Here is a 57671-nt window from a genome sequence, read left to right as displayed (position 1 = left end):
CAATTCGCCCGTGCCGGCGTCTACGATCACCTGGGTGCCGGTGGTTTACATGGTACTTATGCAAGTTATCTGCTTGCATGGACTGCTGATGAAGGTTATATGAACAGAGCTACGTTGACAACAGGTCCATGGAATTATTTCTACTCTTCTGCAGATCAATACAATGCAGGTTTATGGAATAATCTTTGGTCAGGGATTAATAAGGCTAATGTTTTGATTAAAAATGTGGACAAGAATACGGCAATAGCACAAGAAAAGCGTGATGCGATCAGAGGGGAGTGCTTATTCTTGAGAGGGTATTATTACTTTACTTTGGTGCAATACTTTGGTGGTGTTCCATTGAAGCTTGAACCTACAACTTCTGTAGTTGATGTTGATGATACAAGAGCAAGTGCTAAAGATGTTTATTTGCAGATCATTAAAGATATGGAAGCTGCTGAAAAACTTGTTCCGAGTATCAAAACTCTTGGTTTTGGCGGAGCAATCAGTAAATCAGCTGTTCGTGGTCTTTTAGCAAGAGTTAACTTGCATATGGCCGGTGAACCGGTTAAAGACAAAACCAGATATGCAGAAGCAAGTAAATGGGCCAAAATGGTTATAGATGATGCAGAAGCAGGCCACTCTTTAAACCCAAGTTATCCAGACATTTTTATGAAGCTGGCCGGTGATAAATATGATATCAAGGAAAGCATCTGGGAAGTTGAATTTTTTGGAAACCTCACTGATCAGTATGTTGAAACCGGAAATATTGGCTGGATCAATGGACCAGCGTCCAATGTTAATTCTGCTACAGGAAGAGCGGATGCTTATATGAATATCACTTCTGAACTTTATGATAAATTTGAACCTGGTGATAATCGTAAATGGTTTAGCATTGCTCATTTTACTTATACAATCTCCAGCACTAATGGAAGTAAAAGCCTGGCATTATTGCCAGTTAATGATAATGCCAAAAATCTAATGAAGCCTGCTAAATGGAGAAGGGAATACGAAACTTTACTTCCTAAAGCTCCTACAAGAACACCTCAAAATATGGTTCTGTTAAGATATTCTGATGTTCTATTAATGTATGCAGAAGCTGAAAATGAATTAAAAGGTCCGACTGCTGATGCTGTGGAAGCGTTCAACAAGGTTAGAAGAAGAGCCTGGTCTACCGGTATCAAAACGATTGCAGTAACAAATGGAGGTTCAGGCTATACATCTGCTCCAACAGTGACATTTAGTGGTAATGGCGGTGCAACAGCAAAGGCTACTGTTTCGGGAGGCAAAGTAACTGAAATTATACTTGATCGCGATCAATTGGGTATTACTTTCTTTAATGAGGGGGAATATTCTTCTGTTCCTACTATTACTATCACCGGTGGAGGTGGTTCAGGTGCAACTGCAATAGCAACAATAAATAAAGCAACTGACGGTAATATTAACCCGGCCTCTAAAGAAGCATTCTTAGAAGCAATTCAGGATGAAAGAATGAGAGAATTTAACTTTGAAAATCTAAGGAAAGCTGATTTGCTTCGCTGGGGAATATTCCTGAAAGTTCATCAGGATATGGGTAATAAATTACAGCAGCAAAGTCCGGGACAATTCTTTGTTAAATACTATTCGAATGTGAGTTCACGTGATCTTTTGATGCCAATTCCAATCAATGAAATGTCTTCAAACTTAAAAATGACTCAAAATCCGGGTTGGGAATAATTTAATTTAAAATAAAAATTATGAAACTAAAAATATATAGTATCCTCGCTGCGGCACTCATAATGGCGTCCTGTGAAAAACCAACAATTGAGGCAGATGCACCATCTTTTGATGTAACTGCCGAAAAAACTACCTATAAAGCTGGTGAATCTGTTAAGTTTTTAATTACAGGAGGTGAGGCACAAACAATATCCTTTTATTCAGGAGAACTCTTGAAAGATTATGCTTCGAGAACAGGCAGAGTAGCTGACGTAGCAGGAGCAGGTGCAACACTTGCCTTTACAAGCAGTGTTCAATTGGGAACTCAGGCTAATCAACTTTCGCTTCTGGCTTCCACAAATTTCAATGGTGATTACAGCAGTGTGGCAAAATTGAAGGCCGCGACCTGGGTGGACATAACCAACAGATTCAAACTTGGTACTTCTACAGCTTTTCTTGCTTCAGGTACAGTTGATGTATCTGATCTTATTGTAGCTGGAAAGCCAATATATTTCGCTTTTCGCTATAATACCAAGAAACAGGCTACCAATGGTATTGCCCGTCAGTGGTTCATTCAGACTTTTACTTTGAACAGTAAGAAATTGCTTGATAATACTCTGGCATTAACTATTGCAGATCAGGCGGGTGCGGGCTTCAGAATTGTTGATGATTTAAAAGATAAAGCTCCAGCTTTATCCTCCATTACTGCGACAAGATTGACACTTCAGGCGAACACCTATTTGAATGCAAGTCTGCCCCAATTTGATGCTGCAAATCCGATCTTTGATCCTAAAAATCCAATCTATGATCCCCTGGATCCGGCATATCAGCCGACTGCAGTCTTTAAGCCTTTTGTGCCATTTGATCCGGCAAGTCCGTATAATGATCCGGAAAGTGAGCATTGGGCTGTTAGTAAAGCTATAAGTATTGATAAGGTTGATCTTGGCCCCGATTGGTCAACAGCTATCAAAGGTTTAACCAATCCTGTTTTAACAGAATACCGTTATGCCTATGCAAAGGCCGGTACCTACAAAGCCACCTTCGTTGCGGCTAATGGTAATATAGATCAGCAAAAAGTTGTTACCAAGGAGATTACAATTACAATAACTCCTTAATTTGATTTAAATCAGATAAAAGGATTAATCCGTAAATGCGGGTTAGTCCTTTTATTTTTATAGTATATTCCGAAAATTTAAAATCAGAGGATATGACTTTGATCTCAAAATTTCTTTTGATCCTGTTTTTAACTTATAATTTTTTGCCTACTCATATTTGGCAGGAATTGAATTATGTAAATGAAATAAGGGATCTGCCAGTTAAAAGTTCTGCTTCTCATGAAAAGAAAAGGCAGCAGATCTTACTGCGTATGGAAAAAGTGATGGGTAAACTTCCTGATCGTTCAAATTTACCTGACTTTGATATTAAGATCATTGACAGTGTAAAGGAGGATAGATTTACCCGGTATACACTAAGTTTCGCAGTCGCAGTAAATGAACGATTACCTGTTTACCTCTATGTGCCAAAACAAAGAGGTAGTATTCAAAGAATCCCCGCTATGCTTGTTTTGCATGGAACAAGTGTACTCGGAAAAGGTGTTGTAGATGGTCAGGGTCCACTACCAAACCGGGCACATGCCCGTGAACTTGCAGAACGCGGCTATGTTGTTATTGCCCCTGATTACCCAAGTTTTGGTGATCTGAAGGATCATAATTTTGATACCGACAGATATGAATCAGCCACGATGCAGGCAATATTTAATCATATGCGTTGTATTGATCTGCTGCAGAGCAGAGCAGATGTTGATTCTGAAAATATCGGTGTCATAGGTCATTCTCTTGGTGGACATAACGCAATGTTTGTTGCCGCTTTTGATACCCGATTAAAGGTTGCAGTATCGAGCAGTGGCTGGACCCAGTTTGAATATTATAATATAGGTGATGAAGGATCAAAAAAATATGGTGGCAGACTTGGTCCCTGGGCACAAACAAGGTACATGCCGCTTATACGCACAAAATATAAACTGGATGCGAAACTGATACCCTTCAATTTTGATGATATTATAACAGCTATTGCTCCACGAGCATTTTTCTCTGTATCACCTCTCAAGGATGCAAACTTTGATGTAAATGGTGTGAGAGCAGGTATTTCACTGGCTGAAAAAGTTTACTATAGTTTGGTAGCAGCGGATTTGTTACAGGTACGTTATCCGGATGCTGGTCATGATTTTCCGGTTGAAAATCGCAAAGAGGTTTATGGCTTTTTAGATAGAACTCTTGGACATACACCACTTTATGCACCTGTAAAGTAATTCGTTTTTGATTTTTTGATTATATATTTATTAAAAATATTCCCATCCCATGATAAAGCCGAAAAGCCGTCAAATTGCAGGTACAAGACCAATTTTTATCATTCTCTTTTTACTTTTTCCTGCCTTAGCAATTGCTCAGGAAAATACTGTTCAGGGGGATCATCAAAAATACAGAAAGGAAGTATTAGAGAATATGCAAAAGGTAATGGGTAATTTACCTAAGAGAACTGCTATAAAACGTTCTGATATTCAGGTTATTGACAGTGTTAAGGAATCTGGTTTCATTCGGTATAATATACTTTTCACAGTGGAAAACAATGAGGTTCTTCCTTTATATCTGTATGTTCCGGAACAGACCGGTACTCCCCAAAAATTACCGGCAATGCTGGTTTTACATGAGACTGACCCTTTAGGTAGAAAGGCTGTTGATGGACAGGGAAATAAAGCTAACCGCTCCCATGCTAGGGAACTTGCTCAGCGGGGATATATTGTAATTGCTCCTGATTTCCCAAGCTTTGGTGATACTGAAGATTATAATTTTGATACGGATCGTTATAAATCAGGTACAATGAAAGGTATTTTTAATCACATGCGTTGTATTGATTTGCTTCAAAGCCGGGCTGATGTGGATGCAGAAAATATTGGTGTGTTAGGACATTCTCTTGGTGGACATAATTCTATATTCCTGGCTGCAATGGATGAGCGCATAAAAGTTGCTGTTAGCAGTTGCGGATGGACACAACTTGATTTTTACAATATTGGAGCCGAGGCTGAAAAGAAGTATGGTGGAAGACTTGGTCCCTGGGCTCAAACCCGCTATATGCCATTGTTAAGAACAAAGTATAATCTGGAAAATAAAAAGGTTCCTTTTGACTTTAATCTTATGATTGCAGCAATAGCTCCAAGGGCATTCTTTTCAGTTTCTCCAAGCAGGGATGCCAATTTTGATTATAAAGGTGTTCAGGCAGGAATTGCATTGGTAGAGCCGATATACCGGAACCTCAATTCATTAGATAAACTGCAGGTACGCTACCCTGACGATGAACACGATTTTCCTCTCGAAAGCCGTAAAGAAGCCTATGCTTTTATTGATAAAATACTGGGCCATACACCCAGATATACTGAATTTAAATAATTTAATCAGCTTCCGGAATGCTTAAAAAAGAATATTCAAGACGAGAATTTATTATCAAAAATTCAATGGTAGGACTTGGTGCTGCCCTAACTATGGGATTTGTTCCTTCCTTGATTGCAAATACTCTGGATCAGAATGCAGTTTTGGATCTTAGAAATGCTGCAGAGCCAATTATTGATATACACCAGCATACAGATTACAGTGGAAGATCAAATGATTTGCTGATACCTCATCAGCGTGCAATGGGAGTGACTAAAACAATTCTATTGCCTGCAGGTCGTCCGCTTAGTTATGGCTCAACCTATTATGGTTATAGCAACGGACTGCAGGCTAAAGCCACTGGTAATGAAATATGCTATCAATTTGCAAAAGCTCATTCTGATGAGTTTATTTTCGGTGCAAATGAAGTTCCGGATATGCCGGGTGCAGTACAGGAAATTGAAAAATATCTGAAGCTTGGTGCTCCTGTTATCGGGGAACTCAAATTCGGACTCGATTGCGATTCTCCGGCGATGCAAAATATTTATGAACTGGCTCAGTCTTATAATGTTCCCGTTCTGATGCATTGGCAGTATAATATGTATAACAGAGGCATTGAACGTTTTCACACTATGCTGAAGAAATACCCAAAAGTGAATTTTATTGGTCATGCACAAACCTGGTGGGCTGATATAGATAAGAATCACATCGATCAGAATATTCTTTATCCAAAAGGTAATGTCACCAGGGGCGGACTTACAGATCGCCTGCTTACAGAATATCCAAATATGTTCGGTGATTTTTCAGCAGGTTCCGGATTAGGATCGCTGACCAGAGATGAAGATCATGCCCGCGGATTTTTAGAACGTCATCAGGATAAATTACTTTTTGGAAGTGACTGCTCTGACTCATCGGGTACCGGAAAATCCTGTCTTGGGGCTAATATCATACCTGCTATCCGTAAATTAGCTCCAAATAAAGCGATCGAAAGGAAAATCCTGTTTGAGAATGCCCAAAAATTATTCAAACTTTCATAAGCATCTATAAATTATTCAAACTTAAATATCTTAAAACCTTCAGAATGAAAATTTCAATCTTTAATCTGCTTTTAATCATCGTGGCCTTCATAAATCCGGTTCAGGCGCAGCATACTCCTGGCCTTGAATGGAAAGCTGGTGTTGGCAAAGCCGATATTACCCCTAAGATGGCAATGCCTATGGCCGGTTTTGCTTCCCGTACCCATTCATCAGAAGGCACTTTGCATCCGATATGGGCAAAGGCTCTGGCTCTCGAAGATTCAAAAGGAAATAAGGCTGTAATGATCAGTTCTGATCTTTTGGGTTTCCCTAAAGATGTATCTGACCGGATCAGAGACCGGATAAAATCAAAATATGGATTAGATCGTGCTCAGATTTTGTTGAACAGTTCCCATACGCACTCAGGGCCTGTAATTGGGGATGCGCTCATGGATATTTACGTCCTTGATAATCAGCAAATAGAAAGTATTAAACAATACACCAAAATACTGGAGGATCAGGTAGTAACTATGGTAGGAGAGGCTCTAAAGAATCTTGAACCAGCAGGGCTTTATTCTCAGAATGGGGTTGTTCGATTTCAGGTGAACCGCCGGAACAATGTAGCAAATTTACTTACCCAGCTTACTGAACTGCAGGGCCCCAATGATTATGCAGTACCGGTAATCAAGGTTTTGAATGCAAAAGGAGATATTAAAGCAATTGCTTTTGGATATGCCTGTCATCCAACAGTCTTAAGTGGTTATGATTGGTCGGGTGATTATCCCGGATTTACACAGATTGAGCTAGAAAAAGCTTATCCCGGCGCCACTGCAATGTTTTTTCAAAGTGCAGGTGCTGATCAGAATCCTTTACCAAGACATACTGTCCCTTTGGCTAAGCAATATGGAAAGGAACTGGCTGCAGCAGTTGAGCGGGTACTGGAAGAAGATATGAGGAAATTGCCTTCAGGATTGATTACAAGTTACTCAGAATTGGACCTTCCGCTGGCAACTCCTCCAACTGAGGCAGAATATACAAAATTCATAAGCTCTACTACAGTTCCCTACCAAAAGAGATGGGCCGAACGTATGAGGGGTAAGATCAGATCAGGAGAAAAATTAATAACATCTTACCCATATCCTGTTCAGGTATGGTCGATAGGAGATCAGCCCATTGTAAGTCTTGGAGGTGAACTTCTGATTGAATATTCTATAAAAATTAAACAAATGCTGGGCGCTGATGCATTTGTATATGGATATTCAAACGATGTTATGGCCTATGTTCCTTCATCACTGGTGCTAAAAGAAGGTTCTTATGAAGGTGAATCTCACACCGTTTATGGTCTGCCTTCCAAGTGGCAGGTAGGTATCGAAACAAGGATCTTAAATGAAGTAATTAAACTTTCAGAGAAGAACGGTCTGATTAGAAATGGTAAGTAGGGAAATAGGGAATAGGGAATGTGAAAAGATATTTGATAGCAATTCCGCATCGCTCTGGTTTCATATTTTATTTCTTACCGACACTATCTATCGCTCTATTTAGAATTCAAAATGAAATCTACTATATTTACGTGTACGTAAACGGAAAATTTTATGAAGAGAATCCAGTTGCTTTTGGCCCTTATTTTTATCACTTACACTTCTATTGCTGATCCCGGGAAGGGATGGATCAGTCTTTTTGATGGGAAAAGTCTGAATGGCTGGCACCACTTTAACAGCACCAAAGAAATTAAAAACTGGAAGATAGAAAATGGCTCACTGGTATGTTTAGGAGCCAAAGGTCCCAGTGGATCAGGAGATATTATCACCGATCGCTCATTCCGGAATTTTGAACTAAGATGGGAATGGAAAGTTGACAAAGGGAGCAATAGTGGTGTTTTCTACCATATTGTGGAAGATCCAAAGTACAAAAGGGCAATCGAGACCTCACCTGAATATCAGATTATTGATGACGTAAATTTTCCTGCTAAACTGGAAGATTCACAAAAGGCTGGTGCCGATTATGCAATGTATTCTCCAAGTGAAAATAAGATACTTAAACCGGTAGGGGAATGGAATACTTCCCGGATTATCTTTAATAATGGGCGTGTAGAACATTGGCTAAACGGCATCCGGATTGTTAAATTCAAAGCATGGACCAAGGCATGGCATAAGCTTAGATCTGAAGGTAAGTGGAAGGAATACCCGGATTATGGATTATCCCCGGATGGCAAGATAGGACTTCAGGATCATGGTAATAAGGCTTACTTTAAGAATATTCAAATAAGGGAATTATAAGAACATTGAACATTAAAATTGGATTTATGAAGAATAAACAGACATTCTCATTTGTCAGGAATACATTCCTGATGTTTGGAACAGCTATTTTGCTCACAGGTAGCAGTTGTGGCAATAAACAGCCTAATGGTGATATGAAAGATGAGAAAATTCGCATTATCACTCTTGACCCCGGTCATTTCCATGCTGCCTTACTGCAAAAATCAATGTATGATGAGATTGATTCAGTAGTTCACATCTATGCTCCAGAAGGATCAGAATTAGATAATCACATGAAACTGGTTGATAGTTATAATTCAAGGGAGGAGAATCCGACATCATGGAAACATGAAATTTACCGTGGTCCTGATTATCTTGAAAAAATGTTCAGTGAGAAGGCGGGAAATGTGGTCATTATTTCTGGTAACAATAAATTAAAGACGAATTATATCAGTCGGGCAATTGATTCAGGAATGAATGTACTTGCTGATAAGCCATTGGCAATTGATCAGGATGGGTTCAGGTCACTTGAAAGTGCCTTTGCAAAAGCAAAGGAGAAAAACGTTGTTTTGTACGATATCATGACAGAACGCTACAATATTTACTATGTTCTTCAGCGTGCATTAAGTCAGGATACAGCATTTTTTGGCTCATTGGAAAAGGGCACTCCTGATAATCCGGCAGTAATGCAGGAAAGTGTTCACCATTTTTATAAGAATGTATCAGGTAAGCCCCTGGTAAGACCCGCATGGTTCTTTGATGTGGAACAGGAGGGTCGCGGACTGGTTGATATTACCACACACATGGTGGACCTTATTCAATGGGAATGTTTTCCTGATGTAGTCCTTGATTATAAGAAGGATATCAATATGCTTTCAGCAAAGGAGTGGCCTACACAGCTCAACCTGGAACAGTTTCAGAAATCAACTAAAAAGGACCAGTTCCCTGATTACCTTCAGAAATACATCAAAAATGGCATTTTGAATGTAATGTCAAACGGTGAAATGAATTATACAATTAAAGGTGTTCATGCACGTGTTGGGATAAAATGGAATTATGAAGCACCTGAGGGATCTGGAGATACACATTTTGCCAAAATGAGGGGAACTAAAGCCAATATCTTAATTAGACAGGGTAAAGAGCAAAACTATAAGCCGGTAGTTTATCTTGAATTACTGAATTCAGGACCAAATTCTGAAAAACAATTAATGGATGCAATAGGAAGGTTGCAAGCTTTATATCCTGGTCTTGCTGTGAAGAAAGCTGGCAAAGAATGGGAGTTGATTATACCTGAAATGCTTAAAGTGCCTCATGAAGAACATTTTGCTGAAGTTGTAAAAAATTACCTGACTTATTTAAAAGGAGCAGAACTTCCAGCCTGGGAGGTGCCAAATATGCTTGCTAAGTATTACACAACTACAAAAGCAGCAGAAATGGCTTTAAAAAAGTAAATTTAGAATAATAACAGGGTTTAATCGAGCTGCAGGGCTTTGTTGAGATAGAATATAGGTTACAAAAATAGTTTTGTATTTTTCAGCACTGGCTGGAACATAGATTTTTTTGCCTGATCATCATCCTGTAAGATGATCGTGTTAATGAATTGTTATATAATTAAGATTAAAAATGACTGATTTAGAAGTATTAGAACAAGAATTATTAAAGCCAACAGATGCTTTGATCAACGATATCGCAAAGATCGATGGGGACATAATTTTGTTGGGTGTTGGTGGGAAAATGGGGCCGAGTATGGCAAAACTGGCTCGCAGAGCTATAACTCAGGCGGGAATCGACAAAAAAATTATTGGAATTTCACGATTTTCTGAAGCAGGTACTCGTGAAGAACTTGAAGCAGATGGTATTGAAACGATATCTGCCGATCTGTTGAATGAAAAGGACCTTGCTGCTTTACCTGATGCACCAAATATAATTTACCTTGCAGGTACCAAATTCGGAACTACTGGAAAAGAACCTTTTACATGGGCTATGAATTCTTATCTGCCCGGCCGTGTTGCTGAACGATATAAAGATTCACGTATAGTTGCCTTTTCTACAGGAAATGTTTATCCCTTCACGCCAATCGGCTCAGGCGGTCTTTCTGAAGATCATGTTCCGGCGCCAGTAGGTGAATATGGTCAGTCATGTTTAGGCAGAGAACGTATCTTTCAGTATTTCTCTGAAAGATACCAGATTCCAACCTTGATTTATCGTTTAAATTATGCTATTGATCTTCGTTACGGCGTTTTGCTGGAGATTGCAAAGTCTGTAAATGAAGGAAGGGCCATTGACCTTACAACCGGTAGTGTGAATGTGATCTGGCAGGGTGATGCGAATGAGATTGCCATTCGTTCTTTACTGCATTGTGAAGTTCCGGCAAATATTCTTAATGTTACCGGTCCGGAGACTTTATCAGTTAAATGGGTTGCAGAGCAGTTTGGACTTTTAATGAATAAGGAGCCATTATTTGTGAATGATCCTCAACCCAATGCATTATTAAGTAACGCATCCAAAGCGCACAAGTTATTTGGCTATCCAAGAGTAACAGTCCGAGATATGATTGAAATGACTGTAGCGTGGCTTCAGGGTGGGGGAAAAATGATTAATAAGCCTACTCATTTCCAGGAAAGAAAAGGTCAGTTTTAAATAGATTTTTTTAAGATAAATTGATTAAAATATGTCAACCAAAACATTAGATCCGGCGCTTAAAAGTTTACTGCAAAGTGGAACAGTTCTACCAGCAATTCCATTGGCTTTAAACTCTTCCCGGCAGTTTGATGAAGCTCGTCAGAGAGGACTTGCCAGATATTATGTTGCTACAGGGGCCGGAGGCCTTGCTGTTGCAGTGCATTCAACACAATTTGAGATCAGGGATCCGGAAATTAACCTATTTGAAACCGTTTTGAGGGTTGTCTCAGATGAGATCGATGCTTCAAAACCGGGTAGACCATTTATTAAGATTGCAGGAATTTGCGGACCAACTGCACAGGCAGTTAAGGAAGCAGAAACAGCATTGAAATATGGTTTTGATCTAGGGTTACTCAGTATGGGCGGACTCCAATCATGGACCGAGAAAGCCATTCTTCAGCGTGTTCGCGATGTGGCGGCTGTTATGCCTGTTATTGGATTTTACCTTCAGCCTTCGGTTGGTGGACGTATCTTTACATATGAATTCTGGCAGGAGTTTGCTGAAATAAAAAATATAGAGGCAATTAAAGTAGCTGCATTTAACCGTTATCAGACTCTCGACGTAGTCAGAGCCGTGTGCGCATCCTCAAGATGCAATGAAATCGATCTGTACACAGGTAATGATGATAATATCATACCTGATCTGTTGACGAAATACAGTTTCGCAATAAACGGTAAAAGGGTTGAAAAGGAGTTTGTTGGTGGCTTGCTTGGCCATTGGGCCGTATGGACAAGGGCAGCTGTTAAATTGCTTGAAGAAATAAAGGCCTGTAAAGCCAATGGCAATAAGGGTATTGCGGAATTACTAACCAAAGGAATTGAGGTGACAGATATGAATGCTGCAATCTTCGATCCTGCAAATAATTTTCACGGATGCATTCCTGGTATTCATGAGGTTTTACGAAGACAGGGTTTACTGGAAGGCCGCTGGTGTCTGAATCCTAAGGAAGAATTATCACCAGGACAGATGGAAGAAATTGATCGGGTGTGTAAATCTTATCCTCATCTTATTGATGACCAGTTTGTTAAAGAACTTCTGCTTGCAGAATTTCTATCTAAATAGCTATTCCCTTATTAACTAATTTTATAACTTTCAAGATGGACAGAAGAAGATTTGTTAAAAGTGCCGGCGCTTTAGCTGCCTTAAGTTCTATGAATCTCACTGACCTTTATGCTGCTGATTCCGCTGCTTTAAAAATGATTAATATTGTCAGGACGCAGTCGGGCTTTGAAAGAGAAAAGCTTATTCGTCCTTTCGGATTTAAGGGAGGATATTTAACTGAATTATGGCAGGTAGCCTCCAGAATGCAATCTGATTCAGGTATCTCCAGGATAGGTTTAGCGACACAGAGTGTTCTGTATGGAGATTCGGATTTATTTCCGCGCCAGTCAGAAACTGAAGGGAATGCAATGATGTACAACCTGGTTAACAAAGCTCTTGAACACGTCAAAAAAACTCCATTCAGAACACCTCCTGAATTGCTTGATAAAATTTTGCCGGCTGTTATTCAAGATGGGAAAATAATTACAGCAAAACACGATCTGAACATCAATTTTGTCTATAACGCTCTGGTTGGTGTGGATAATGCTGCCTGGCTTACCTATGCTGCTGAAAATAAATTTAGCAGTTTTGAGGATATGATTCCTGAGCAGTATAAAAAGGCTTTATCCCATAGGAATAAAAAAATTGCCATCATGTATCAAATACCCTATGGCATGCCTATGGAGGATTTGAAAAATGCTGCAAAACAAGGATATTTTGTTTTTAAAATCAAATCAGGTGCACCCGGTACTCAGTCGGAGATGATTGAAGCTGATATTAACAGATTAAGCCTGATCCATGAAACCCTTAAAGATCTTCGGACCAACCAGACCGAAAATGGTAAATTGATTTATACGATAGATGCAAATGCCCGGTATGAGAAAAAGGAAACTCTTTTAAAATATCTTGATCATGCTCGTAAGATCGGTGCCTTCGATCAGATTCTGCTGATTGAAGAGCCTTTGAATGAAAATAATGAAGAAAGTGTCGCAGATATCGACCTCAGAATCGGCGCAGATGAAAGTGTACATGATGAACAATCTGCAATAAAACGCCTTGATCAGGGATATAAGGTCATGGTACTGAAAGGTATTGCAAAAACACTCAGTCTGTCGATAAAGATTGCCAAACTTGCCGCAGAAAGAAATGTTCCATGTATGTGTGCTGATTTAACTGTGAATCCTATCTTAATTGACTGGAACAAAAATCTGGCAGCCCATCTTGCACCATTTCCTGTAATAAATATGGGTATGATGGAAACTAACGGGGATATGAATTATGTTAACTGGAAAAATATGGTTAATTACCATCCTGCTGCACACGCTTCCTGGATGGTCCCAAACAAAGGGGTTTTTGAATTGAGTCCTGATTTTTATGAGAGAAGCGGGGGGATTTTTGATCCCTCAGATCATTATCAGTCCATGTTTTAATTTATAACATTGTAATTTTTGCATTGATGAGGTCTGATAAAAAGATATTTTCCTTGATGCTGGCCCTTCTGTCAATTGTACAACTGTATGCGCAGAATAATGCAGATACAATAAGAACCATAAAAATTGATGTACTAGTTGGCCTTCAATTCGATCTGGTAAGGTTTAATGTTAAGCCAGGCGAAAAATTAAACCTGATTTTCAGTAACAGTGATGACATGAGTCATAATCTTCTCATCACAAAGCCAGGAGCAAGGCTTGATGTTGTAAATGAGGCACTTAAATTAGGTCAAAAAGGTCCGGAATTGGACTATATTCCAATTTCCTCATCTGTTTTGTGGTCAATCCCTGTCGTCAATCCCAATCAGTTCAGAACACTGAGTTTTACAGCACCTAAACAGGAAGGAGTGTACCCTTATGTATGTACCCTTCCGGGTCATGGCTTTATCATGTTTGGTGCAATGTATGTTAGCTCAGATGGACGAATGCCTGAACTAAAGGATGATCCTAATATTCCTCCAAACCGAAGAGCCGGAGATAATTCTTTGTCGGGTACTCAGCATACTAACCATCAGGTCAAGGATCAGGCTGTAAAAATCAAAACATTACATCCCTACACCCCCGTATCACCATATATTTACCGTGTTTTTATTGATGGGGCGAGTCCTGCGGCAATTGCAGTTAGTCTCCCTGGTGATTTATCCTACTGCTGGGATGCTGGTACCTGTAAGTTGCGTTTTGCATGGAGTGGTGGCTTCCTCGATAATTCTGAGCTTTGGAAAGGTAAAGGCGATGTATCAGCAAAAGTTGTTGGAAATGTATTTTTTAGGGATAAAACAGATTTTCCATTATCATTTAGTGCGGATAACAAAACTCCAAAATTAGATTACAAAGGATATAAACTCATTAACCGCTATCCTGAATTTCACTATACAATAAACGGAATTGATGTTTATGAGCTGATTCTACCAAATGTTGATGGCCAGGGACTAATCAGGACTTTTAGCATTCCGGATGTTAAAAATACTGTATGGTTCAACACCGATCAATCTGATGGGGTTAAATATAAGGCCTCAGCCGGGTCATGGGAAGGGAATAGCTTAAGATTAACACCCAAAGAGGCCAGAAAGTTCAGCATTACAATGACTATGAAGGAAGGGGGAATGTTATGAAGTATAAAGTGATTTCCATTTTCATGACAGGACTGTTGGTTTTTACCTGCCTGGACTCTCTTCTTGCCCAGATAACAAATAAATCTTACAGGGTTGAAACCATCAAAATGCCAGATGGACTAACAAGTGAGACCGGTGCTGTTGAATTTTTGCCCGATGGCCGCCTGGTTGCGTGTTTTACCAGAGGAGAGGTAATGACCTACAATACCATAACAAAAGAATGGAAATTGTTCGCTGAAGGCCTGCATGATCCATTAGGGATTCTTGTAGTCAGTAATTCTGAATTATTAATAATGCAACGTCCCGAATTAACAAGGGTTAAAGATACGGATGGGGATGGGGTGGCGGATCTGTATGAAAAGGTTACGGATGATTTCGGACTTTCGGGTAATTACCATGAATTCAACTACGGTCCGGTTAAGGATAAGGACGGTAATCTGTTTATCGCCCTGAATTCTTCTTCTGGCGGGGGAAACATCAGAGCTGAAGTTCGTGGTCAAATCAATCCCCTTGGTCGTGAGAGTGGCAGTAAAGGGCAGATGTTTTCGAATTTACCTTATCGTGGATGGATGATGAAGTTAGGCAAGGATGGTATTTTGCGACCTTTTGCATCTGGTTTCCGTTCTCCAAACGGAATTGGTTTTGATCTTGAAGGTAATCTGTTTGCAACTGATAACCAGGGTGACTGGATTGGTACCAGTCCCTTGCATCACGTACAGGAAGGAAAGTTTTATGGTCACCCCGGAAGTCTGGTTTGGCAAAAGGGGTGGAATAGAGGTAATCCATTTTTATTACCAATACCGGTTTTGGATAGCATGCGAACCAGAGGAGCTGTCTTATTTCCGCATGGTATTATTGCAAACTCACCAACTCAGCCTGTCTGCGATAATACCTCAGGTAAATTTGGCCCTTTCACTGGACAGTTGATCATCGGTGAGATGAATAAGGAAAGGATTGTTAGAGTAATGCTTGAGCGGGTTGGGGGTGAATTACAAGGTGCATGTATTCCTTTTCTTGATGGAAACGGCCTTCGTAAAGGGAATAACAGATTGGTATTTGCCCCGGATGGCAGTTTATGGATTGGTCAAAACTCTCATGGATGGCTCGGTGACCAGGGTATTCAACGGATAGTTTTTACAGGTAAAACACCTGCTGATATCTATAGTATGAATCTGACTGAAAAAGGCTTTGATCTGACCTTTACGGAGCCGCTGGATGTATCGGTTGCTACAAATCCTGAAAATTTCAAGTTTCGGCACTACTATTATAAGTACCAAAGTAAATATGGTTCTGATCAGTTTGATATTCAAAATGTTCCTGTTACCGATATCAAAATTTCTAATGATCGAAAGAAGGTATCACTGACTCTGGCAAGCCTAAAGCCTGGTTACGTTTATGAATTGAATTTGGGAGATATTAAAACTTCAACGGGTGATTCGCTGAACAATAAACTGATATGTTACACCCTGAATAAATTGAAATCTTCCTCTGTTTATTAAGAAATCAAGCAGTATATATGTCTGATAATCTGAATTCTAAATAAATTTTAAGATGAGAAACAAAATTATTGCTTTTTTATTGTTCGGATTATCCCTGCTTATATCTGTACCAAATAGTTCAGCTGCTGAATTTCCTCTGATTAATATATCGGGTAATTCCCATTCTCAGCCTTTTGATACACTGAAAAGCAGTTTAAAATATATCAGTACAAATTTTGAAAACGCTTCACAACTTGATTGGGAAACTGATTCCATGGGTATTGTTAATGTGAGTCTTATTTATGACCATGAGCGCGTATCCCCGAATCGCGCGAATGGGCACTGGCATTTTAAACTTGAGGCAGATTCAGGTTCTGAAATAACAATAATCCTGAAAAATTTCGAGAATGTTTGGAATGGGATAAAGGGTGTTCCTGTATCTGAAAAAACGAACTGTCTGATTTCAAAGGACGGTAAAAACTGGTCAGTTATTCCGGCCGACTTTATATCAGGAAATCGCTTAAAGTTCACAGTTCCGATGAAAAGTGATCAAATGTATGTGGCCAGTGTTGAGCCATATAGAATCAGTGATCTGGATAAACTATTAACTGAAATCAGGGGAAAGCCACAGGTCGAAATTATGAAGGTGGGAAATACAGCTGAAGGGCGTCCTCTTGAAATAATCAGAATTGGAAATCCGGATGCCATCTTTAGTGTATTTCTCAGGGCAAGGGCTCATTCCTGGGAACCCGGTGGGAACTGGGTAGTTCAGGGTTTGATCCGCACTCTGCTCGGGAAGGAATCTGCACATTTTTTGAGGCGTTATTGTGTGTATATCATGCCAATGACCAATAAAGATGGGGTAGCACGCGGTAGAACCCGTTTCAATACCAATGGTAAGGACCTTAACAGGGAGTGGGATCGTCCGGCAGACCGGATTCTAACTCCTGAGAAATACGCTTTCGAGAGCTGGCTGGAAATGATGATCAGTAAAGGTAAGAAGCCTCAAATAGCGATCGATCTGCATAATGATCAGGGCGGTAATATTCATGTTAATCTTCCTTCTGAAATTAATAGCCAGTATGTATCAAATATGAAAAGAATTGAGACTTTATTATACAAACATACCTGGTTTACTGAAGGACCATCTCATGTAAAGAATCCGGGCTCATTTGGTGAGGGACTTGCCAAACGATATGGAATCGATGCTTTTGTATATGAACTGAACTATGAATGGATAGCCGGTCTGAATAAAGCACCCATGGGTAAGGATTGGGAACTCCTTGGAAAACAGCTGGCTGAGGTGTTCTATCTTTACTTTGATAAGAAAGATTAAGTTGTTACAATTAATATTTAGAGTGTAATAAATTGAATATCATTTATTTATAATCAAATTCAGGATGTTGAAATATTTTGTCCGGGGAGTGCTGATGCTCATTTTGTGTTATTTTAATACAGAAATGTATGGTTCTGAATCTTCTGATATTCATTCAATTGATTCCTCACATTTAAAAACTATTGCTCCAAGGAACCTACAAAGATCCACAAGTCTGAATGATATAAAAATCATTGTGCCCGAAGAGCAGGCATGGAAGGATCTCGCTGATGAACTACAGGGTTTTATTAAGCAGAAGACAGGAAAGACCCCAGAAATCGGGCATCCAGATCCCATTAAGTTTGTTAAGGGATGGTCCGGGAATACAATCATATTGGGAAATCTTGGTAACAATAAGCAAATGGCACGTCTTTATGGTCTGCGTTTATCTTATGCAGATGCGATTTATCCGGGGAAGGGCGGTTATCAGTTACTTACATTAATCGATCCATTCGGCTTAGGGGGAAACACAATTCTGGTATCCTCATCGGATATTGAAGGCGCTAAACTTGGGCTGGATCGTTTAAAGACACTTTTACAATCCAATAATAATGCCCAGATACCCTGGCTTTTTGAATCGGAATTGCCTAAAGAAACAATTTCTTATTTCAGACCTAATATTAAATCTGTGAATGAAATTCTTTCAAAAATGGAGCCTGTGGTAAATAATGAGCTTACCGTAGAAGCCTTGTTAAATGTTTTAGCCGGAATTAAGTTATATGGAGAATACTTTCAGCTTACTGCGAATCCCAAGTACGGTGAAGTTTACTCTGATTTATTGAAGGGTTTTGCCCAATTTGTAAACCAACATCCTTCTGAAGCGATTTATCAGTTGAACGAGCGAAAGAATATGTGGATTCAGGGTGAAAAAATATTCCAGAACTGGACCGTTCTTGAAGCTTCACCATTTTTCTCAGATTCAGACCGTACACAGATCCTTTCAGCGCTTTACCTGGTGTGTAAGGCTAATTACATGGATAATTACCTGGTAAAGGCTCCGGAATCTGGCCCTCGCTGGAACCACGAGATATTTCCTGCGCTGTCATTGGTTGGTTCCTGTCAGTACTTTGAAAAATATTATAGCTTGCCTGAAATTGTTCAATGGAAAAATAGAGGAGAACGGATTTTTTCCGGAAATACGTCCTATATCAGTCTTGATGAAGGTTCCGATTATCTGGCGCATCTTCCGGTTGCTAATATTGATTATGCAATGCTTTCAGGTGATTTGAAATTTATTAACCTAAGTCTTAGGCCAAGTGCCGATCTGCATTCGATGATGATCGATAATATGGGAACATTGTCGGGTGGGGGTGATACCTATCCGTTTGGGATGAGCAGTGCATATTCATGGGGGCACTCACAGTTATTGAATGCAGCATCCTGGTATTATAATGAACCTGTTTATAATTTTCTGTTGGCAAGGACCCGTACCGGTCCGTTTACCGGACAGAAAATGCCCGATCTCATCTATCCAATCCACCGGTATATCGTAAAGCTTAATAATCCTGAGCAACCAGATGGCACTTTATATCCTAAAGTTCTGGCTCAGGAGATTGAGAAGGGAGTTTATGATGATTTGATAAATCAGATGGATAATAATGTTCCTGAATTTCAAAAAGATCCTGATAATGAGGATAAAAAGAATAAAAAGCAGGATAGGATTAATGTCGACCAAAAGGACTCCTTTCATAAATTAGCCTTCAGATCAGGATTTGGATTAAATGATAATTACCTTATCCTGGATGGTTTTTCTGCCGGCAAACACGGACATCAGGATGGAAATGCAATCTTAAACTATAGTTCAAGAGGGAGATTGTTTCTGAATGACCGTGATTATATCCAGAATACTCCTGAATATCACTCAGGTTTGGTCATAGTGAAGGATGGGAAACAAGGGAAAAAGCCACCATTGGTAAAACTGGATTGGGTTGCTGACCTTGATGGAACCGGAATTAGCAGCAGTATTGTGCCTGCCTACAACGGCGCGGACTGGAAACGCACGATTATAAGTCCTGAAGGGAAGTTCTTCATCATTTTTGATGATCTGAAGTTTAATGAAGCCGGAAGTTTTTTGCTTAAAAATCACTGGCAATCATTGGGTAGTCCTAAAATAGAGAGGAACAGATTTCTGGTCAATCAAAAGGGAATTAGCATGCAGCTTCAGAGTTTAAGTCCGGCAGATCTAAGGCTTAAAGATATATACGGGCATTTCATTAAATACTGGAAAACTGTATATCCTTATCCTTTTGCCGATCATGAGACTGTTTTAACCGAGGTGATCAATGAAAAAGAGTACGTGAAAGGCGATCAGGCCGGTTTTATTAACGTTTTGTCAAGCCATTCTTCAGATGCTGAGTTTGTTCATTCTGCTAATATTGGGAAAAATGCATTTGAAATAAAATCCGGGAATCAGAAATGGCTTGCAGTTAAGGATGAATTAAATAGTACAGTATTCTCCAGTAATGGAAAATTTCATCTCATTGGGGATAATGAACTTATTGCAGCCTCGGTGACAAAAATCAGGATTGGAAATCAGGATTTTAATTTTAAAGAAGCAGTTTTTTTTAAATGGGATAAGAGAAGTGGTGAATGGAAAGCATTTGATTTATTGAAGGACAAGATTAAGTATAAACAATCAGGGGAGACCCTAAGACAGTCTGCAATTGATTCAGGAAAAATTGAGTGGAAGGCTGATCTCCAAAGCCATATCTTGAAACAAATTATTTCCATACCAGATATTAAGCCATTAATCAGCCAAAATCAAATCAAATCTTTACGGGTCAATAGTTCCGACAGAATATATTCGATGAAAGAGCGGGTTAGCAGCTCATTTTCTGCTGATCTGAATGGGGATAATATTGAGGATATCTTACTGGGTGGAATAAACGGAAATGTGAATGCGATTGATTCAAAAGGAAATAAACTTTGGGAATTTTCAGCCAAAGGGAGGGTGAATGAAGTGAGTTTTCAATATGCTGGTAACAAGGCTCTTATTTTTATTGCAACAGAGAACTGGTATGTCCATACACTGGACATCAATGGAAAAGAATTGTGGAACTATAAATTCCCCGATGATCAGTCACATCGTGAGTATAAAGGCAATTTGATCGGAATAACAAATGTCAGGATTGCATACAAGAATGGTAAAGACCAACCGCCTGTAATCATGGTTGGCACTCAGTACAGGTATATTTATGAACTTGATCTGGATGGAAAATTAAAAAACGGAACGGTCTTATATTACTATGGTATTGAGGATATGGAATATGCTGATCTGGACGCTGATGGCAAGGAAGAGGGTATTTTTGCACTTGAGTATTACTATTATACACTGATAAAGAATAATGAGCTGATCACAGGAAAAACGGGCGGACCGGGTTGGAAAATTGCCGATGTATTGAATAAAGAATCTCAAACTTTTAAGCCCGCAGTTCTGTTAGGAACAAAGCAAAGCGAGATCAGAATGATCGGTTTTGATAAAAAAATTAAGGAATACTGGAACAGCAATGTAGGCGGGGAGGTTAATGATATTCGCCACGGCGATTTTAATAATGATGGAAAGCTTGAAATTCTTGTCGGGACCGAAGGTTTCCAGTTTTATGTGCTGGATGATAAGGGGAATACAATTTTCAGAAAAACATTGAATGACAGGGTCTTGAAAGTTGAGGGATACCAAATCCAGAACAAGTCACATTATCTTGCTGCAACGGCTCAGGGGCATTTGTTTAAATTTTCGAATTTGGGAAATACGCAAGAATCTATTCTGTTCCCTGATGAAATTTCAAATATTTTCAATCAAAAAAGCTCGACAAACTCTCTAATAATCTTAGTGAACGGGGATGTATATCGCTTAAAGTAATTTGATTAAATCTAAAATTATCTGATTAATGTTATTTCCCAGTCTGGTTGAAATGATCTAATGCTTGTCTTACACTGCCCTGTTCTATAAGCAACTGTTTAGCTTCGTTGTAAACTGTAATTCCAGTATTTTTCATAAGCATTTTTACTGCTCTGTCAACAATTTTATCGTTGATTAGCTTCACATTAACCATTTGATTGTCCAGCACACGGCCAAGTTTAATCATGGTACTCGTACTGATTATATCAAAGATCATTTTCTGTGCTGTCCCACATTTCATTCTGGTACTTCCGGTAACAAATTCGGGCCCTGTTATAACTTCTACGGGAATATCTGACTCTGCTGCGATAGGTGATCCCGGGTTACTTACAATACAGGCAGTGGTGATTCCCTTTTTTTTACATTCTTTTAAGCCTGACAATACGAATGGAGTAGTACCGCTGGCCGAAATGCCAATGACAATATCTTTTACTGATACTTTTTCATTTTGCAGCATTTGCCATGCAGCATTAATATCATCTTCCTTTTCTTCCAAAGCTTCTATCAGATGCTCCTTTCCTCCTGCAAGAATTACATTAAAAAGATCTGGAGAAACTCCAAAGGTTGTTGGCAGTTCAATTACGTCAAGAACTGACAAGCGCCCTCCACTACCTGCCCCAACATAAAACAATCTTCCACCATGTTCAATCTTAGATACAATTGTACTGATCAGGGTATTCAGTTCGGGCAAAGCCTTTTCAATGGCCAATGCAACAGTTTTGTCTTCGTTATTCAGGTTTGATGTAAGTTCTTCCACAGACATCTTCTCCAAATGCCTGTACTTAGATGATTCTTCAGTAATTCTTGTCATATTTATTTTAAGGATATTTCAATATCCCTTTTGTGATTATGTTTCTGGTTTATAATGTCAATAATACGAATATTTCAGTCAACATCATTTGTCCTTAAAATGGCATCCTCCACAATGTGTTACTGCCCCAAAAACATTAATTATTCGTTTTCTATGGAGCTTAATCTTTACTATGTAATTTAATTTATGCAAAAAGGACAGTTACACGTGTACGTAAACGTATAAAAATCTTAACTTGGATTATTGAATGTAATTTCTGTAAAATCTAATATGACAAACTATATAAACCGCAGAAAATTTGTTAGCAGAACAGCATTATCTGCTGCCGGACTCTTTGTGTCAGGGCAGATCATGGGCATACCCCGGTCTGCTAACTTAGAAGATACCCTGAGTTTAGAATATCCGGCCTCACCTTACAATCTGATGAAAGATGTCATGAAATACCGGAAGCTTGATTCTCATGTGCATGCACATCTCTTTGATGGTGGTCCTGAAGGGAATGTTTTCTTCGCCGACCGTTTGGGAATAGACAAGATGTATATTTCACTTCCTGCTTATAGTGGGGAAGGAACACCCAAAGAATTCAGATCCTATAATGATTTAATGCTTAAATGCATGAAACAATACCCCGACCGTCTGATCGGACAGTTTACACTGAATGCTATCTTTCAGAAAGAGTCAATGGAAGAGATAAAGCGCTGTGTTGATTTGGGTATGGTAGGATTAAAAGTATATACCCAGTTAAAGATCAACGATCCATTGTTCTATCCAATCATAGAAAAGATGATTGATCTAAAGATGGTAATTCATATGCATGCATATGCTCAGCTTGGCCTGGGTGGTTACAGAATGAAGTATAATATCGGTATCAGGCCAAATACCTCGATTCCGGAAGATTTTGTAGAAGTAGCAAAGAGGTATCCTGAGGCTATGTTGCAGTATGCTCATATTGGAGGAGGGGGCGACTGGGAATATGCCTGTAAATTGTTTTCAAAACACCCCAATATTTATGTGGATACCTCAGGGAGCAATAATGCAGAGAACATGATTGATTTTGCGGTGAAATGCCTTGGAGAAGATCGCCTTTTCTTTGGATCAGATAATTGCTATTACCAGAGCGTTGGAAAAATCCTGGCTTCAAATCTCACCGAAAATCAGAAGAAAAAGGTCTTTTTTGATAATTACAATACCATTTTAAAAAAATCAGGAAGAAATGTTGATTGATATTAATGCATACGTTGGTCACTGGCCATTTATGCAGCTCAAGTATAATACCTGTGATGCCCTGCACGAACGAATGAATAAATTTGGTGTGGATATTTCTGTAATCAGTAATCTGAATGGGATTTTTTATAAAAATACCCAGTCGGCGAACGAAGAATTATTCGAAGAGATCAGATCAAAAGTAAAATTCCGGGATCGTTTTATTCCCTTTGCAGTTATCAACCCCATTTATGCGGGCTGGCGTGATGATCTGGATGTTTGTATCAGCAAATATGGGTTTAAAGGAGTCCGAATTTATCCTAAATACCATGATTTTGAAATCCTTGATCCTGCATGTATTGAGCTGGTAAAACGGGTTCGTGATTTTGGTTTACCTGTTGCTTTTAATTTCAGGATGGTCGATAGCCGTCAGCGTTCCTGGATTGACATCTCAAATCTTAAGAATAATGTGATCAGGGAATGGAATCTCAAAAATATTCTACCAATAATAAAAGCCGTTCCGGATGCGAAATATATGATTCTGAACTTTGCCAATGCAGCAACACTTAATGCTGAGGAGTTGGCACTCATTAAGAATACGGATTTAATATTTGATACTTCGGGAAGGACCATAACTAATATGTCTGATTTTTTGAAAAACTATGGATCCAATAAATTTGCATTTGGTACCCATTCCCCGATTCTGGATTATCTTACCGGATTGCTGCGAATAGAATCATTAAGTCCGGGTGAAGCTGACGATACAATTATGGAAATGCTGAGATCTGGAAATGCTAAAAAAATATTATCTATATAATTGTTTATTAAATAATTATAACTAATTACTTAAATAATTTATTTATATAAAATGCTCTTTAAAAATCACAATGTTATGAGAGTTATTTATCTGTTACTATTCTTAACCTCTATTCATATATGTCCCTTTGTGCATGCGCAGGAAAGGATTGGGGACTGGGTTCTTGAAACTCCAAATGCCGCATGGCAGGCCAGAGATTCACAGGGAGAACTGGTATACAAAAACAAACTATGGATATTTGGAGGCTGGTTCAATTCGCAAGAAGCACCACCACGTGATGTCTGGAGTTCCTCTGATGGTAAAAGCTGGAAAAATCATACGAATTCAGCACCATGGATACACAGCGACCTCTCGATGTCTATTACATTCAAAAATAAAATGTTTATGATGGGAGGCTGGTACAATGGACGTCTGAAGGGCCATTCAGCAAGTAATAAGGTATGGACTTCAAAAAATGGGATTGACTGGAAGCTTGAAACAAATAAGGCAGCATGGTCACCGAGAATAGCCTCTGCTTTAGTAGAATTTAAGGGGAAACTATGGTTGCTTGGAGGTACTGAGAACTATTATTTTGGGGATCAAACCAGTCTCAAAAATGATGTATGGTATTCTTCAAATGGAAGAGACTGGAAACTGGCTACAGCAGATGCAGGCTGGTCACCCAGGGCATATCATCAGGCTGCCGTTTTGAATGGTAAAATTTACGTTTTTGGAGGCGGAAACTATGTTCCTGAATATCATGCCAAAAATGATGTCTGGAGCTCTGAAGATGGTATTCACTGGACAAAACTGACCAGTGCTGCTCCCTGGCATGAACGCTTATGGTTTTCATCAGTCGTCTATCGTGACCGGATATGGGTGATGGCCGGATGGTCAAATAATCCATATAAAAATCATTCAGATGTTTGGAGCAGCAAGGATGGAATTACCTGGGAAGAGTTTAAATCAGAAAAAGTATGGAAAGGCCGTCATGAACAATCAGCCTTTATCTTTCAGGATAAAATATGGATAGCAGGAGGGATGACACCTCCATTAGTTAATGATGTTTGGTCATTGAAACTTCCGGTGGACTGGAAGTAGGAGCTCCTTAAGCTAAAAGCAGAAAGCTTAAAACAAGTAACTGACTTAGAGTAATTGATTATCTGATTTTCAATGAACCAATATATTGCTGACAACAGATAGCTGGCAACTAAATAATTAAGCTTTTCTCGAAAATCCAGTGATTATTTCGTTTGAAGTAACTGTGTATTGACCGTACATTTCAAAAAAAAGCAGGGCTCCATTGGTTTGTAACAAACCAGCCTGAGTTTCTCTGGATTCCATTCCGGTGGTACAATCACGGATTACACTTACCTGATATCCCCTATAATTCATTTGCAGTACACCATAATCTCTGGTGATAAGACAAGCATTTGTATTAAAACCGGCAAAGAACAGGAACAGTATACCTTTTTGTTTACAATAGCGGTGCAATTCCTCTCCGTATGCAATAACTGCCTCATTATTCAGCGGAACAACCCTGGGGTGAAAGGTCAGTGGTGTGAGTGCATTACGTTCTGCTTCTTTTGGTGTAAATGGACGCCTGTAAGCATTATATGGGCCACTTAAATTGCGAAATTCTTTAGGTGGCCAGCTATCCGGAACTGGTTTTAGTTCGGCTTCCGTCATCAGTTTGACCCAGTTTGGATGTGTTTTTGCGACTTGTGGCGATGGACAATGGATTACTTCCATTCCGTATTCTCTGCAACTTTTTAATAAAGGAATATATTTTTCATTGATAATCTTTTCTGCCCTTTCTTCGGGTTCCTTCAGATAGTGTCGCTGCCATACATCAAGTAAAACGAGTGCACATTGAGAAACCGGAATATTCCAGTCGAGGTTTGCCTGTTTGGTATTAAGCTCAAGCCATTCTTCACCTTCATCCACAATCCAGTTATGAAATCTGGGTTTAACATGAAGCTTTTCATCACTGATTGAATGTTCAGATGTATTCAGACCCTCTTCTGCAATTGCAGGGATCACTGTTCCAATTCCCAATGCAGTTCCCAGTCCTCCCAGTGAGCTTTTTTTAATAAAATCGCGTCTTGATGTATCTTTTGCAGCCATAATTATCAATGATAAAATATAAATTAATAATTTTCTGAATTAAAAGCTATTCATGAGTTATTTAGAAGCTGATGAAATTGCTTTCATTTTGCGTTCCCATCTTAATAATTCGGCTGTAAAGGCAAGATTTTCTTCAGACCTGTTCAAATACGTCCTGCGAATTTCCTGGTATACTTCCGGATTATACGCCGCCAATTCCAGCCATCCATGTAGAATAGGGAAGTATGCTGCATGATCGCCACCCTTGCCATCAACTGCCCTTCGAATCCCGCTTCTGTCGGGAAGGATCACATTTTTTAACAGGGTATTTGAAAATCTCATGACATCCTCTTTTGTAAAGACTATTCCGGAACGGTTGGCAGCAGTTACCATAGCAATATCAAGTACTCCATGTGAGCTGTCCTCAACATTTGGCGAACCTTTATAGATCATAACATTTGAAGAAAGCATATCTTCAGGTTTCCATCCAATGGTAGTCATAGGTTCATACCAGTAGGTCCATACATAGAGATCTGAATCCTGATTATACTGCAAACGATTTTTCAGTAGTCTTGCCATCTTTTCAGAACGTTCAAGATATTCCTTTTTACCGGTTAAACGATATAATGCAAGTTGAGAGCTGGTATGCATACCCAGGAAATTGATAGGTTGTCCTACATTGTCAGCCGGAAATGATTCTCCTCTTTCACAGGTTAAATAATAACCCTCACCCTGATTTGGGCCATTTCGCCATAAGCGGGATGATGCATCAAGATAAGATTCTTCAGCCGCCTTTATAAAACGTTCAGCAGCGGGCCGCAGCTCAGTTAATTCGCTTTTCTGTCTTGCGAGTTCGGCCAATCTGAGCAGTGGGTGATAAATTATACCCAGGTAGCCTGAATAGGCTAGTGTTATAGGCTCTAAGCTTATACTTTGTGCAATAGGTACAGTCGATCCAGTGACTTTAACTCTGATCAGGTTTGATTTAGTATCAGAAAAATCTCCCGCACGTGTCGAATACGGTGAAAATGGATCATTAACTATTTTTTCAATGAATCTTTCATCATTAGGATTTATACTCAGATTCGAAAATATTTCAGTCCGCTTAAAAAAACTGTTGCTTAATTTTAAGCCGAAACTATTTGATTTTGAGTCAGGAATAAGCTCGATAATAGTCAGATTATTGTTTGAGGAAGGGGTGGAGCGTATACTGATCGCAATTTTTCCTGTGGCATCCAGCAATGCTCCTTTTGCAACAACATATTTTAACCCCATGCTCCATGCAGGCCGGCTTTTTCCGGAACCATCATTTACACCCCGAATATCATCACGATGTGTCAGCATACGGTCGCCCCGGCGTGCAGCTTCTTTCAGATAAGCAGGATCATCTGTGGCTTCATACATATCTACGAGCGTTTCAAGTGTAGCTGCTTCACCCCAGGCCAAAGCACTTCCATCCGGTCTGGCATCCCATGGATCTGCTTTAGGAAGTTTAGAGATCAGCATATCTGCCCTGGCTCTTGATATTTCTATCGAATCTGCCTTGAAACCCGGGTGCATTTTAATTTCTGAATTTACCTTATCACCGGAAACTCCAAATGGTATAGTTAACCCCAGGGAAATAAGCAATATGTTTTTCATATCGGGTAATATTTTTTGTTTGGATTTAAAAGCTGACATTTCTAATATCTGATTCACGGGTACGTTAACGAATATATTAATAAAATGAAATGTTTCCAATAATTTGATTTGAAAAGCCGGGGATAAAAGTTATTATTGTGTAAGTGATACACTAAAAAACATTTTTGAAATTTGTTATGAAAAAGCGAGTTAATGAACTTACGGGAGTAAAAGAAATTGCCAGAAGGGCTAATGTTTCAATTGCTACTGTCGATCGTGTACTTCATAACAGAAAAGGGGTATCCAAACAAACCAAGGAAAAGATTCTCGGCATAATTGAGGAATTAAATTATGAGCCTAACCTGCTTGCGCAAAGGCTTGCCTCCAGAAAAATCCTTCGTTTAGCTACCCTGATACCCGAGATTTCAAAGGAAACCAGTTTTTGGGATGCCCCATTGAAAGGAATAGAGCAGGCTGATAAAGAAATCAAGCAGTTTGGAATTATCATTGATAAATATTTCTACGATCAGAATAAGATTGAATCTTTTGTTGAACAAACAAAGATTATTCTTGAAAGTAACCCCGATGGTATTTTACTTGCACCTTCTTTTATTGAAGAGTCCGTCAGGTTTACAGATAAATGCAGGCAATTAAATATTCCCTATGTTCTGATTGATTCAGATCTTCCCAATGGAGGTAGCCTGAGTTATATCGGTCCAAATCTGTATCACAGCGGCTATCTTGCTGCCCACCTGGTGAGTTATCTGATTAAAAACGGTGAAAAAATACTCATAGTAAATATTTCTAGGGAGATCGATAATCATCATCATCTTTTAAAAAAGGAAGAAGGATTCAGGGCTTATTTTGACAAGCATAAAAAGCCAGATAATATTTTGAAAATTGATATAAGAGATACCGATCTTAAATCAATTGAAAAGTATTTGAGCAATATTTTTACTGAACATAATGATATCAGGATCGTTTTTGTAACTAATTCCAGAGTCTCTAAAGTTGCTCATTTTATTGATAGTTCAAAAAAGGATGTGATTCTGATTGGATATGATTTTTTGAAGGAGAATATTGAGTACATGGATAAAGGAATCATCGACTTTTTAGTTTGTCAGAAACCGAAGCAGCAGGGCTACAGGGGACTTATATCACTCTATCAGCACCTTGCTTTCTCTTCTCCCGTAGAGAAGATTTATTTTATGCCTATTGATATTCTGACGAAAGAGAATAGTGCATTCTATAGAAATTAAAATTCTTTGAGCTCTATAAGTAATAAACCAGCGGCAGAGTAGAAGGGCAAGTGAAGAACACGAATTGCAGCATATTCATCATTCAATAGCCATATCGATTTTTTAATAAACAGGAAAATTGATGCAAAAAACAGATTAAACTATGAGAATTATCTTTAGGTCCATTTACACTTTTCTTCTTTGTTTCAATATACTTTTATTGAATAGTACCTTTTCTGCTCTCGCAGCAGATTTCTATCCAAATACTGTTCAGAGTCAATTGAAACTGGCAACATTTGATGTAGATGCAACTCCACCTGTTGGCAGCAGTTTAACTTATGATCCGATGATCAATAGCTGGGATCTGGGTTTAAGGGCAAAAGGTATTGTGATCTTAGGTGCAGGTGAACCGATTGTAATGTGCTCAGTAGATTGGATTGGTATTGCCAATGATAGTCAGGATGAATTTAAACGCATTATGGCTGAAGCTGCGGGTACAATTCCTTCGAGAGTGGTAGTACATGCTATTCACCAGCATGATGCGCCGACCTCTGATTTTGGTGCTGAGAATATGCTAAAAACAGCCGGATTAAGTACGATGGCATTCGAAGGTAGCTATGCAAGGGATCTGATCCAGCGTCTGGGTCAGGCTATTCGTAAATCAATTGTTACCGCTGTTCCTTTTACTCATATCGGAACCGGGCAGGCTGAGGTTTATAAAGTGGCTTCAAACCGCCGGATTCTTGGTCCTGATGGAAAAGTTAAGTATACCCGCACCTCAGCAACAAAAGATTCTGTTATTCGTGCTGCTCCCGAAGGACTAATTGATCCGATGGTATCTCTGATCAGTTTTTGGAATAACGACAAACCATTAGCAGTACTTAGTTATTATGCCTCTCATCCACAAAGTTATTACCGTACCGGTATTTCAAATCCAGATTTTCCCGGAATTGCGCGTTTTATGCGTCAGCTGGCTGTTCCTGATGCTCTGCACATTCATTTTAATGGAGCCGGAGGTAATTTAACAGCCGGAAAATATAATGACGGTGCTAAGGAAAACAGGCTAATCCTTGCTGAGCGACTGGCAGACGGGATGAAGCGCGCCTGGGATAATACCAAACGTGATCCTGTAAGTCCGGCTTCTGTGAAATGGAGTATTGAATCAGTCGCCTTAAAGCCAGCAGCTGGTATTGAGAACCTGGAAGCAGCGATGAAAACACAAACCTCAGTTTTTTTATCCAATAATCTATCCAAGCTGGTTTGGTTAAAGCGCTTAGAAGCAGGGAAGAAGATTGATATTTCATTGCTAAGTATCGGAAATGCACGAATTCTGCATCTTCCGGGTGAGCCTTTTGTGGAGTATCAGCTTGCTGCTAAAGCTGAGCGGCCGGATCTGTTTGTGGCTGTTGCCGGATATGGCGACTATGCTGTTGGTTATATTGGCAATGCGATAGCTTATTCGCAGGGAGGTTATGAAACCGGTCAGGCTTCTGGGGTAACTGCCGAGGCAGAAGGAATCTTAATGAAAGCAATACATAAACTGTTAACAGGAAAATCTGAATAAGTACTGATCCTTTTTGTTTTATTGTCTAATTTGTAAATAAATTCGGTTACGTACACGCATATTTTTATATTAGGATATATTTTAACTTAAAAGCTATTTTGAGTTGAAGAATAGTTCTGAAATTATATTCATCCCAGACATCTGGATAAATCTAACTATATGAAATTAAACGACTTAACTAGAAGAAATTTTATTACTGCAGTTACGGCAACTACCGTTGCAACTGCTTTTTCCAACGTGATTCCTGCCTTTGGAAATACCTCACGAAACACCGGGAAACTGGCTATACATGGTGGAACACCGGTAAGAATAAAGGTCTGGCCTAAATGGCCTGCAATGATTGCCGATGAGAAACTAATTGACTCGGTTGTGAAAACAACCAAAAGTGGGATCTGGAGCCGCATTCAATCACCTGCCGGAACTGTGGCCACCTTTGAGAAGGAATATGCCCGTTTGATGGGTACCAAGCTCTGTATTGGAACAGGATCGGGAACTCAGGCACTCGCGACTTCAGTTGAGGCCATGGATTTTGGACCCGGAGATGAGATCATTACTTCACCATACAGTGATTTCGGGACGGTTTCAGCTATTTTAACGAGCCGGGCCTTACCAGTATTGGTAGATCTGGACAGAGATTCATTCCAGCTTGATCCTGATGAGATAGAAAAGAAGATTAATAAGAACACGAAAGCTATTATTCCCGTTCATATTATGGGTATGCCCTGCAATATGGAGCGTATTATGGCTATTGCCAGAAAACATAATCTGAAAGTAATTGAGGATGCCTGTCAGGCAAACTTTGCAAAATATCAGGGTAAGCAATTGGGAACCATTGGTGATTTAGGCTGTTTTAGTTTTCAGGCCAGCAAGCAGATATCCTGTGGAGAAGGTGGTGCGATCATTGGAAATGATGAGGTTTTGATGGACAGATGTTATACAGTCCAGAATCACGGTACCAATCGTAAAGGTTTTAATGTGACAATTGGACCTAAATACCGTATGAATGAATTCGAAGGTGCAGTGCTGATGGGGCAGATTGCCGGTGCCAGAGAGCGTTTTGATAAGCGTAATGCAAATGCAGCTTATCTGGATGCTAAGCTTAAGGGTTTTCCCGGACTGGTTCCTCAAAAAAAGTATCCTGGAACCGAAAGTTCCGGCTATTATAAATATGCAATGAGCTATCGGAAAGAGCATTTTAACAATGCCGACAGAAGTAAATTTCTGAAAGCACTATCTGCAGAAGGGATTAATCTGAGCCCATACATTGCCAGAGGTTTTCATGTTGAGCCATGGGTGGACGAAATTATCGGATTAAGAGAATACAAGGCATTGTATTCAGCAGCCCGGCTTAAACGTTACAAGGAAGAAATGCAAATGCCAGTTTGTGATTTAGTCTGTAATGAGGAAATGGTGGTACTTGAAGGAGTTGCATCTTTACTGGGCAGCACACAGGATATGGATGATGTTGTCAATGCGATCATGAAAGTTTATGAGAACAGAGATAAACTATAATTTATTATCTTGCTTTGAAGCTATAGTATACAAACAAGCTTAATATAGATTCAAGCTTAATATAGATTCTTATGAGTACTTACAATCGGAGAAATTTTATAAAGATGTCTGCTCTGGCTGGTACGGGTTTAGGTATTTATGGAAATATAAGTTCACTTTATGGTAAATCAGCCCTTATAACAGGTAAAAGAGTCGGTATTATCGGTTTAGATACCTCACATTCTGTAGCATTTACCAAAACATTAAATGCCACAGATGCCGCTGCCGTTTATAAAGGCTATAAAATTGTTGCTGCATATCCTAAAGGCAGTAATGACATCATTACCAGTGTTGAAAGAATTCCGGGATATACCGAAGAAGTAAAAAAGATGGGAGTAGAGATTGTTCCCTCTATTGCTGATCTGTTAAAGAAAGTAGATGTAGTTCTATTGGAAACCAATGACGGACGTTTACATCTTGACCAGGCTATACAGGTATTAAAAGCAGGTAAACCGGTATTCATTGATAAACCAATCGCCACATCTCTGGCAGATGCAAAAGCAATTTTTGCTGCGGCGAAACAATACAAAACGCCTGTGTTTTCTTCTTCATCTTTAAGATTTATTACAGGTATTTCTGAAATTAAGCTTGGGAAAATTGGCAAAGTGCTAGGAGCCGAAACTTTTAGTCCGGCAATTATAGAAAAGACACATCCAGATTTATTTTGGTATGGTATTCATGGTGTCGAGCTATTATTTACCATAATGGGTACAGGCTGTAAAAAGGTGACCAGAATACATACCAAAGACACTGATATTGTGGTGGGTGTTTGGGAAGATGGAAGACTCGGAAGTTTTAGAGGTACGCGCAACGGCAATTATAATTATGGAGGGAAAGTAGCTGCAAGTGATTTTGGAGGAACCGTTTTTGGTGAAAAGGCAAACCTTACTTTAGGCGAATTTAAGGGTTACGACCCTTTGCTTGAACAAATTATCATGTTTTTTGAAACAGGAACAGCACCTGTGAATCAGGAAGAAACATTGGAAATAATTGCATTTATGGAAGCTGCTGATGAAAGTAAGGACAAAGGAGGGACCACGGTAAGTATAAAAGTTTCAAATTAATGGATTCTATCACTCATATTGCCCTCGGTGCATGCATGGGTGAAGCCTTTGCCGGTAAACAATTAGGGAGGAAGGCTATGCTTTGGGGGGCACTGGCTCAGAGTATCCCTGATATTGATTTTTTAGCCTCATTTTGGATGGATACCTCATCTAATTTACTGGCTCATCGCGGATTTACCCATTCATTTCTATTCTGTTTAATATCCGGACTAATTTTAGCATTGCTCGCTGAACGCTGGCATCGTCCCCATAATATTAGTTTATTAAAGTGGTTTCTGTTCTTTACTTCTCTGGTGTTTATTCACGATTTCATTGATGCATTCAATAATTATGGTGTTGGATGGTTCGAGCCATTTAGCCATAAGCGAATATCTTTTAATGCAATTTATGTAGCTGATCCTTTCTTTTCAATCTGGCCTGGTATTGCTTTTTTAGCACTCTTGTTTTTAAAAGCTGGGAAAGATCAACAAAAAAGAATTTGGTGGAGGTTTGGGATCGGAATGTCTTCCTTATACCTTATCTATTGTCTGTTTAATAAAGCGGTAATAGATAATGATATCAGGAGGATTCTGGAGGAGAAGAAAATTTCCTATACCCGGTATTTTACAACGCCTGCTCCCTTACAGAACTGGCTTTGGTATGTGGTAGCAGGTGATAACAAAGGCTATCACGTTGGTTTTCGTTCTTTGTTTGATAATAGCAAATCGATGGAATTTCAGTATTTTCCAAGAAATGACTCACTCTTAAAGCCAGTAATAGATCATCCTGACCTCCATAAATTAATCCGTTTTTCAAAACAATTTTATACCGTTGAACATCATGGAGATAGTTTGGTTTTTAACGATTTGCGTTTTGGTCAGATTGTAGGATGGTATAATCCGAAGGGAAAATTTGTTTTTCATTATTATTTGCAGCATCCTGAAGATAATGAATTGGTTGTGCAAAGAGGCCGGTTTGATGGCTGGAACATTCAAACCGCCAAAGCACTCATAGAAAGGGTTAAAGGGAATCAGGTTAAATAGATTCCGGCTTTGTGATTACACACAATCAAAGGCTAATTCATGAAAAATATGAGTTCAGTCAGTTTTTTAATTGACATCTGTCAGGCAGATCATTTTCACAATCAATTAGTTTTGTAAATAATAAGTATTTTGTATCATTAAATGGTATGTCATTAAAGTCGGATTTAAAATCATTTTTAACCCTGAATGGTGAGTTATTCAGATTTGCTCAGCGCTTTTTCAGGCATGGATTGAATCCGCCATTTGAATTTTCTGAATTTTTAAAGCAATGTTATGTAATTGGCTATAAATCACTGCCACTGATAGGTCTTACAGCTTTTATTATGGGGCTGGTTTTAACCATGCAGCTTAGGCCATCGATGGCAGATTATGGTGTGGAAGCCCAGTTGCCTGCAATTGTTGCAATTGCTGTTGTACGGGAAGTAGGTCCCGTAATTACTGCCTTGATATTCGCCGGAAAGATAGGTAGCAGCATAGGTGCTGAACTTGGATCAATGAAGGTTACCGAACAAATTGATGCAATGGAAGTAAGTGGTACCAATCCTTTCAAGTATCTTGTTGCAACCAGGGTTTTAGCCTGTACTTTGATGCTTCCTGTGCTGGTTATGCTGGGTGATGCAATTTCATTATACGGTGCCTATCTGGGAGTTAATATTCACTCAAAAACAAGCTTCATTTTATATTGGACACAGGTTTTTGATAACCTGGTATTTGGTGATGTTTTGCCTGCATTTACAAAAAGTTTCTTTTTTGGATTTGCTGTAGGAATTATAGGATGTTACAAAGGATATAACAGCAGTAAGGGTACAGAGGGGGTAGGACGTTCTGCTAATTCAGCAGTAGTCGTTTCTTCTGTAATCATTTTTGTGATCGATCTGTTGGCTGTTCAGGTTACTGATATTTTGGGTTATTAATAAATATGCACTCTGAATTAAAACTAGATATAAAATCAAACAAAGTAATGATTATCAAAGGATTGTATAAATCCTTTGCTGATAATCATGTTTTGAAGGATTTTAATCTTGAACTGGTCAGGGGGGAAAGTGTGGTTGTTTTAGGCAAATCGGGTTCAGGAAAATCGGTGCTCATTAAGTGCATTATTGGATTGATAAAACCTGATAAGGGTAGTATTCGTGTTTTTGGTCATAATATTCCTGATCTGGACCATGACGAATTGGATCAGATCAGAGCGAAAGTGGGTTTTCTCTTTCAGAGTAATGCCTTATACGATTCAATGACTGTAAGGGAGAATTTGGAATTTCCATTGCGAAGGCACTGGCTGGAAATTAGCCAAAAAGAAGTAGATAAAATGGTTATTAGCGCTTTGGAAGATGTTGGGCTTGCACATACCATTGATATGATGCCAGTAGAATTATCAGGTGGGATGAGGAAAAGAGTCGCACTGGCCAGAACATTGATTTTAAAACCGGAGATCATCCTTTACGATGAACCTACAACGGGATTGGATACCATAACAAGTAAAGAAATCATCGAACTGATGGTAGAAATACAGCAAAAGTATAAAACTACATCATTGATTATTTCACATGATATGAATTGTGTTCGTATGGCAAGTGACCGGGTTGTGATGCTGATTGATGGAATGTGTTATGCGAATGGTACTTATAAAGAAATAACACAATCAGTTGATCCAAAGGTGAAACTGTTTTTTGAATAGATTTTTATGGCAAAAAAAATTGTAAATAATGTTAGACTGGGTGTTTTTGTACTTAGTGGTCTGGCCTTTCTTATCCTGCTGCTTTTTATGATCGGAAGAAATAAAAGCATTTTTGGTTCTACCTACTTGTTAAAAGCAAAATTTGAAAATGTACAGGGATTGATTCCCGGGAATAATGTTCGTTATTCAGGTATTCAGGCTGGTACAGTTAAGAATATAAAAATTGTTAATGATACCACAATTGAGGTTTCTATGATGATTGATACTGAAATGCAGGATATTATTCGTAAAGATGCGATTGCCTCGATCGGGACTGATGGTATTGTCGGTAACAAGGTTATCAATATCGTTCCCGGTAAGGAACATGCCGAACTTGCTCAGGAAGGGGATGTTATTTTCTCTAAAAGACCAATTGATACCGATGCAATTCTCCAAAAATTGTCAAACACAAACAATGATATTTCAGAAATTGTTTCCGGATTAAAGATTACAGTGCAGCGGGTCAATAGCAGTACTGCATTATGGGAATTACTTAATGATGACGCACTCCCTAACGAAATTCGCCAATCCGCAGCAAATCTTCGTTTAACTACATCCAGGGCCGGTATGATGGCTGATGATCTGCACACCATTATTGCTGATATGAAGGCTGGAAAAGGCTCTGTAGGGATGCTTTTAAAAGATACTGCGTTTGCATATAACCTCAATGAAGCTGTTCTTAAAATGAATAAAGTCGGTAGCCAGGCAGATCGATTAACCAATGATATTGGAACTATTGTAAAAGGTATTCAGCAGGATTTAAATTCAGGTAAAGGGCCTGCAAATGCATTTCTTAAGGACTCTGTAATGGTAAAGAACCTTAACACAAGCATTGATAATCTCCGGAAGGGGACTGATGGTTTCAATCAAAACATGGAAGCACTTAAGAGCAGTTTTCTATTGAGGGGTTATTTTAGAAGGCAGGAAAGGAATAATCAGGCCAAAAAACCATAGTAAAGAGCACTGATTACAATTCCCTGTTTCTGATTTTGGCAAGGTGATCCAGATTTCCTTAATGATTATAACAATGCATATATTTTAACATATAATCAATATAATCAGAATCATAAGAAATGATAATTCACACCTTCTATAGTTTCGTTTTCCTTATTTTATATGTCTTTCAGGCAGATAGCGCCCGCGAAATAGTAAAAAAAGCTGACGATAAAATGCGCGGCAACACCTTGAAGGCTGAGATAGTAGTTAAAACTATCCGTCCAACCTGGACAAGGGAAATGCATTGCAAATTATGGCTCAAGGGCAATGATCTGGCCATGATTCTTGTTCAAGAACCGATTAGGGATAAGGGAATTTCATTTCTTAAGAAGAAAAAAGAGGTATGGAACTGGCTGCCAACCCTTGAGAGAAACATTAAGCTTCCCCCTTCAATGATGAGTCAAAGTTGGATGGGTACTGATTTTACTAATGATGATCTGGTCAGGGAATCGTCCATAGTTGAGGATTATAATCACAAGGTTATAGGGGATACCCTGATCCGCGAAAGGAACTGCTATATCATTCAGATGATTCCCAAAGCCGAAGCCGCAGTTATCTGGAGCAAAGTGATACTCTGTATAGATAAGAAGGATTTTCTTGAACTTCATAGCCGTTTTTATGACGAAGAAGGGGAGTTGATCAACACAATGAACAGCTATGATATAAAATTGATGCACGACCGCATTATTCCCACTCGCTTCGAAATGATTCCATCTGACAAAAAGGGGCAAAAAACAGAAATGATCTATGAAAAAGTTGAATATAATATTCCCATTGCCGAAGATTTCTTTTCGGTTGCGCAAATGAAAACCCTGAAATAATATGTGGTTGATCCGATTGGCATGGAAAAATATCTGGCGAAATCGCAACCGTACATTTATTACGATGGCAGCCATTTTTTTTGCCGTTATGTTATCGGTTCTGGCAAATAGTCTGCAGGAGGGTGTTTTTAATAATCTGGTCAAGAATGTCGTTAGTTTTTACAGCGGCTATGTTCAGGTTCATAAGAAAGGCTATTGGGATGAACAGATTCTGGATAACAGCTTTGAATCTTCAGCAGAAACAGAATCCACAATTCTGAAGTATTCCAATATCAGTTCAGTAACAGGCCGACTCGAATCTTTTGCACTTGCCTCTTCCGGGGAACTGACCAAGGGTTGCCTTGTTGTTGGTATAAACCCTGACAAAGAGAATGTGATAACCTCACTTAAAAGCAAGCTTACCAAAGGCCAATATCTGAAAAGTAATGATTTTGCCGTCTTGCTTTCAGAAGGGCTCGCTAACCGATTGAAATTAAACCTTAATGATACTATAGTTCTGCTTGGACAGGGCTATCATGGTGCTACTGCTGCAGGTAAATACCCGGTTAAAGGGATTTTGAGATTTGGTTCACCTGATCTGAACGACAAGACTCTGTTTTTGCCCCTGGCTGCAAGTCAGGACCTGTTTCAGGCCTATGATATCATTACGTCCTATATTCTGTCTCTTAAGGATACTGAAGATCTAAATTCAAGTGCAGAATCGGTAAGGCTAAATTTAAACGACAGTTTTGAAGTAATGACCTGGGAGGAGATGATGCCCGATATCAAACAGCATATTCAGACAGATTCTGAGAATATAAAATATATCCTGGGTATTTTATACCTGCTCATTTGTTTCGGGATCTTTGGCACTATACTCATGATGATGGAGGAACGGAAGTTCGAACTGGGCATGCTGGTGGCTATTGGTATGAAGAAGACCAGACTAATTATTCTTCTACTTATCGAATCGGTATTTACTGTATTTTCAGGATGTGTGCTGGGTTTGTTATTCAGCGTTCCGCTAGTTTATTATTTGAAAGTAAATCCCGTTAAGTTGGGCGGCGATGCAGCAAAGGCATATGAGCAATTTGGTTTTGAAGCCATATTTCCTACCTCGACTAATTTTTTCATCTTTCTGGAACAGGGACTGATTGTACTGGCTATCGGTATTGTAATTTCCTTATATCCTGTATTTAAAATTATTCGTCTGGATCCGGTTAATTCAATGAAAAGATAGGAGGATATATGATATTGATAATGGCATGGCGTAATATATGGCGCAATAAAACCAGGAGTATTGTAATCATGCTATCCATTGCACTTGGCTTATTCTCAGGAATTGCCATTCTTTCTCTCTATCAGGGTATGATGGATAGCAGGGTGCGCACGGTTATTGATGCAGAGGTTGGTCACCTGCAAATGCATCATCCGGAATTTAAAAATGATTATGAACCTGAATTGACCATAAAGAACGGACAGCAAGTATTAAAAAGTCTCATTTCCATTACAGGGATTAAATTAGCTGTCCCAAGAAGTATTAGTACAGGTATGCTTAGCTCAGCCAGTGGAAGTGCTGGTGTACAAATCAATGGAGTTATTCCTGTGCAGGAATACCTTGTATCTCAACTCAGAAAAAAGATAATAGATGGGAAAGTCTTTGATCAGGAGAAGAAAAATCAAATTATAATTGGTAAGAAGCTTGCTGATAAACTTAAACTAAAAATAGGTTCCAGATTGGTGCTGACGTTCACCGATTCCAGCCGCGAAATAGTTTCGGGTGCCTTTCGCGTATGCGCTATTTACCGGAGTGACAATTCTCCGCTGGATGAAAGGAATGTTTATGTCACCATGAAAGCACTGAACAGTATGCTTAATATCGGGCAATCTTTTCATGAAATTGTTTTGATCCTTGTGCAGGATGGGAATCTTGATGCATTTAAGGAACAGCTAAGTAGACAGTTTCCTGATCTTAAAATTGAAACCTGGCAGGAGGTTTCTCCTGAGACAAACCTATTGGTTAAAACGACTAATCAGTATTCCTATATCATCATGATTATTATCATGCTGGCACTTGCCTTTGGTATAGTAAACACCATGCTGATGGCTATTCTTGAACGAACGAAGGAAATCGGGATGATGCTGGCTTTAGGAACAAACCGGATTAAGATATTTTTTTTGGTTCTTCTTGAAACCTTTATTCTGACTTTTGCAGGTACTCCAATCGGAATTTTTTCTGCCTGGGGCATTATTTCTTACTTTCAAAAGAAAGGGTTGGATCTGTCCGGAATGGGCAATGAAATGATGAACAGTTTTGGATTCGGTTCTATTATTTTTCCTGAGTTTCCGGCTGATAAGATATTGGATGTGTTTTTAATTGTATTTCTTACAGCATTGCTATCCTGTTTGTTTCCGGCGTTGAAGGCTTTGCGTTTACAACCAGTAGAAGCATTGAGAAGATAATTGGTTTTATATTGAACTTTAAAAAATCAGACATGGATACCGTCATAGATGCCCATAATATCAGCAAGGTTTATAATAAAGATACAATTCCTGTTTATGCAGTCAATAATGTTCACCTTCATCTGAAAAGAGGAGAGTTTACAGCCCTGGTTGGTCCTTCGGGTTCAGGAAAAACCACTTTGCTAAATATGATAGGAGGTCTGGATAAACCTGATGAGGGGAGTATTTATATCAATGGGCAGGACATCACTAAATTATCAGCTAATAAACTGATTGACTTCAGACTTAGAAATATTGGCTTCGTTTTCCAGTCGTTTAATCTAATCCCTGTACTTACCGCAAAAGAAAATGTAGAGTTTATTATGCAGCTTCAAAAAATAAAGAAGGAAGATCGTGAAGCCAGGGTAAAGCAGCTTTTTTTGCAGATAGAGATGATGGAAAAGCTGAATGAAAGACCATCAAAGTTATCCGGAGGCCAACAACAAAGAGTAGCAGTTGCGAGAGCATTGGCTTCCAAGCCCCAGTTTATTCTTGCAGATGAGCCTACTGCAAATCTTGACACCAAATCTGCATCCAATCTATTGGATATTATGGCCAGATTAAACCAGGATGAAAATATTACCTTCCTTTTTTCAACGCATGATCAGCGGGTTATTGATAGGGCGAGAAGGGTTATAACTTTGGTTGACGGAAGAATAGTGAAGGATACTGCAGAGGTGTCAACAAGCCACAAAGATGATTACAAATCTGAAAATTAATAACATTGACTGTTCATGAACTATAATAAATGCTTAAATATAATTTAGCAATATGCTCAGAAGGATGTCTTTCATTCTTCTGAATAGCACGGATTCTTAAACTTGGAATGAAATTAGTACAAGCCTTAATGCCGCAGGCTGACCTTATACTTCCAAAATAAATTGATAAGGGTTCATGCAAGCCTCACCGGCCAGTTTAATCCGGAAGGGCTTATTGTCGAAAAAAAATCAACCTGGAGACTAATGAAAAGGCTTTTTCAGTTAATTGGGTTTATTATTTTATCATCTCATGTTTTTGGACAGGATAGTACGACTGTAACCAGTGAACATGCTACAAAATTTCTGTTCAATGGATATATTAAGGATCTTCAGACACTGCGAACTGATAAGGATTTTTCGGATTGGGATGCAACTAATATGGTTCACAACCGGCTGAATTTGAAGTGGTTAATTTCAGATAATCTGACTGCCACTGCTGAGTTAAGGACCCGTCTGTTTTCGGGTGATGATGTAAAACAAGTGCCTGCATTCGCTCAAAGTTTAAGAAATGTGAATGAACTGATCAATATGCAGAGATACTGGAAATTAAGTAGTAGTATGGTATTACACAGTAATTTCGAGCGCTTGAATATGGATTATCAGAATAAAAACCTAAATGTGCGAATAGGAAGGCAGCGTATAAACTGGGGAATTACCACAACCTGGAATCCCAATGATATTTTCAATGCCTATAATTTTCTAGATTTCGATTATGAGGAACGGGCAGGTATTGATGGGGCAAGAGCCAGTTATATAATTAATAATTCATCTAATATTGAAATTGCTTACGCAAACACTGGCAGAAAACAAGGGAATATAGCTGCTTTTAAATATTCTGTAAATAGAGGAAATTATGATATTCAGTTTATTGGTGGAATATTTAAGAATCATCTTAGCCTGGGAACGGGATGGGCCGGCTATGTTGGAGATGCAGGTTTTAAAGGAGAGATCCAATATTTTGCAGCTAATCAGCACTCAAAGGGGCTTTTGAATATTTTACTTGAAAGTGATTATATGTTCAATAATGGATGGTATATAAGTTTAGGAACATTATTTAATAGCAATGGCTTATCAAAACCTGTAAATGACTGGACTAATATTAATTTGAATCTTTCACCAGAGAATTTGATGCCAACGAAATGGAACTTAATACTCAGTACCATTAAAGAAATTAACCCGCTCATGTCAGCAAACATCAGCCTGTTATATGCCCCGGGAAATAAAATGGCAATTATTTATCCATCTATACAATATAGTCTTGCAACAAACCTGGATCTCAGTATCGTGTGGCAATCCTATTTTTCAGAACTGAACAATAATTATGAAGCTGTAAATCATCAGGGAATATTGAGAATGAAATTAAATTTTTAGTTTGATTTACTTAATCCTGTTTTTGAATCTTATAATTAAACGTAAGAATAAACTGCCGCAATGGCCTCACCTCAAATAAATTAAATTGCCAGGGATTAAGATAATTGACCCGGTTTGTAAAATTCATCACATTTAACTGTACACCCAGCTTCTTAAACTTATAACCAAGCGCAAGATCCATTGTGTATCCTGCCGGAATAAGCAGCTTAGGGTCATTGGAAATACTTGAATAAAACTTGTCCTTATAAAACCAACCTGCACCAGCTGTAAGACCCTTTAATATTATTTGAGACTCATAATTTAACCAGATGTTTGTGCTGTATTTGGGAGCATTTGGTAGTAAATTTCCAGACGGATAACCGGGATCATTAATAACACTGGTAATATTATAGGCTGCTCCGGCCGTTAATGTAATTGATGAGGAAAGTTTACCATCAATATCAGCTTCCAATCCTCTGCTTCGGTGATGCCCCTCATAATAAACATTGTATTCGTCGTAATTGGGATTAACCGGATCCAGATAAACATAGCCATAAGGATTGTGCTTATTGATTTCAAAGACACTCAGACTTAATCCAAGTTTATTCTTTAAAATATTGGTTTTAATTCCAAACTCCAGTTGGTTGCTGATAGTTGCAGGCGGACTGGCAAATTTCAGAAAATTTTTTGCAAAAATATCAGGCGAATTTATCTCATACCCCTCTGACCATGAGCCATATATCGAGGTCCATTGGTTTGTTTTATAAAGCAGGCCAAGTCTTGGGCTAATTACGTTCTTACTAATAATATTATCAACATATCCTTCAAAATCGGTGCCTCCCAGCAGATCTTGAAAATAATGGTTACCCTGTCTGGTTTTACCTGCTCTAATGCCTGCTGAAAACTGAAGTTTATCCTTATAAAGCATCAGTTGATCCTGAAGATAAATTCCACTCCTGGTAATTAGGGAGACATACGGCCTGTATGGCTTTTCTGCAGGTGTTAGTTCAGGTATACTATTCATTTTGGGTTTAAACAAATTACTGGTATCCAGTAGACTTAATGCTCCTTCATTGGTATATCGGTATCTTGTGGATTGGAGTTCAGCACCAATTAACAGGTTATGTTTAATGCTTCCCATATAAAACTCTCCATTAGCTTCAACAGATGCTGATCCGTTGCCCGAACGCTGATAATAACCATAAGCTCTTCTGGCAAAATTTCCCTGATTATCAGGCTGGTCAAACCATAATCCAAAAGGCCGGTTTTTGGTAAGACCATAAAAGCCGGATCCTTTGATCTTCCATGTTTTACCGAGGTCATATTTTGCGGTTAAAAAACTGGTCTGATCACTGTAGAGATACTTTCTGCCCGCATCCCCAAGGTATAGATCCGGCCTCAAATTTTTCAGTCCGCTGATTGTACCATCTGGTGAAATTAATCCGGCATCATCAACAGCTTCTGATGTTTTAAAAACAGTTTCTAAGTTTAGTGACAATTTGTTATTGATATCCCAGCTTAACACAGGAGCGATAAATGAGCGCTTTGACGAAACAAAATCCCTGAAACTGTTCATTTGTTCAAAGCTGGTATTCAGACGGTACCTGAGCGATTTTCGTTTGTTAAGCGGTCCTGTGATATCCAGGGAAGGTCTTAATAATCCCCATGATCCTGTTTTGAAACTTAGCTCGCTCATGAATTCCGGGAGCGGTTTTTTTGTCACGAAATTGATTACTCCTCCGGGTGTTGCATCTCCGAATAGGATAGAGGATGGTCCTTTAAGAAATTCTACCTGCTCAATATTGTCAGAATAATTATTCCCCAGATTCCAGATCATAATTCCATTCAGCCTGTAATTTTGTGAATCATTCAGATCAAATCCCCGTGCATTGAAAAACTGAGAAGAACCTGCACCACTATAATTTCCTGTAAAGTTAAGACCGCTTATATTTCTGCTCAGGGTACTCAAATCAAATACAGCTTGTTGTTTAATCATTTTTTGCCCTAAAACCATTATAGATTGAGGAATATCCTGCAATTCCATCAGGGTTTTAGTCGCGGTAGCACTTTTTAACTTTAAACCTGAAACAATGACCTCCTGCAATGCATAGATGTCTTTTGAAAGACTTAAAGACAGGATGGAAGTTTTACCGGAAATTAGAATAATCGGACGCTTTTCGGTAATATATCCAATTGATTTTATGATTAGTACATACTTGCCCGATTCCGCCTTTAATAAATAATGGCCACTTTCATCTGTAATTGTTCCTTGATTTGTCCCTTCCAGAACTATTTGTACATGAGACAAACCCAAACCATTGGAATCTATGATCTTTCCGGTAATAATTGCTCTGTTTTCCTGGGCATTTGCTATGAAAATAAGAAGGATCAGCGCGAGGGCAAATAGAATTGGTCTCATATAAATGTCAGGCATCTGAAAGCCTGTTTCGCGCTTCGAATTTAAAGAAATCAGGTAATTAGGCAGATACCTTTTGTATTTTACTTCTGTAAATTTCCTGAAGTTGGTGGATAAGTAATTTCACATCAATCGGTTTTGTAAGGAACTCATTCATTCCGGCATTTAAACAGGCTTCCCGGTCTTCATTTCCTGAGTTTGCGGTTAATGCGAGTATTGCGGGGCTTTTTCCATATAATTTTCTAATCATTCTTGCCCCTTCCAGACCATCTACATTTGGCATCTGTATATCCATTAATATCAGGTCATAGTGCTTAAGTTTCATCATTTTCAATGCCTCTAAGCCGTCATTCGCCAGATCAGGGGCATACCCAAGATTCTTCAATACCCTGAGGATAACTCTTTGATTCATTTGATTGTCTTCCGCAACCAGAATATTAAAGGGGTGTTCTGATGCAAAATTGGGATTGATTAGTTTATCACGTTCATTCAATACCCTTTCTGTTTCTTTTAAACTTGCCGTCAACCCATTTTCTTTGGTTTCTCCAACTTTATAATTAAGAGTGAAACTTACCCTTGTCCCAGCCCCTCTACTACTGTCTATATGAATTGTACCACCCATCATTCTAATTAGTCGTTCACAGATAACCAATCCAAGACCGGTTCCTCCATGTTGTCTTGTAATCGACGAATCCAATTGATGAAAAGCCTTAAATAAATTTGAATGTTGCTCTTCAGGAATTCCAATACCGGTATCGCTTACTATAAATTCAAGTTGTTTGATACCCTCCGTTTTAGAATTAATTTCGCGTACATGAACAATTATTTCTCCTGATTCAGTAAACTTAACAGCATTTCCCACCAGATTAATTAATATCTGACGAATCCGTAAACTATCACCGATAATATATTTAGGAACATTATCATCAATGATGTATCGCATGATTACCCTATCATTAGTTATACCTGGCTGAAATAAGCTGAATACGTCGTTAATACATTTTTCGAGAGTGAAATTATGGTCCTGCAATTCAATATTTCCGGATTCAATCTTTGAGAAATCAAGTACATCATTAATAATACTCAATAATGACTCTCCACTTTGTTTAATGGCTTTTGTATATTCTAGCTGCTCATGATTTAGCCTTGTTTCAGAAAGCAGAGTGGCCATTCCAAGTACACCGTTCATGGGTGTCCTTATTTCATGACTCATTGTTGCTAAAAATGTGCTTTTAGCACGATTAGCCCGTTCAGCTTCTTTTTTCATCTCTTCTGCAAGCAGACGAGCATTATATTCCTGATTCTTTTGTTCCAGCAGAATCTCCGTTTGTTTCTGAAGTTCCTGGTTTAGATTCTCTACATCACTACTTTGATTTAATATTTGTGAGGTTCTTTCATTAACAAGTATTTCTAACTCCGCTTTCTGCTTTCGTACTGTTCTCATTTTGAACCTGAATAGCAGATATACTAAGCCGATTAATATCACCACAGCTAACATTCTGAACCACCATGTCATCCAGAAAGGCGGAGTAATATTTATCCGTAAACTTACTCCTTCTGAATTCCAGATATTATTATTATTGGATGCAATTACTTTGAACACATAGGTTCCTGGATCTAGATTGGTATAGGTTGCTTTTCGTCCCTTACCCACAAAATTCCAGTTTTTATCAAAGCCTTCCAGTTTATATGCATAATTATTTTCCTCAGGAACTGAGAAGTCGAGGGCTGCAAATGATAATGTAAAAACAGATTGCTCGTGTTCAAGTGTAATTTCATCCGCTATAAGCAGGCTTTCTTTCAATGGAGAATTATTTGCTCCAATGGGAACAACCTTATTGAGTATTTCAAGAGAAGTAAGAACTACTTTTGGCTTATTTTTATTCGAGTGGAGTCCATCAGGGTCAATAATATTAAATCCATTAATGTTTCCTAAAGCTATTTCTCCACTTTTTAATTTCACCCCTGATGCCATATTGAACTCCGGACTTTTCAAACCATTGTATTTTCCGAAATTTTGGTAGCTTTCCATTTCTGGGTCAAAGCGGACCACACCGCTGTTAGTGCTGATCCAGATAAAACCCTTGTTATCCTCAGTGATAAAATTGATGGTATTATTAATCAGGCCATTATCTTCATTATAAGATTTAAAGGTTCCCGCTTTTATATCATATTTGTTGAGCCCTCTTTCCATGGTCCCAATCCATATATTACCTTTTCTGTCTTCGTGTATGGTACTGATTATGTTACTGTTTATCCTGCTGTTTGAGCTATTTAAATAGGAAAAGGTTTGATTTTCCGGATCAAAAATGCTCAGCCCATTACTATAACCCGATACCCAGATCCTGCCTCCTTTATCTTCAAATAAATATTGTATGCTGTTATCAGATATAGTTGCTGGATTTTTATCATCCTGAGTGTATTTTTTAAATTTCTTACTTGCGGGATCGTAAACATTAACTCCACCACCATCAGTACCAATCCAGATCCTGCCTTTTCTGTCCTCCAGTAAAGCATATATTCCATTATTATTGATCGTATAGTCACCTTTTCCGGCTTTGAAGTGCTTAAATTGTCGGGTATTAAGATCAAGATAATCCAGTCCGTTAGATGCTGTACCAACCCAAACACCTGTATTGGCTTTGTTTACTAAAACCTGGCTGGTATAATCGCTTGCCAGGCTGCCACGCTTTTTTATATCGTGTTTATAAGTTTGTATCGTATTGGTCGAACGGTCAAAATAATCCAGACCGGCATCTGTGGCCAGAAAGAGGTTTCCTTTTTTATCTTCTGATATTCCTCTGATAATGTTTTTTGCGGTGGGCGTATTGTCAGGAGAATATTTAAATGGTATGAAATAGGATAAATTTCTGTCATACTTTAAAACCCCATGACTTGAGGTTCCTACCCATAAAATGCCTGAACTATCATTTAAAAGTGAGTAAATACCATCATCAGGAATTAAACTCTGTATTTGTTGATTATCCGCAATATTAACCTTCTTTTTTAGTTCAGTGTCAAATAATTGAAGTGTAGTGTTTGATCCTATCCATAACTTATTTTTAGTTCCGGTAGCAAGCGTAAACACAGGATTGACATCGTAAGAAGAATTTTTTTCCGGATCAATGGCAAAGTATGTAAATTCACCGCTCTGCTTATTTATCAGATTCAGGCCTTCGTAAGTTCCTGCCCATAATTGCTTTTGATTATCCTCAATAATAGTGTTGATATAATTATTGTTCTGACGACCTGGGCGTTTATCAGAAAATCTGGTCCATTTTCCACTTCCTGAATTAAGAAGATTCAGCCCATTATCTGTCCCAACCCATAAATTATTCCCCGAATCTTCATAAATGGAAATTATATTGGAACTGCTAAGGCTATTTTTATCTGATGAATTATGAAAAAAGTGCTTAAATCTTTCTGTTTTTCTGTTAAACAGATTTAAACCTTTATTGGTAGCTACCCAAAGATTTCCTTTTTTATCTACTAAAACATGGTTGATCTTATTGCTGCTTAATGATTCTTTTACTTTTGAATCATGCCTGTAATTAATAAAAATTCGGTCAGATCTCCTGAATTTACTGATGCCATGGGTTCTTGTACCAAGCCACAGGTTACCATCTTTATCTTCGCTTATTGTTTGAATATAGTTTGAGGGTAGGGAATGTTTATTATTATCGGAGTATTTATAGACGTCAAACTTAAACCCATCATATCGGTTCAAACCATCTTGTGTGCCGAACCAAATGAAGCCAAATTTATCTTTATGAATACTCAGAATGGTGTGTTGTGAAATGTCGTTGGTACTATTTAGCTTGCTCAGGTTGAACTTCGGTTTTTGAGAAAAAACCTTCATCGCCGAAAAGACAATTAAAAAAATGAATAAATAGTAGTTCTTCTTTCGCATCAGCCTTAATAAACTCAATATCTATGCCTTAGCCTACTGATTCATAGGGCATTCGATTACTAATGTTCATTTTAACCCGTGTTTAATTATATTTCGTACATCAATAAGTGATTTTAATTTAAAGTGATTTTTATTATTCCTGCTGTGGCAGTTTTTAAAGACGAAATTGGGTACTTTTTTCCCCACTTTGTGTAAACTTATCCCCTCTGATTACTGTAATTTAATCTGATTTCTTTTAAGCTCCAATTAGACTCCTTGTATTGATCAATTTGGTTTATATTTTATTGTATTTCATGATTTAAAGCAGGATTGATTAACTTCCAGAAATAATTTTAAAAGTCTGAAATCATAAAGATGGTAGTCAATTACAGCACAGCTGAAAATGCTGTTAAAGAAATAAAAAGCGGGCAAAGGGTTTTTGTGCATGGAAGTGCCTCAACACCCACAAGCCTGTTGAGGGCACTTTTCAAAAGAAGTGCAGAATTAAAAGATGTTGAATTAGTGAGCATTACTACCCTTGGGGATGATTTGTTTAACAATCCAGATTTCGGAGCTAGTTTTTTCATGAATTCCCTATTTGTTTCTCAAAATGTCAGGCAGATCGTCAACGGTACAAATGGTGATTATATTCCTGTGTTCCTGAGCGAGATACCTATTTTATTTGATAAAGGTATTCTTGCTTTGGATGTTGCACTCATTCATGTATCAGAGCCAGATAAACATGGTTTCTGTTCACTTGGCACTTCGGTGGACATTGCCCGATCTGCGGTAAAAAACGCAAAATATATTATTGCACAGGTAAATAAACAAATGCCACGTACCCATGGAGATGGAATCATTCATATCAGTGAAATTAATACTCTGGTGAGTGTGGATGAAGCCTTACCTGAAGTGAATTATGGAAACAGAGTTGATGAGACAGCCATGACCATAGGCAGATTTTGTGCTGAACTGATTGAAGACAGGTCAACTCTTCAAATGGGCATTGGCGCAATACCAGATGCTGTCCTATCATGTCTTAAAGATCATAAGGATCTCGGAATTCATACTGAAATGTTTTCTGATGGCGTAATTCCTCTTGTGGAGACTGGCGTTATTACTAATAAATTCAAGAAAAAGCACCGTGGAAAGATTGTAACTGGTTTTGCGATTGGTACCCGAAATTTATATGATTTTGTTGATGATAATCCGCAGGTAGTATTTCTCGAGATTGATTATGTGAATGATACCAAAGTGATTCGTTCGAATCCTAAAGCAGTTTCTATTAATTCTGCAATAGAAATTGACCTAACCGGTCAGGTATGTGCCGATTCAATCGGCACTTATCAGTATTCAGGGGTAGGGGGACAAATAGATTTTATGAGAGGGGCTGCCTTATCTGAAGGGGGGAAGCCAATCATTGCCATGCCTTCTACCACAAAAACCGGTGAATCTAAAATAGTTCCATTTCTGAAAGAAGGAGCTGGGGTAGTTACCACACGGGCACATGTTCATTATGTTGTGACAGAATATGGTGTGGCCTATCTTTTTGGAAAGAATTTAAGACAGCGGGCGATGGCATTGATCGCAATCGCACATCCTATTCATAGGGAATGGCTGGAGAAAGAGGTGATCAAGCGATTTGATAAGAGATGAACTGAGAAATCCGGATTTATCAAAAGGTTGAATCATGCTTTTAATTTCTTATGATTCCGGAAAGATGATTATCGAAGTATTTCGTTTAGAATCACAACAATCTGATTTTAAATGATATATTTACTAAACCACACAAAACTCTGCTCATTCAATTCTAAAAAAAAGTATTATGAAAGCACCTTCAGCTCCAAAGCAAATAACCTGGATTATCGGATTAATATGTGGAATTTTAGGAATAATCGGTCATTACACTAATGTCCCGTTTCTGACTGAGCATAACTATAGCTTATTGCTAATTGGTTTTATTGCTCTTGCAGCAGGAACTACCTTTAAGGATATGTAATTCCTTAATACCTGAAACTCGATATTGAACAACTTTTGATGCTTAACAAAGACTGGCATAGTCAAAATTTTCAATCTCAAGAAATATCCTGTTGTTTTTCTGAACAATTCAGTTGTAAATTCTTCTATTGCCAGCATCCATATTTTTGAATAAAAAATTGATTCTGGTAATCCGCAGGTATTCTTATATTAGATATACCAAATTCAACCAGTCATTGGGTAATTGTAAAATTATGAATAAAAGGGTTCCGCTTTTAGTTCTTATTATCGCAATAATTCTCTATAGCATTCAGGGGTGCAATACTGCTACAGAAAAGGCAGAAGTACATATTCCTGAGAAAATAAGTTACAATTTTGACATTAGACCGATTTTATCGGATAAGTGTTTTTCCTGTCATGGTCCGGATGGAAATAAAAGAGAAGCTGGTCTTAGGCTTGATAATGAAGAAAGTGCTTATAAAGCCTTGAAAGAAAATCCTGGTGCCCATGCTCTGGTTCCGGGTAAACCAGAGCTCTCTGAGGTTTTCCTCCGGATTTCAACAAAAGATACGACGATAATGATGCCGCCCCCATCATCTAATCTGAAATTATCATCCAATGAAATTAAGCTGATTAAAAAATGGATAGATCAGGGAGCAAAATATGAAACTCATTGGTCATTCGTAAAACCAAAGAAAGCACCTCTGCCTGAACCCGAAGAAAAGGACTGGGTTAAAAATGAAATTGATTATTTCATTTTAAGTAAGCTGGAACAAAAAGGTTTGACTCCAAATCCGGAGGCTCGAAAAGAATATTTATTAAAGCGTTTAAGCCTGGACCTGACTGGCTTGCCGCCTGGATTGGATTTAATGGATGATTTTCTTGAGGATAATAGCCCTGCGGCTTACGAAAAGCTCGTAGATCAGTTGTTGAAAAGTCCGGCATACGGGGAAAAAATGGCTTTACATTGGCTTGATGTTGCCCGCTATGCTGATTCACATGGTTTTCAGGATGATAGTTACCGTTCCCAATGGCCATGGAGGGACTGGGTAATTTATTCGTTTAACAAAAATCTCCCATATGATAAATTCATAACCTATCAGCTTGCCGGCGATTTGATTCCAAATGCCACAAAGGAGCAGATTCTGGCTACTGGTTTTAACCGGAATCACAAAATTACCGAGGAGGGTGGTGTTGTTGATGAAGAATATCGTGTTTCATATGTGATTGATCGAACCAATACGTTTTCAAAAGCCCTGATTGGAGTTACAATGGAGTGTGCTCAATGCCACGACCATAAATATGATCCATTCTCTCAGAAGAACTATTATCAGCTCTATTCTTTCTTTAATAACGTGAAGGAAGTTGGTATAGAATCAACTGTTGGCGGACCGGAGACTTATGCCAAAAAACCAATGATTGAGATCAGTAATGATGAGGTCAATAAGATACTGAAGTTTATCAACAAACAGGACACTAACAAATTGATCGTATCGGTTATGGGTGACCGGGATACCTTAAGAAAAACTTTTATACTTGATCGTGGTGCTTATGATGCTCCCGGTGCAGAGGTAATGGCAGGTACACCTGAATCCATTTTGAGCTTTGACCCGAAATACCCTAAGAACAGGCTTGGACTTGCACAATGGTTATTTGATAAACGCAATCCGCTTACAGCCAGAGTCTTTGTAAATCAACTCTGGCAGGAAATCTTCGGACGCGGAATTGTGAAAACATCCGGTGATTTTGGTATGCAGGGGGAATTGCCTACACATCCTGAACTGCTGGATTGGCTGGCGGTTGATTTCATGGATAGTGGCTGGAATGTGAAACGCCTTGTTAAACAGATGGTTATGTCGGCAACCTACCGGCAATCAGCCATTATAAGTCCTGACAAATTAAAGGCAGATCCTGAAAATGTATTTCTTTCGAGGGCACCACGGTACCGTATTAAAGCTGAGCTTGTGAGGGATCTGGTTCTTTCAAGCAGCGGTTTGCTGGTTAAAACCATAGGAGGTCCAAGTGTAAAACCATATCAACCTCCGGGACTATGGGAAACTGCAAGTTCAGGACGTGGGATATTGAGAAATTATAAACAGGATCACGATCAGGATCTTTACCGAAGGGGGATGTACACTTTTGTAAAACGCACTGTTCCACCACCAGTTATGGGTATTTTTGACGCAAGTAACAGGGATCAATGTGAAGTAAACCGATTGAAAACCAATACTCCGCTTCAGGCTTTGATCATGATGAACGATCCGACTGTACTTGAAGCATCAAGGGTCCTGGCTGCTAAACTTGACAGGGAACCTATAGAAGCTAAAGAAAAGGTAATTAGGGCTTTTCGTTTAATAGTTTGCAGAAAACCAAGTGAAAAGGAAATCGAAGTTCTTAGCTCTTATTATTCCGATCAGCTCAATGTATTTAAGAAGCAAAAAAATCGTGCTGAGAGCCTCCTTTCGGTGGGAGAGTATCCATTGCCTCAAAACCTGAATAAAAGTTCTGTAGCTGCCTGGATGCAGGTTATATCGGCCTTATATAATCTTGAAGAAACCATTACAAAAACTTAATCATGCAAAAAGATTTTCTGGAACATGGATTAAACTTTAACCGGCGGCGCTTCCTGTCCCGACTAAGTCTCGGACTTGGAAGTGCTGCTTTAGGTTCACTATTGGTGCCGGATCTTTTTTCCGGTGATTCTGCTGATTCCGGATTTGCTCCCGGTATTCCTCATTTTGCGCCTAAAGCCAAACGGGTAATCTATCTGTTTCAGAATGGAGCACCTTCACAGCTTGAATTGTTTGATTATAAGCCCAAATTAAGAGATTTAGCAGGTCAGGATCTTCCATCTTCTGTGAGGGGTAATCAGCGTCTGACCGGTATGACAGCCAATCAGAAATCCTTCCCTATGGTAGGTTCTTTTGCCAATTTTAAGCAATATGGCGAATCGGGAAATTGGATAAGCGACATGCTTCCATATACAGCAAAAGTTGTAGATGATATTTGTATCATTAGATCGATGCATACAGAGGCAATTAATCATGATCCGGCATTAACCTTTTTTCAAACAGGTGCACAGCAGGGAAATCGACCAAGTATGGGTTCCTGGTTAAGCTATGGCCTTGGAAGTGAAAATAAAAATCTCCCTTCTTTTACGGTATTACTTTCAAGAGGTAAAGGTAATAGTCAGGGTGTTTATTCTAAGTTATGGGCTAGTGGTTTTCTCGACTCAATACATCAGGGAGTTCAATTCAGTAGTGGAGACGATCCAGTACTTTATTTAAATGATCCTGATGGGATGAATAAGTTTGAGCGGAGGAAGTTTCTGGATCAGATCTCCAAAATAAACCAGCTTTCTTATGAAGAGTTTGGTGATCCCGAGATAAGTACCAAAATTCAGCAATATGAAATGGCTTACCGCATGCAAACAGCTGTTCCCGAAATTATGGATCTGTCAAAGGAGCCGGATGATATAATCAAACTATACGGTACTGATTCAATGACTCCCGGAACCTTTGCTGCCAATTGTTTACTTGCACGTAAATTATCGGAAAATGGTGTTCGGTTTGTTCAACTCTACCATCAGGGATGGGATCATCATGGTAATTTACCTACAGAAATAGCCTCACAAGCCAAAGATGTAGATCAGGCGTCTGCGGCATTAATTATCGATCTGAAACAAAGAGGATTATTGGATGAAACTCTGGTAATCTGGGGCGGAGAATTTGGACGTACAAATTATAGTCAGGGGAATTGGACAGCGGAAAATTATGGCCGTGATCATCACCCGAGATGCTTCAGTATCTGGATGGCAGGTGGAGGAATAAAACCAGGTATTTCTTATGGTGAAACAGATGATCTGGGTTATAATATTGTGAAAGACCCTGTTCATGTGCATGATTTTCAGGCTACTATCCTTAATCAGCTGGGCCTGGATCATGAAAAATTGGTATTTAAACACCTTGGAAGAAGATATCGCCTTACCGACGTTTCGGGCAAGGTGATCAATGATATTTTAGCTTAACAGAAAAGTATAATTCAATTTATGAATAGAAGGAAATTCGTTAAGAATACCGCAGGACTTACCGCAGGTCTTTTAATTACCAGAGACTTGTTCGCAATTGATAAAGGACCTGTTTACGGTCACAACGATATGCGTTATACCCTTGATATGAGCTGGGGTCAATTAGATTCAGCAAAATATCCGGTTAAAGATTGTCATGAAATGGTTCAGGATAAAAAGGGAAGAATCATCCTGCTTACTAATGAAACCAAAAATAATGTTCTGATATATAATAAATCAGGTAAACTTCTCGAGTCATGGGGTAATGAATTTCCTGGAGGTCATGGACTTACTTTAGCTGATGAAAACGGTACTCAGTTCCTTTACATAACGGATACTGAAAAACATCAGGTTTATAAAACCACAATGAGCGGTAAAATATTGATGACAATTGATGTACCAATGGACGCTGGGATTTATAAAAATGCAAAAGAATTCGTTCCCACTGAAGTAGCTGTTGACAGGAATGGTGATTTCTTTGTTGCTGATGGGTACGGTGCTCAGTATATCTTACATTATGATGCTTCGGGTAAACTGAAGGGTCATTTTGGCGGGAGAGGTGCCGGAGATGAGTATTTGGACAATGCTCATGGGATAGTAATTGACCGGCGTTATGCTCAGCCAAGTCTATTGGTGACTGATAGAACCCGTAATTGTTTCAAAAGATTCTCAATGGATGGCAAGCTTCAGGAAATTATCAATTTACCTGGTGCTTGTGTTTGCCGTCCGGTAATAAAAAATGATAATTTATATGCGGCTGTGTTGCGCTCCCCAAGTTTGGCAAATGCCGGATCTGGTTTTGTGACTATTCTGAATAAGGAGAACAAAGTTGTTTCTAATATCGGTGGTACCGAACCAATCTATAATAAAGATGCACAATTGCAGACCATGACTCAGGCAGAGAAGATTTTTGTTCACCCGCATGATGTTTGTGTTGATGATGATGAAAATCTCTATGTCGCACAATGGGCATCGGGGAAAGTATACCCTTATAAATTTAAACGAGTCTAAAATCTAATCCTGTTATTTATATGAAGATCAATCTGAAAGCTTATTCGGGTAATATTTTACTGTTTCTTAATACCCTGATTGTCTTTTTATTGATTTTCGAGAATGAGCTGATCATCCCCCAATGGCTGCAGCCTCTGGGCAGAATGCATCCTATGCTTTTGCATTTTCCAATAGTTTTGCTTCTTGTTTCTCTTATTATGGAGTTCCTGCAGTTTAATATTAAAGAGGATAGCAGAGCCTTCTACCAAAATATCACGAGTAATATTATGTTCTCTGGAATTTTGCTAGCAGGAATAACGGTTATTATGGGTATTTTTCTGTCACTGGAAGACTCGTATGAGGGTGGAGAAGTATTGAATTGGCATAAATGGTCGGGAGTAAGCATTGTATTTTTAGCCTCTTTAATTTTTATTTCCAGAGCTTCAAATTGGTACAAAGGTGGAGTGTCTAAAGCCGGTGCAATTATTCTAGGTTTTAGTATTATCCTCGCCGGGCATTTTGGAGCTGTGCTTACACATGGTGAAAATTTTGTTCTTGAACCGGTAACAAAGAGCCAGCTTGTGCCTATTGAACAGGCATTGGTTTATGATCATGTTATTCAACCTATTTTTCAGGAGAAATGTGTTAGCTGCCATAGTGACGAAAAGTTAAAAGGTAAGTTAAAGCTGACAGATTCTGCCTCAATTATGAAAGGTGGTAAGACCGGCAAACTCTATGTTCCCGGAGATCCTCAGGTCAGTCTTTTATTGGAACGAATACATATGCCAATGAGCAATAAAAAGCATATGCCTCCTTCAGGAAAACCACAGCTAAGTCCGGAGGAGGTTAGGATTTTATTTAACTGGATCAAAGACCGTCCGGATTTCAAAAAGAGGGTTCTGGATCTGCCTGCTACTGATTCCATACGGATTCTGGCAGCCGCGCGCCTGCAGCCAGCTGTTAAAGTTGAGGATGAGTATGATTTTGCGGCTGCGGATGAAGAAATTATTGAGGATTTGAATAATTTTTATCGGATGGTCAGTCCTGTTTCATTGGAATCACCGGCTTTATCGGTTAGTTTTTTCAGCAAGAACGCCTATAATTCTAAATCTCTTGAAGAATTGTCGGAGATTAAGGAGCAGATTGTTTCGCTCAGATTAAGCAGGATGCCAGTTAAAGATGAGGATTTGGATTTTATTTCTAAACTGAAGGAATTACGAAAACTGGATTTGAATTTTACCGATATCAGTGGCAGTGGATTAAAAGATTTGAGTGCTTTGAAGAAACTGCAGGTTTTATCGTTATCAGGCACAAAAGTCAAACTTCAGCAGTTATTGCCACTCATTTCCAATAAAAACCTTCGTGAATTATCTGTATGGAACACTTCACTCACTGAAAAGGATATACTTCAATTAAAGAAAGCGAATACCTCGCTGAATATTATTACAGGATTTAAAGATGATGGGACAACCCTGATCCAGTTATCAAAACCCTTCCTCAAAAACAGTTCAAGGGTCTTCCAGAACCGGACAAATGTTCAGTTAAATCACCCTAGAAAAGATGTAATCATACGATATACTCTTGATGGTAAAGACCCTGACAGCCTGACATCTCCGGTCTTTAATAAAGATATCCTAATCGGTGATAATGCTATTATAAGAGCGAAAGCCTATAAAGCCGGATGGAAAAGCAGTGAAATCAGCAATTTTACCTTTTACAGATCAGCATTCAAACCTGATAGTATTAGTTTATTGTGTATTCCTGATATTAATTATAAAGGTAATGGAACCA

The 57671-nt window shown here is 38.7% G+C and carries 42 protein-coding genes (1 of these 42 running past the window's edge); 37 read left to right on the top strand and 5 right to left on the bottom strand.

What is annotated here, in order from left to right:
- The 15 genes from VGE44_RS08665 to VGE44_RS08595 form a co-directional block, all read left to right on the top strand.
- Nucleotides 1–1695 carry the 3' portion of a RagB/SusD family nutrient uptake outer membrane protein gene (locus VGE44_RS08665; protein ID WP_331078010.1) on the top strand. 129 nt of this gene lie to the left of the window's left edge, so the window shows 1695 of its 1824 coding nt (coding positions 130–1824); its start codon lies off the left edge, out of view; it ends in the stop codon at nucleotides 1693–1695.
- A 20-nt stretch (nucleotides 1696–1715) separates the two neighbouring features.
- Nucleotides 1716–2789, top strand: a complete 1074-nt coding sequence (locus VGE44_RS08660) for a DUF5017 domain-containing protein (RefSeq protein ID WP_331078008.1) — start codon at nucleotides 1716–1718, stop codon at nucleotides 2787–2789.
- 92 nt (nucleotides 2790–2881) lie between these two features.
- The gene (locus VGE44_RS08655) at nucleotides 2882–3982 is read left to right on the top strand and encodes an alpha/beta fold hydrolase (RefSeq protein WP_331078006.1); all 1101 of its coding nucleotides are present in this window, start codon (nucleotides 2882–2884) and stop codon (nucleotides 3980–3982) included.
- 49 nt (nucleotides 3983–4031) lie between these two features.
- A complete protein-coding gene (locus tag VGE44_RS08650) occupies nucleotides 4032–5117 on the top strand; it encodes an alpha/beta hydrolase (RefSeq protein ID WP_331078004.1) in 1086 nt (361 codons plus the stop codon).
- Nucleotides 5118–5134: 17 nt separating this feature from the next.
- Nucleotides 5135–6133, top strand: coding sequence for an amidohydrolase family protein (locus tag VGE44_RS08645; RefSeq protein ID WP_331078002.1), 999 nt, complete (start codon nucleotides 5135–5137; stop codon nucleotides 6131–6133).
- Between the two features lie 44 nt (nucleotides 6134–6177).
- Nucleotides 6178–7551 carry a neutral/alkaline non-lysosomal ceramidase N-terminal domain-containing protein gene (locus VGE44_RS08640; RefSeq protein ID WP_331078000.1) on the top strand — a complete coding sequence of 458 codons (1374 nt, stop codon included), beginning with the start codon at nucleotides 6178–6180 and terminating at the stop codon, nucleotides 7549–7551.
- A gap of 153 nt (nucleotides 7552–7704) precedes the next feature.
- Nucleotides 7705–8388, top strand: coding sequence for a DUF1080 domain-containing protein (locus VGE44_RS08635; protein ID WP_331077998.1), 684 nt, complete (start codon nucleotides 7705–7707; stop codon nucleotides 8386–8388).
- Between the two features lie 26 nt (nucleotides 8389–8414).
- Nucleotides 8415–9818 carry a putative oxidoreductase C-terminal domain-containing protein gene (locus VGE44_RS08630; RefSeq protein WP_331077996.1) on the top strand — a complete coding sequence of 468 codons (1404 nt, stop codon included), beginning with the start codon at nucleotides 8415–8417 and terminating at the stop codon, nucleotides 9816–9818.
- Between the two features lie 172 nt (nucleotides 9819–9990).
- On the top strand, nucleotides 9991–11007 hold the full coding sequence (locus VGE44_RS08625) for an NAD-dependent epimerase/dehydratase family protein (protein WP_331077993.1): 1017 nt from the start codon (nucleotides 9991–9993) through the stop codon (nucleotides 11005–11007).
- 31 nt (nucleotides 11008–11038) lie between these two features.
- Nucleotides 11039–12112 (top strand): dihydrodipicolinate synthase family protein, encoded by a 1074-nt coding sequence (locus VGE44_RS08620; RefSeq protein ID WP_331077990.1) that lies wholly within the window; start codon nucleotides 11039–11041, stop codon nucleotides 12110–12112.
- Between the two features lie 35 nt (nucleotides 12113–12147).
- Nucleotides 12148–13521, top strand: a complete 1374-nt coding sequence (locus tag VGE44_RS08615; protein WP_331077987.1) for an enolase C-terminal domain-like protein — start codon at nucleotides 12148–12150, stop codon at nucleotides 13519–13521.
- Between the two features lie 26 nt (nucleotides 13522–13547).
- Nucleotides 13548–14693, top strand: a complete 1146-nt coding sequence (locus tag VGE44_RS08610) for a plastocyanin/azurin family copper-binding protein (protein ID WP_331077985.1) — start codon at nucleotides 13548–13550, stop codon at nucleotides 14691–14693.
- Complete coding sequence (locus VGE44_RS08605; protein WP_331077983.1) at nucleotides 14690–16192, top strand: DUF7133 domain-containing protein; 1503 nt, start codon at nucleotides 14690–14692, stop codon at nucleotides 16190–16192. Before VGE44_RS08610 ends, VGE44_RS08605 begins: the two co-directional genes overlap by 4 nt.
- 52 nt (nucleotides 16193–16244) lie before the next feature.
- Entirely contained in the window at nucleotides 16245–17507 is a 1263-nt protein-coding gene (locus VGE44_RS08600; protein ID WP_331077981.1) for a M14-type cytosolic carboxypeptidase, read from the top strand.
- A 64-nt stretch (nucleotides 17508–17571) separates the two neighbouring features.
- On the top strand, nucleotides 17572–21405 hold the full coding sequence (locus tag VGE44_RS08595) for a hypothetical protein (RefSeq protein WP_331077979.1): 3834 nt from the start codon (nucleotides 17572–17574) through the stop codon (nucleotides 21403–21405).
- 31 nt (nucleotides 21406–21436) lie between these two features.
- On the opposite strand, the gene VGE44_RS08590 is transcribed toward VGE44_RS08595, so the two are convergent.
- Nucleotides 21437–22255, bottom strand: a complete 819-nt coding sequence (locus VGE44_RS08590; RefSeq protein WP_331077978.1) for an N-acetylmuramic acid 6-phosphate etherase — start codon at nucleotides 22253–22255, stop codon at nucleotides 21437–21439.
- A 270-nt stretch (nucleotides 22256–22525) separates the two neighbouring features.
- Here VGE44_RS08590 and VGE44_RS08585 point away from each other — a divergent pair, with 270 nt between their 5' ends.
- The 3 genes from VGE44_RS08585 to VGE44_RS08575 all read left to right on the top strand — a co-directional run bounded on the left by VGE44_RS08585 (nucleotide 22526) and on the right by VGE44_RS08575 (nucleotide 25355).
- Nucleotides 22526–23479, top strand: a complete 954-nt coding sequence (locus VGE44_RS08585; RefSeq protein ID WP_331077976.1) for an amidohydrolase family protein — start codon at nucleotides 22526–22528, stop codon at nucleotides 23477–23479.
- Entirely contained in the window at nucleotides 23469–24275 is an 807-nt protein-coding gene (locus VGE44_RS08580; RefSeq protein ID WP_331077973.1) for an amidohydrolase, read from the top strand. Before VGE44_RS08585 ends, VGE44_RS08580 begins: the two co-directional genes overlap by 11 nt.
- Before the next feature lie 75 nt (nucleotides 24276–24350).
- Nucleotides 24351–25355: a Kelch repeat-containing protein gene (locus VGE44_RS08575; protein WP_331077971.1), complete on the top strand. Its 1005-nt coding sequence runs from the start codon at nucleotides 24351–24353 to the stop codon at nucleotides 25353–25355.
- Nucleotides 25356–25472: 117 nt separating this feature from the next.
- On the opposite strand, the gene VGE44_RS08570 is transcribed toward VGE44_RS08575, so the two are convergent.
- Both VGE44_RS08570 and VGE44_RS08565 read right to left on the bottom strand, forming a co-directional pair.
- On the bottom strand, nucleotides 25473–26381 hold the full coding sequence (locus tag VGE44_RS08570; RefSeq protein WP_331077966.1) for an isochorismatase family protein: 909 nt from the start codon (nucleotides 26379–26381) through the stop codon (nucleotides 25473–25475).
- A 57-nt stretch (nucleotides 26382–26438) separates the two neighbouring features.
- Complete coding sequence (locus VGE44_RS08565; protein ID WP_331077964.1) at nucleotides 26439–28001, bottom strand: hypothetical protein; 1563 nt, start codon at nucleotides 27999–28001, stop codon at nucleotides 26439–26441.
- A gap of 176 nt (nucleotides 28002–28177) precedes the next feature.
- On the opposite strand from VGE44_RS08565, the gene VGE44_RS08560 reads away from it, so the two are divergent.
- The 13 genes from VGE44_RS08560 to VGE44_RS08500 all read left to right on the top strand — a co-directional run bounded on the left by VGE44_RS08560 (nucleotide 28178) and on the right by VGE44_RS08500 (nucleotide 42563).
- Nucleotides 28178–29239, top strand: a complete 1062-nt coding sequence (locus tag VGE44_RS08560; RefSeq protein ID WP_331077962.1) for a LacI family DNA-binding transcriptional regulator — start codon at nucleotides 28178–28180, stop codon at nucleotides 29237–29239.
- 142 nt (nucleotides 29240–29381) lie between these two features.
- The gene (locus tag VGE44_RS08555) at nucleotides 29382–30782 is read left to right on the top strand and encodes a hypothetical protein (RefSeq protein WP_331077960.1); all 1401 of its coding nucleotides are present in this window, start codon (nucleotides 29382–29384) and stop codon (nucleotides 30780–30782) included.
- A gap of 159 nt (nucleotides 30783–30941) precedes the next feature.
- On the top strand, nucleotides 30942–32294 hold the full coding sequence (locus VGE44_RS08550) for a DegT/DnrJ/EryC1/StrS family aminotransferase (RefSeq protein WP_331077958.1): 1353 nt from the start codon (nucleotides 30942–30944) through the stop codon (nucleotides 32292–32294).
- A gap of 71 nt (nucleotides 32295–32365) precedes the next feature.
- A complete protein-coding gene (locus VGE44_RS08545) occupies nucleotides 32366–33397 on the top strand; it encodes a Gfo/Idh/MocA family protein (RefSeq protein ID WP_331077956.1) in 1032 nt (343 codons plus the stop codon).
- Complete coding sequence (locus tag VGE44_RS08540) at nucleotides 33397–34419, top strand: metal-dependent hydrolase (RefSeq protein ID WP_331077954.1); 1023 nt, start codon at nucleotides 33397–33399, stop codon at nucleotides 34417–34419. The genes VGE44_RS08545 and VGE44_RS08540 overlap by 1 nt, the downstream gene beginning before the upstream one ends.
- A gap of 146 nt (nucleotides 34420–34565) precedes the next feature.
- The gene (locus tag VGE44_RS08535) at nucleotides 34566–35333 is read left to right on the top strand and encodes an ABC transporter permease (protein WP_331077952.1); all 768 of its coding nucleotides are present in this window, start codon (nucleotides 34566–34568) and stop codon (nucleotides 35331–35333) included.
- A gap of 5 nt (nucleotides 35334–35338) precedes the next feature.
- Nucleotides 35339–36097 (top strand): ABC transporter ATP-binding protein, encoded by a 759-nt coding sequence (locus tag VGE44_RS08530; protein ID WP_331077950.1) that lies wholly within the window; start codon nucleotides 35339–35341, stop codon nucleotides 36095–36097.
- 6 nt (nucleotides 36098–36103) lie between these two features.
- Nucleotides 36104–37090, top strand: coding sequence for an MlaD family protein (locus tag VGE44_RS08525; RefSeq protein WP_331077948.1), 987 nt, complete (start codon nucleotides 36104–36106; stop codon nucleotides 37088–37090).
- Between the two features lie 119 nt (nucleotides 37091–37209).
- Nucleotides 37210–37953 carry an outer membrane lipoprotein-sorting protein gene (locus tag VGE44_RS08520; RefSeq protein ID WP_331077946.1) on the top strand — a complete coding sequence of 248 codons (744 nt, stop codon included), beginning with the start codon at nucleotides 37210–37212 and terminating at the stop codon, nucleotides 37951–37953.
- Between the two features lies 1 nt (nucleotide 37954).
- Nucleotides 37955–39172, top strand: a complete 1218-nt coding sequence (locus tag VGE44_RS08515) for an ABC transporter permease (protein ID WP_331077944.1) — start codon at nucleotides 37955–37957, stop codon at nucleotides 39170–39172.
- A gap of 20 nt (nucleotides 39173–39192) precedes the next feature.
- Nucleotides 39193–40395, top strand: coding sequence for an ABC transporter permease (locus VGE44_RS08510; RefSeq protein ID WP_331077942.1), 1203 nt, complete (start codon nucleotides 39193–39195; stop codon nucleotides 40393–40395).
- Between the two features lie 32 nt (nucleotides 40396–40427).
- Nucleotides 40428–41153, top strand: coding sequence for an ABC transporter ATP-binding protein (locus VGE44_RS08505; protein WP_331077940.1), 726 nt, complete (start codon nucleotides 40428–40430; stop codon nucleotides 41151–41153).
- A gap of 243 nt (nucleotides 41154–41396) precedes the next feature.
- Nucleotides 41397–42563 carry a hypothetical protein gene (locus VGE44_RS08500; RefSeq protein WP_331077938.1) on the top strand — a complete coding sequence of 389 codons (1167 nt, stop codon included), beginning with the start codon at nucleotides 41397–41399 and terminating at the stop codon, nucleotides 42561–42563.
- 10 nt (nucleotides 42564–42573) lie between these two features.
- Here VGE44_RS08500 and VGE44_RS08495 read toward each other — a convergent pair whose 3' ends face one another.
- Nucleotides 42574–44976: a TonB-dependent receptor gene (locus tag VGE44_RS08495; RefSeq protein ID WP_331077936.1), complete on the bottom strand. Its 2403-nt coding sequence runs from the start codon at nucleotides 44974–44976 to the stop codon at nucleotides 42574–42576.
- Between the two features lie 43 nt (nucleotides 44977–45019).
- On the bottom strand, nucleotides 45020–48868 hold the full coding sequence (locus VGE44_RS08490; protein ID WP_331077934.1) for a two-component regulator propeller domain-containing protein: 3849 nt from the start codon (nucleotides 48866–48868) through the stop codon (nucleotides 45020–45022).
- A 354-nt stretch (nucleotides 48869–49222) separates the two neighbouring features.
- Between VGE44_RS08490 and VGE44_RS08485 the strand changes: the two genes are divergently transcribed.
- The 6 genes from VGE44_RS08485 to VGE44_RS08460 form a co-directional block, all read left to right on the top strand.
- Nucleotides 49223–50503, top strand: coding sequence for an acetyl-CoA hydrolase/transferase family protein (locus VGE44_RS08485; protein WP_331077932.1), 1281 nt, complete (start codon nucleotides 49223–49225; stop codon nucleotides 50501–50503).
- Nucleotides 50504–50672: 169 nt separating this feature from the next.
- A complete protein-coding gene (locus VGE44_RS08480) occupies nucleotides 50673–50846 on the top strand; it encodes a hypothetical protein (protein WP_331077930.1) in 174 nt (57 codons plus the stop codon).
- A 232-nt stretch (nucleotides 50847–51078) separates the two neighbouring features.
- Nucleotides 51079–53397 (top strand): PSD1 and planctomycete cytochrome C domain-containing protein, encoded by a 2319-nt coding sequence (locus VGE44_RS08475; protein WP_331077927.1) that lies wholly within the window; start codon nucleotides 51079–51081, stop codon nucleotides 53395–53397.
- Nucleotides 53398–53399: 2 nt separating this feature from the next.
- Nucleotides 53400–54851, top strand: coding sequence for a DUF1501 domain-containing protein (locus tag VGE44_RS08470; protein ID WP_331077926.1), 1452 nt, complete (start codon nucleotides 53400–53402; stop codon nucleotides 54849–54851).
- Nucleotides 54852–54872: 21 nt separating this feature from the next.
- On the top strand, nucleotides 54873–55901 hold the full coding sequence (locus VGE44_RS08465) for a hypothetical protein (RefSeq protein WP_331077924.1): 1029 nt from the start codon (nucleotides 54873–54875) through the stop codon (nucleotides 55899–55901).
- Between the two features lie 20 nt (nucleotides 55902–55921).
- Nucleotides 55922–57671: c-type cytochrome domain-containing protein (locus tag VGE44_RS08460; RefSeq protein WP_331077922.1), on the top strand; the 1750-nt coding region annotated here is incomplete at its 3' end.

This window comes from Daejeonella sp. (assembly GCF_036405355.1).
Lineage (GTDB): Bacteria > Bacteroidota > Bacteroidia > Sphingobacteriales > Sphingobacteriaceae > Daejeonella.
Note: the sequence above shows the minus strand (reverse complement) of the source record. Positions and strands in the feature narration are given on the sequence as shown.

Bases quoted from the DNA above. Each gene is read 5' to 3' on its own strand.
- VGE44_RS08660 (WP_331078008.1), top strand. From the start codon at position 1,716: ATGAAACTAAAAATATATAGTATCCTCGCTGCGGCACTCATAATGGCG.
- VGE44_RS08655 (WP_331078006.1), top strand. From the start codon at position 2,882: ATGACTTTGATCTCAAAATTTCTTTTGATCCTGTTTTTAACTTATAAT.
- VGE44_RS08650 (WP_331078004.1), top strand. From the start codon at position 4,032: ATGATAAAGCCGAAAAGCCGTCAAATTGCAGGTACAAGACCAATTTTT.
- VGE44_RS08645 (WP_331078002.1), top strand. From the start codon at position 5,135: ATGCTTAAAAAAGAATATTCAAGACGAGAATTTATTATCAAAAATTCA.
- VGE44_RS08640 (WP_331078000.1), top strand. From the start codon at position 6,178: ATGAAAATTTCAATCTTTAATCTGCTTTTAATCATCGTGGCCTTCATA.
- VGE44_RS08635 (WP_331077998.1), top strand. From the start codon at position 7,705: ATGAAGAGAATCCAGTTGCTTTTGGCCCTTATTTTTATCACTTACACT.
- VGE44_RS08630 (WP_331077996.1), top strand. From the start codon at position 8,415: ATGAAGAATAAACAGACATTCTCATTTGTCAGGAATACATTCCTGATG.
- VGE44_RS08625 (WP_331077993.1), top strand. From the start codon at position 9,991: ATGACTGATTTAGAAGTATTAGAACAAGAATTATTAAAGCCAACAGAT.
- VGE44_RS08620 (WP_331077990.1), top strand. From the start codon at position 11,039: ATGTCAACCAAAACATTAGATCCGGCGCTTAAAAGTTTACTGCAAAGT.
- VGE44_RS08615 (WP_331077987.1), top strand. From the start codon at position 12,148: ATGGACAGAAGAAGATTTGTTAAAAGTGCCGGCGCTTTAGCTGCCTTA.
- VGE44_RS08610 (WP_331077985.1), top strand. From the start codon at position 13,548: ATGAGGTCTGATAAAAAGATATTTTCCTTGATGCTGGCCCTTCTGTCA.
- VGE44_RS08605 (WP_331077983.1), top strand. From the start codon at position 14,690: ATGAAGTATAAAGTGATTTCCATTTTCATGACAGGACTGTTGGTTTTT.
- VGE44_RS08600 (WP_331077981.1), top strand. From the start codon at position 16,245: ATGAGAAACAAAATTATTGCTTTTTTATTGTTCGGATTATCCCTGCTT.
- VGE44_RS08595 (WP_331077979.1), top strand. From the start codon at position 17,572: ATGTTGAAATATTTTGTCCGGGGAGTGCTGATGCTCATTTTGTGTTAT.
- VGE44_RS08590 (WP_331077978.1), bottom strand. From the start codon at position 22,255: ATGACAAGAATTACTGAAGAATCATCTAAGTACAGGCATTTGGAGAAG.
- VGE44_RS08585 (WP_331077976.1), top strand. From the start codon at position 22,526: ATGACAAACTATATAAACCGCAGAAAATTTGTTAGCAGAACAGCATTA.
- VGE44_RS08580 (WP_331077973.1), top strand. From the start codon at position 23,469: ATGTTGATTGATATTAATGCATACGTTGGTCACTGGCCATTTATGCAG.
- VGE44_RS08575 (WP_331077971.1), top strand. From the start codon at position 24,351: ATGAGAGTTATTTATCTGTTACTATTCTTAACCTCTATTCATATATGT.
- VGE44_RS08570 (WP_331077966.1), bottom strand. From the start codon at position 26,381: ATGGCTGCAAAAGATACATCAAGACGCGATTTTATTAAAAAAAGCTCA.
- VGE44_RS08565 (WP_331077964.1), bottom strand. From the start codon at position 28,001: ATGAAAAACATATTGCTTATTTCCCTGGGGTTAACTATACCATTTGGA.
- VGE44_RS08560 (WP_331077962.1), top strand. From the start codon at position 28,178: ATGAAAAAGCGAGTTAATGAACTTACGGGAGTAAAAGAAATTGCCAGA.
- VGE44_RS08555 (WP_331077960.1), top strand. From the start codon at position 29,382: ATGAGAATTATCTTTAGGTCCATTTACACTTTTCTTCTTTGTTTCAAT.
- VGE44_RS08550 (WP_331077958.1), top strand. From the start codon at position 30,942: ATGAAATTAAACGACTTAACTAGAAGAAATTTTATTACTGCAGTTACG.
- VGE44_RS08545 (WP_331077956.1), top strand. From the start codon at position 32,366: ATGAGTACTTACAATCGGAGAAATTTTATAAAGATGTCTGCTCTGGCT.
- VGE44_RS08540 (WP_331077954.1), top strand. From the start codon at position 33,397: ATGGATTCTATCACTCATATTGCCCTCGGTGCATGCATGGGTGAAGCC.
- VGE44_RS08535 (WP_331077952.1), top strand. From the start codon at position 34,566: ATGTCATTAAAGTCGGATTTAAAATCATTTTTAACCCTGAATGGTGAG.
- VGE44_RS08530 (WP_331077950.1), top strand. From the start codon at position 35,339: ATGCACTCTGAATTAAAACTAGATATAAAATCAAACAAAGTAATGATT.
- VGE44_RS08525 (WP_331077948.1), top strand. From the start codon at position 36,104: ATGGCAAAAAAAATTGTAAATAATGTTAGACTGGGTGTTTTTGTACTT.
- VGE44_RS08520 (WP_331077946.1), top strand. From the start codon at position 37,210: ATGATAATTCACACCTTCTATAGTTTCGTTTTCCTTATTTTATATGTC.
- VGE44_RS08515 (WP_331077944.1), top strand. From the start codon at position 37,955: ATGTGGTTGATCCGATTGGCATGGAAAAATATCTGGCGAAATCGCAAC.
- VGE44_RS08510 (WP_331077942.1), top strand. From the start codon at position 39,193: ATGGCATGGCGTAATATATGGCGCAATAAAACCAGGAGTATTGTAATC.
- VGE44_RS08505 (WP_331077940.1), top strand. From the start codon at position 40,428: ATGGATACCGTCATAGATGCCCATAATATCAGCAAGGTTTATAATAAA.
- VGE44_RS08500 (WP_331077938.1), top strand. From the start codon at position 41,397: ATGAAAAGGCTTTTTCAGTTAATTGGGTTTATTATTTTATCATCTCAT.
- VGE44_RS08495 (WP_331077936.1), bottom strand. From the start codon at position 44,976: ATGCCTGACATTTATATGAGACCAATTCTATTTGCCCTCGCGCTGATC.
- VGE44_RS08490 (WP_331077934.1), bottom strand. From the start codon at position 48,868: ATGCGAAAGAAGAACTACTATTTATTCATTTTTTTAATTGTCTTTTCG.
- VGE44_RS08485 (WP_331077932.1), top strand. From the start codon at position 49,223: ATGGTAGTCAATTACAGCACAGCTGAAAATGCTGTTAAAGAAATAAAA.
- VGE44_RS08480 (WP_331077930.1), top strand. From the start codon at position 50,673: ATGAAAGCACCTTCAGCTCCAAAGCAAATAACCTGGATTATCGGATTA.
- VGE44_RS08475 (WP_331077927.1), top strand. From the start codon at position 51,079: ATGAATAAAAGGGTTCCGCTTTTAGTTCTTATTATCGCAATAATTCTC.
- VGE44_RS08470 (WP_331077926.1), top strand. From the start codon at position 53,400: ATGCAAAAAGATTTTCTGGAACATGGATTAAACTTTAACCGGCGGCGC.
- VGE44_RS08465 (WP_331077924.1), top strand. From the start codon at position 54,873: ATGAATAGAAGGAAATTCGTTAAGAATACCGCAGGACTTACCGCAGGT.